The organism is Lentzea flava, assembly GCF_014648475.1.
Classification (GTDB): domain Bacteria; phylum Actinomycetota; class Actinomycetes; order Mycobacteriales; family Pseudonocardiaceae; genus Lentzea; species Lentzea flava.
The window spans coordinates 53,027-109,027 of record NZ_BMRE01000018.1 but is presented as its reverse complement, the minus strand read 5'-3'; the positions used below and the strand labels follow the sequence as shown (position 1 = coordinate 109,027).

The window sequence follows — 56,001 nt, the reverse complement described above, 5'->3', positions numbered from 1 at the left end:
GTCGCCCGCTCGATCCTCAACCCGCTGCGCACGCTGCGCCGCACCGCCCTCGACGTCGCCGACCACGGACTCCCCGACGCGGTCGAGCGCATCCTCGCGGACCCGAACCCGGAGGACGCGGCCAAGACCGCCGTCGAGCCGGTGCCGGTGCACACGCGTGAAGAGGTCGGTCAGGTGGCGCGCGCGTTCGACGCGGTGCACGGTGAAGCGGTGCGACTGGCCGCCCAGCAGGCCCTCCTGCGCGACAACGTCAACGCGATGTTCGTCAACCTGTCGCGTCGTTCGCAGGCCCTGGTCGAACGCCAGCTGAACCTGATCGACCGGCTGGAGCAGGACGAGCAGGACCCGGACCAGCTGGCCTCGCTGTTCGAGCTGGACCACCTCGCCACCCGCATGCGCCGCAACTCGGAGAACCTGCTGGTTCTCTCCGGCACGGACCTCTCCCGGCGCCTGACCCGGCCCGTCCCGGCCGCCGAGGTCCTCGGCGCCGCGGTCTCCGAGGTCGAGCAGTACGCCCGCGTGCAGGTCGGCCAGACCCCGGACCTCACGGTCCAGGGCCGCGCGGTCAACGACCTCGTGCACCTCATCGCCGAGCTGCTGGACAACGCCACGGCGTTCTCCGACCCGGTCACCAAGGTCACCGTGCGCACGGCGAAGACCCGCAAGGGCGAGCTGGCGATCGAGATCCAGGACCGCGGCGTGGGCATGGGCGACCAGGAGATCCTCGACGCCAACGAGCGTCTGGCCGACCCGCCGGACGTCGACGTCGCCGTCTCCCGCCGAATGGGCCTGTACGTGGTCGCGCGGCTCGCCAAGCGCCACGACATCAAGGTCCGCCTGCGCGGCAACGAGGACATCGAGGGCGGTACGACGGCACTGGTGATCGTGCCGGAGACGCTCATCGCGACGCCCGGCTCCACCGCGCCGTCGACCCCGCCGTCCGGTTCTGGCATCGCGGGTGCGTTCGGCATGCAGCCGCCGTCGGCCGCCGAGCACACCACCGAGATCGGCACCACGGCCACCAGGGCGAGCGGTATCGCCGGCGCCTTCGGCGGGGCCACCGGTGCCATGCCGAAGGTCGACGAGTCGAGCCCGAGCATCCCGGTCAGCTTCGTGCCGAGCGCGCTCACCGACACCGGTGCGGGCGCGACGGGCATCCCCGTCTACAACGAGACGCCGATCGAGGACTCGACGCCGTCCGAGCGGTGGCGGCGCGACCAGCTGGCGGCGGCCGTGGAGCCCGAGGGCTCCTTCGGCGAGCCGACCCTCTTCACGGCCTACGAGGACCGTCAGGAGGAGGAAGGCGAGATCTCCTTCGAGCCGGGCTACGAGACCACCCAGTTCGTGCCGATCCCTCCGATCGACGACGAACCGGCCTCGAGCAACGGTGTGTCGCGGGCTTCGGTGGACACCGACCTCGCGCACCGCAACGGCACGTCGGAGGCCTCCCGCAAGCAGGTCGAGCACGACCTGGACGCCCCGACCGAGCGTCTGCCGATCTACGAGGCAGTGCTCTCGCAGTGGTTCCAGGCCGTCGGCAGCGAGACGTCCGCGTCGGCTGCCGCGCCGGTTCCCCCGGCGGCGGAGAGCTCCGCACCCGCCGAGGCCAACGGACGTGTCGAGTCCAGGCTCGGCGGCACCGACAAGGGCGCGGTCGAGTACATCGACGAGCCGGTGACGACCCCTCCGCTGTCGGACGGGCCGGAGCCGGAGTTGCCGACCCGCACCCCGAAGCCTGTCCCGGCGGTGGCACCCACCACCACGTCGGCCGCTGGTCTGCCCGTGCGCCAACCGCGCTCGCGGGTGAAGCCGGCGGTCGAGGAAGAAGTGATCGCACCCGCCGAGCAGGAGCGAGTTGTGGAACCGGAGCCCGTTGTGGAGGAGACTCCAGCGGCGGCACCCACTTCCGAGTCGGCTTGGCAGTCACCTGCCGACGAGGGATGGCAGGCGGCTCAGGCGTTGTTGAACAAGACGCCGGAGTCGAAGACAGCGGCAGGATTGCCGAAACGGACACCGAAGGCCCAACTCGTGCCAGGATCTGCAGCACCCAAGCCGCAGGCCGTGACACAGACAGCACAGCGGCCCCCGCTGCCGCCCCGCTCCGCCGACGCGGTGCGGGGACGGATGTCGAGCCTTCAGAGTGGTGTCCGGCGAGGCCGGCACGCATTGATCGAGGCATACGCTGGTGACCAGTCGAGCCGGCAGAACGAGGAGCAGGAGTGACGACCGCAGCGCAGCCAGGCAGCTTTGGTTGGCTTATCACCGACTTCGTGCGGAGGGTGCCCGGCGTGGCACATTCCGTCGTGGTGTCCGCGGACGGGCTGTTGCTCGCGGGGTCCCAGGGCCTGCCCAGGGACCGTGCAGAGCAGCTCTCCGCCGTCGCGTCCGGACTGGTCAGCCTCACACAGGGTGCTGCCCGCTGCTTCGAGGCAGGCGGGGTCAACCAGACCGTGGTCGAGATGGAGCGGGGCTACCTGTTCCTCATGTCCATCAGTGACGGTTCGTGCCTCGCGGTCCTCGCGGCACCAAACTGTGACATCGGTCTGGTGGCCTACGAGATGACGCTTTTGGTGGAGAGAGTCGGTCAACAACTCACCCCTGAGCTGCGCGCGCAGCTTCAGGGTGTGGTCCGTCGCTAGACCTCACTTGAAGTTCAGGGGTGAGAAGAGATGGCTGGAAGATCTGGCGCTAGAGGCCGGGGCTTCGGTAGGAACTTCAACTACCAGGAGTGGGCCGCTGGTGGGTTCCAGTTCGACGAGCCTGACGCGATACCCCAAGAACCAGAGGAAGCCGAGGACGCACCCCACGATGAGCGGGTTACAGGGCAAGGGCTAGGCGATATGTCTCAGCGTGAGGTGGATGACTCGTCGTCGTACCAGTACGACGACGTGCCGAACCGGTTCGACATAGACGGGTACGGCACCGGGTTGTTCGGTGGCCCCGGTGCGGACCTCTTCGGCCAGCACGAGATGCCGGACGCGGTGCCGGAGCAACTGCCGTACACCACCGGGCCGCAGCCGGTGTACAGCACCGGTGCGCAGCCTGCTGTGCGTCCGGAGGAAACTTCTTCTGCGGACTCGGGTTCACTGGTGCGGCCTTACACGCGCACCGGTGGGCGCACACGACCCGACTACGACCTCGCGATCGAGGCGCTCATCTCGACCAGCGAGCGCGGCCTCGAACGGGACGCCGCCGTGCTTCCCGAGCACAGGTCGATCTGCGGGCTGTGTGTGGACACGCGGTCGGTGGCCGAGGTCGCGGCACTCCTACGCTTGCCACTTGGCGTCGTGCGGGTGTTGATCGGCGACATGGCAAGCATGGGATTGGTTTTGATTCACCAGGGCGGTCTGGTCGTGGGGGACCGGCCTTCCATGGAATTCCTGGAGAGGGTGCTCAGTGGGCTTCGCAGGCTCTAGTCCCCAGGGCGCCGAGGGCGCACGGAAGCCGACGACCTCCGCCAAGATCGTGGTGGCGGGTGGCTTCGGTGTTGGCAAGACGACGTTCGTCGGCTCGGTGTCCGAGATCGTCCCGTTGACCACCGAGGCGGTGATGACCGAGGCCAGCGCGGGGGTGGACGACCTCTCCGCAACGCCCAACAAGGTCACCACGACGGTCGCGATGGACTTCGGCCGTGTGTCGCTCGACAGCGACCTGATCCTGTACCTCTTCGGTACACCGGGTCAGCACCGGTTCTGGTTCATGTGGGACGACCTCGTGCGGGGTGCCATCGGCGCCATCGTGCTGGTCGACACCCGCCGTCTCGCCGACGCGTTCGCGTCCATCGACTTCTTCGACGACCGGCAGCTGCCGTACGTCGTGGGCGTCAACTGCTTCGACGGCCTCCTCCACCACAGACTGGAGGACGTCCGCGAGGCGTTGACGATCGACGAGTCGGTGCCGATCGTGACGTGCGACGCGCGCAACCGGCAGTCGACCAAGCAGACGCTCATCACGCTGGTCGAGCACGCCATGCGCCAGTGGATGTCCGTCCGCGCCGGCTGATCTCCTTCACCGGGACAACCTCACACACGTGAACGACGAGGCGAGCGCCACCTTCGGGTGCGGCGCTCGCCTCGTCGTTGCGCATGTCAGGGAGTCGTCCTGGTGCTCTCCTCTCGGCCGGCCTGGAGTCGGGTCGTTCGATCAGATGTGCAGCTGAACCAGGTTCGGCAGCAGGCACACGCTCAGGATTCCCAGCGCGGTGATGTTGGGGCAGCCGGACGGCTCGACCTCCTCCGGGCAGTCCTCTTCCTCCTCGTCGCCCTTCGGCTCGTCGACGGCCGCGGCGGTCTCGTCGGTGATCGTGACGGCGGCTTCCAGGACCGGTGCCGGTTCCGGTGCGGCCGCGGGTGTCGGCGGTGCGGCCACCTCGGGTGCCGGAGGTGCCGCGACTTCGGGCGCGGCAGGCGGCGGGGCGACGGCGACGTCGACCGCGGGTGTGTCGGTCGTGGCCGCGGCGGACGCGTCGACGCCGATGTGCGTGAACGGAACACCGACCGACGCGTCGGCCCAGATCTCCGCGTGACCGAGGTCCAGCGCGAGCTGGATGCCGTCGTTGTCGTCGAGGTCGAGAGTGATGCCGCTGCCCGTGTTGAGGCTCGCGCCCGCGCCCAGGCTGACCGGGATCGAGTTCACGTTGTTGTTGTAGGCGCCAACGGTCACGTTGACGTTGTTGTCCCCGAGAATCTCGATGATCGGGTCAGCCTGAGCTGTTCCTGTTGTGAACGGCAAGGCGAACGCCAATGCCGTTGCGGTGAGGACGGCTCTGCTCGCCCACCGGGTGATGGCCATTTGCGCTGCTCCTCCTTCGTCGAGCGAGCGTCGTGAAACGCTCACGCCACTCGACGCTAGGTCGCCACGCGCACACGCAAGGGTGGACGTGCGGTTCGTCCGGGGGATGACCGACAGTCAGTCCTCGTCCACCAGTGCGGCGGACGTGATGCGATGAAGAGGGAACCTCAGCACCTCTCCGTAGCTGTGGTCGTAGCCCTCCAGCACGCCACCGCCGACCACGTGCGGCTCGATCACGCGCTGCGCGGCCGTGCCGTGGGAGTCGACGAACCCGACGAGCACTCTGCGTCGCGCCCGTGCGGCCTGCTGGAGCAACGACAGGGTGGCGGACGGCCCGGCGCCGAGGTGGCCGGGGACGGCGACGCGTTCACCCCGTGGTGTCGCGGCGGCACGATCGCCCGCCCGCACCAGCCGGACGAGTTCACCCAACCGCTCGTCGGCGGGCACGGTCGGTGACGTGACTTTGCGCGCGGACCGCTGCCGCGGCGTGGTCCGGCGACCGCCCGTCCGCAGGTCGAGGACCTGGCCGTCGGGGCCCTCCGCGGCCGGGGCGAACCCGGCCGAGCGCAGCCCGTCCAGCACGTCCGCCAGCGGCAACGGGCTGACCAGCACCGTCGGCGCGATCCGGCGCAGCTCCAGCCGGGTGGCCTCCGGGTGGGCGAGGACCTCGCTGATCAGCACCGGGTCGTCGCACCGCAGGAACGAACCCGCGGCGCCGCCGCGCAGCCTGCCGTGGCGGCGCGCGGCGTCGTCGATCAGGTACGTCAACGACTGCGGAACCGGCGTGCGCGAGCGCGTCTTGAACAGTTCGTGCAGCTCGTCGGCGGTGCGTCCGGCGTCGAGGGCGCGGCGGACGGTCGTCTCGCCGATCCGGTAGACCGTCGCGCTGCCCGCCGACTCGACGTCCGCGACGAGCGCCATCTCGTCCGCGAGCTCGGGTTCGAGCCTGCCCGGCGCGATGACGGTGAGATCCGCCTGCACCAGCACGTGGTCGAGCGGTGCGGGCAACGCGTCCCCGAGCGACTTGGCGGCGTGGCCGGGGCCCTCGTCGAGCAGCACGCGGCCAGCGCTGGTGATCGCGCCGAGGGCGAGCACGCCGACCGCGGTGCCCTCCTCGACGGTCCAGCGCACCAGCTCGTCGCGCTGCCGCCCGCCCCTGCGCGGCGCCCGCCAGGCGAGCAGCGCGGCGAGGTCTCCGGGGTCCGCGATGGCGGTGCCCTTGGGGAACGCGGCGAGCGTTTCGAGGACCCAGCGGCGGTCGCGGGGTGCCTGGGCGCGGCGGATCTCGTCCGCGAGCGGGGTGAAGAGCTTGTCCTTCTCGTCGCGGCGGCCGACCAGCGCGGGCAGCCTCGGCAGCTCCAGCCAGGCGTGGGCGAGCGTGGCCCAGCGGACCTCGGCGGTCGCGGCCAGCCACACGTCGGCCTTGGTCGTCGGCACCCACTCCGGCTCGGCGGCCTCGGTGTTCGCGACGAGGTCGGCGCCGACCACCAGCTCGATCAGCAGCGCGGCGCGGCGTTCGTCGACGTCGAGGTCCTTGGCGACCTTGCGCAGCTCGCGGACGCCCAGCCCGCCGGTCCGCAGCACCGGCGGCGGCTCCGCCGACCAGCTCGCGATCAGGTTCTCCACGTGCCGGACGAGTTCGAGCGCCTCACCTCCGCCCGTGGCGTCGATGCTCGCCTGCTGGAGCGTGCTCGTCTTCGGCTTGGGCTCGGTGACCTGGATCGGGCCGAGCGGGCGGTCGCCGCGCAGCTGGAGTGCGATCTCCCGCGGCAGCTCGACGGTGCCGGGATCGCGTCGCAGCAGCAGACCGCGCGCGAGGAGGCGTTGCACGGGCGTCTCGGCCTTGTCGAGCGGCACGACGCGGGAGGCGTCCTTGGTGTCGCCGATCGGAGGCCCTGCGGCGAGCTTCTGCAGGACCCGCTGCTCGCCCTCGGTGATGCCGCCCAGGTCGTACGTCTGCCCGGTCGCCCTGCCCAGCCCGCCGGGATACGTGCCGAACGCCTCCCGCGTGACCGGAGGCACCGACAACGCGTCGTCGTCACCCCAGACGAGCGCGAGGGACTTCAGCCTGGCCACGGCCTGCTTGAGCGGCTTGGGCTTCACGTCCGGCCCGAGCACCTCGGCGAGTGTGGCCAACGCCACGGGCTCGGTGTCCGCGCCCTGCACGACCAGGCCTTCCAGCACGGCGAGCGTGAACGTGTCGAGGTCCTCGCAGGCGCGCGCGATCGACGCCCTGGTGCCGATCCGCGTCGCGAGCACGGACATATCGGCAGGTGGGGGCGTTGCCAGGTCAGGACGCGCGCGCAGCAGCGCCACGAGAGCGGCGTCGTCCTGGGCGCGCAGCCAGTCGGCGAGAGTGATGCCGGACATTCTCACCACGGTATATGGGCCGGTCGACTTCCCATCGTGCTCTGTCACACTTGTGCGCGTCATTGGGCATCACCGAGGAGGAGATCGTGGCGAAAGGACGCCCTGGACGGGTCGACCCGCACTGGCCGGAGGGCCCAGACGGGGGCCACCCCGTCACCGAACTGACCAGTGACGTGCAGGGTGCGCTCTCCCCGTTCGGCACGGTGACGTTCCCGCTGCCGGTCGAGGACCTCGGCTACACCCACCCGGTGACGGAGATCAACAAGTCCTGAGTGGACTCGCGCGCGAACTGTCAGAGCCGTCTTAACTCTGCCGAGTCGCGTGAGTACCGCAAAGGGGCCGGGGATAGGCTCGCTTCCCGTTTGAGCAGTTCTGCGTGGGAGGACGACGATGCCGGTCCCCGGCCCTGGTTACTCGATCACCGTTCGCCTGGAGGCGCCGCCGTCAGCGAGCGCCGCGGGTGACCTCACGACGGCCGTCGGCCGCGCGGGCGGGGTGATCACGGCGTTCGACGTCGTGGAGTCGCACAACGACCGCGTCGTCATCGACCTCACCTGCAACGCCCTCTCCGCGAACCACGCCAAGGACATCACCGACACGCTGGAGACGCTGCCCGGCATCGTCGTCCGCAAGGTGTCGGACCGCACGTTCCTCGTGCACCTCGGCGGCAAGATCGAGATCTCCTCGAAGGTCCCGCTGCGCAACCGCGACGACCTCTCCCGCGCCTACACGCCGGGTGTGGCCCGCGTGTGCGAGGCGATCGCCAAGAACCCGGACGACGCCCGCCGCCTGACGATCAAGCGCAACACCGTCGCCGTCGTCACCGACGGCTCGGCCGTGCTGGGCCTCGGCAACCTGGGCCCCGCCGCCGCCCTGCCGGTGATGGAGGGCAAGGCCGCGCTGTTCAAGAAGTTCGCCGGCGTCGACGCCTGGCCGGTCTGCCTGGACACCCAGGACACCGAGGAGATCATCCGCGCGGTCGAGCTCATCGCTCCCGTGTACGGCGGCATCAACCTCGAGGACATCTCCGCGCCGCGCTGCTTCGAGATCGAGGCCCGCCTGCGCGAGAAGCTCGACATCCCGGTCTTCCACGACGACCAGCACGGCACCGCGATCGTCGTCGTGGCCGCTCTGCGCAACGCCCTGCGCGTCGTCGGCAAGGACATCAAGGACTGTCGCATCACGGTCTGCGGCGTCGGCGCGGCCGGTTCCGCGATCATCCGCCTGCTGCAGGCCCAGGAGCCCGGCGACATCATCGCCGTGGACGTCGACGGCATCGTGCACCGCGACCGCCCCGGCCTGGACTCGAACCTCAAGTCCATCGCGGCGTCCACGAACAAGGAGAACCAGTCGGGTCGTCTGCACGACGCCCTGGTCGGCTCCGACGTGTTCATCGGTGTGTCCGCGCCCAACCTGTTCGGCGCGGACCAGGTCGCGACCATGGCCAAGGACGCCATCGTCTTCGCGCTGGCCAACCCGGACCCGGAGATCGACCCGATGGAGGCCCAGCAGCACGCCGCCGTCGTGGCGACGGGCCGCTCGGACTTCCCGAACCAGATCAACAACGTGCTGGCGTTCCCCGGCGTGTTCCGCGGCCTGCTGGACGCCCACGCCAAGACCATCACCGACGCGATGCTCCTGGCCGCCGCCAGCGCCATCGCCGACGTCGTGGACGGCGACCGCCTCAACGCGTCGTTCATCGTCCCGTCGGTCTTCGACAACACGGTGGCCCCCGCCGTGGCCGAGGCGGTCCGCAAGGCAGCCACTTCGTAATTTCGGGGAACGCGGGGGCCCCGCGTTTCCTTCTGGGGAACGCGGGGCCCCCGCGTTCCCGTGAGCCAGGCATACGATCGCGGTATGACCAAGCAGTTCACCCACCTGGACTCACAAGGCGCGGCCCGCATGGTCGACGTCTCAGGCAAGGAGCAGACCTCCCGGACGGCCGTGGCCACCGGGGTCCTGCACACGACCGCCGAGGTGGTTGCGCTGCTGGGCGCCGACGGCCTGCCCAAGGGCGACGCCCTGGCCACCGCCAGGATCGCGGGCATCATGGCCGCGAAGCGCACCTGGGAGCTCGTCCCGCTGTGCCACCCGATCGCCCTGTCGTCGGTGGTGGTGGACCTGGCTCTGGCCGACACCTCGGTGTTGATCACAGCCACGGTCCGCACCACCGACCGCACGGGCGTGGAGATGGAGGCACTGACCGCCGTCTCGGTGGCAGGCCTGACCCTCCACGACATGGTGAAGTCGGTGGACCCGGCCGCCTCGCTGGACGCAGTCCGCGTGGAACGCAAGGAAGGCGGCAAGTCAGGGCTGTGGGTGCGCCCGTGAAAGCAGTGGTGATCACCGCCTCCAACCGGGCCGCCGCCGGTGTCTACGCCGACCGCAGCGGCCCCCTGATCGTCGAGTGGCTGACCGAGCGCGGCTTCTCGGTCGCCGATCCGGTCGTCGTCCCGGACGGCGACCCGGTCCAACAGGCGCTGACCGAAGCGGTGTCGGCGGGAGCCGACCTGGTCCTGACCACCGGCGGCACCGGCATCAACCCGACCGATCGCACCCCCGAGGCCACCCGAGCGGTGCTGGACTACGAGGTGCCGGGACTGGCCGACGCCATCCGCATGTCCGGCTGGCCGCGCGTACCCGGCTCGGTTCTGTCGCGCGGCGTGGCGGGCGTGGCGGGCCGCACGCTGATCGTGAACCTGCCGGGCTCGACGGGCGGAGTGCGAGACGGCCTGGACGTGCTCGGCAACGTCGTGGAGCATGCCCTCGACCAACTGCGCGGAGGAGACCACTGATGGGCGTGGTGCTGAGGGCCGTCGTGACCGAGGACCCGTTGTCGGTGGAAGAACACGCGGCCCTGGTCGGCTCCGACCGGGCGGGCGCGGTGGTGACGTTCTCCGGCGTGGTGCGCGACCACGACGGCGGCCGCTCGGTCCTGGAACTCGAATACCACTCCCACCCGTCGGCAGCCGACGTGGTGGCCGAGGTCGTCGAGTCGCTCTCCGACAAGTACCCCGGCGTGCACGGCATCGCGGTGTCGCACCGGGTGGGTCCGCTGAAGATCGGGGATGTGGCGCTGGCCTGCGCGGTGGCGGCCGAGCACCGCAAGGAGGCCTTCCTGCTGTGCGCTGACCTCGTGGACGAGGTCAAGGCGCGGCTGCCGGTGTGGAAGCGCCAGGTCTTCTCCGACGGCAGGGACGAGTGGGTCAACTGCCCCTGAGCGACCCGGCCCGCGAACGCAAGCAGGGACCTCACCGCCGGGGGGTAACGGTGAGATCCCTGGTCCTGCATCAGCCCACAACAAGAGAGAGCTGCAAATCAGTCAGCCGACGAACGCGGCTCAGATGGCGATCTTGTGGCCCGGGAAGATCAGGTCGGGGTTCGTGATGAAGCCCTTGTTCTTCTCCACGATGGCCTGCCAGCCGCCGGCGACCTTGTTGGCCTCGGCGATCTTCGACAGCGTGTCGCCGGCCTTGATCTCGTAGTTGCCCTGCGGGTTCGACTTGGAACCCTCGAGGACGACGACCGGCGCCTGCTGCACGGGCGCCTGGCGCTGCTGCGGCTGCGCCTTGCGCTGCGGCTGGGCCTGCTTCTGCGCGGGGGCGGTCTTGCCCACGTACGCGCCGATGCGCTTGCTGCACGACGGCCACGCGCCGGCGCCCTGCGTGCGGAGGACGTTCTCGGCCACGCGGATCTGCTCCTCGCGCGACGCGTTGGCCGGGTTGCCCTTGCCGCCGTTCGCGTTCCAGGTGCTCTGCGTGAACTGCAGGCCGCCGTAGAACCCGTTGCCGGTGTTGGCGGCCCAGTTACCACTGGCCTCGCACTGCGCGAGTGCGTCCCAGTCCATTCCAGGGGCGGCGTTGGCGGTGCCAACGGCCAGGCCCAGAGGGGCGCCGGCGATGATGCCGACGGCCGCGACCTTGGCGATAGTGCGAGCGGCGGAACCCTGCTTGCCCTGCTTGCCTCGGTTGAACGCCATGTGCCTCTCGGTCCACCACACCTGCGGCCAGGAACTCGGGTTCGGGAGCCCGGTACGTCCCTGCGTCCCAGTCCGGCGGTTTCTCTCGCTCGGGGTTGGTCCGGAGAACCCTTGGACTGGGTTCGGTGTTCGGCTCTCCGGTCTTGCTCGTGGCCGGTCGGGACCAGCCGAGGAGCGACCGTACGTAACCGACGGCGGGGTCACCAAACGTATCAGGCTGTGATGCGCATCACAGTAACGTTTCGGAACGTTGTGCGGAGCCTACAAAACCGCAGCTCAAAGTAGCCGTTATCGGTTCGTTTCCATCCTGAGATCGGTCGAGATCCATCACGGAAAGTGAGGCGTGGCTCACGCCTGTTCGGCCGATCGGCGACACGCCGGAGATCGGCTCGACGCCCGCGGAATTGGGCACCATGAACACATGAGGATCGACGTGTTGCGCGAGGCGCTGGCGGCCAGACCCGGCCAGCCGGTGCCGTTCGACGAGCTGATCGACGCCGTCTGGGGCGATGACAAGCCGTCGAACCCCAAGGGCGCGTTGCGCAACCTGGTGCAACGGCTCCGCGCGACCGACCAGGTGGTCACCGAGCCCGCGGGCTACCGGCTCGTGCTGCGCAAGCCCGGTCCCCACCAGCTGCCGGCCGACCTCCCCGACTTCGTCGGACGCACGCACGAGATCGAGGCGGCCCTCGCGTCGACCGCCCCGGTCCTCGCGATCACCGGGCCGCCCGGTGTCGGCAAGACGTCGCTGGCCGTCCACGTCGCCCACCGGCTGAGCGAGCGGTTCGCCGACGGCCAGCTGTACGTGAACCTCCGCGCCTTCTCGCCGGGTGCGCCGGTCACGCCGGAACAGGCGGTGTCGCGGTTCCTGCGTGCGCTCGGAGCCGAGGACGTGCCCGTCGAGCTGGCCGAGCAAACCGCGCTGTACCAACGGATGACGGCCGATCGCGCGGTGCTCGTCGTGATCGACAACGCCACCCGCGAGCTGATCGGCCCGCTGTTGCCGGCCGGGCCGTCGTGCCGGGTGATCGTCACCAGCCGCACCGATCTGCCGGAGCACGAGCAGATCCGCGTCGGCGTCTTCGACCACGGCGAGGCGCAGGAGTTGTTGGCACACCTGCGGATCGGCGGCAGCCGGACCGAACGCGCCGAGCTCGCCCGGCTCTGCGGGCACCTGCCGCTGGCGTTGCGCATCGCCGCCGCGAACGTGGCCCACGGCCACCTGCCGGACTACCTGACCGAGCTGCGCGGCGACGACCGGCTCGGGGTGCTGGAGATCGAGGGCGACGCCGCGGTGTGGGCGACCTTCGACCTGTCGTACCGCGCGCAATCCGAAGCGGCACAACGGTTGTTCCGGTTGCTCGGCCACGTGCCGGGCCCGGACTTCGGCGTCGGCGCGGCGACGGCGTTGCTCGGCGAGGACGCGACCGCCGTGCTCGACCGGCTCGTCGACGCGAACCTCGTGCAGCGCGCCGGTGACCGCTACTCCCTGCACGACCTGCTCCGCATCTTCGCGTTGCGGCTCGCCCCGCCAGAGCTCGGCCGCCTGCACGACTACTACCTCGTCAACGCGGACGCGGCCGGTCGCGTGCTGCACCCCGAGTTCCGCAGGCTGGCGTTGCCACCGATCGCGGACGGCGTGCCACGGCACGACTTCGGCGACTCGACCGAGGCGGTCGCGTGGCTGGAGGCGGAACGGGCGAGCGTCGTGGCCGCGATCCTGGCGGCGGGGGACCGGCCGGTGGCCTGGCTGCTCGCCGACGCCATGCGGGCGTACTTCTACTTCCACAGCCTCCTCGTCGACTGGGTGGCGTCGGCACAGGCAGGGCTGCGCGCGGCCCGCGGGCACCGGGACCGGGCCGCCGAGGCCGCCATGCGCGGTTCGCTCGGCCTCGCGCACTGGCGCGGCGGTCAGTTCGCCCAGGCGCAGGCCGAATTCGAGGAGGGCATCGCGCTCGCGCGAGAGCTCGGCGACGAGCAGGCCCTCGGCGCGTTGCTGATCAACGCGGGCATCGTGCACTGGGAGTGCGGCAGGCTCGACGCGGCCGCGGACGCCCTGCGCGAGTCGCTGCGGATCATCGGCGAGAACCCGCCGGCGGTGTACAACCTCAGCGGCATCTACATGGATCTCGGACCGCTCGACCTCGCCGTGTCCTACGCGCGGGACGTCGCGCGGCTGTCGGCCGAGCAGGGCATCTCGCGCGGCAAGGCGTTCGCCGAGGGGCATCTCGCCGACGCCTACATCCTCATCGGCGACGTCGACCGCGCCACCGAGCACCTCGACGCCCTCGTGCCGGAGCTCGACGACCCGGCGCTCGGAACCGTGTTCGTCATCCGCATGTTCGACACCCGCGCGCTGCTGGACCTGGAACGCGGCCGCAGCGCAGAGGCGGAAGCCCACGCCCACCGGTCCCTGGAGCTGGCCATCGAGTGCGAGGACCCGAAGTCGGAAGGGGACGCGCACAACACGCTCGGCCTGGCCGCGTGCGCCCAGGGCAGGGCGGACGAGGCGGTGTCGCACCACCAGCAGGGGCTCGAACTCTGCCGCAAGGTCGGCTACCTGCGCGGGGAGGTCGACGCGCTGACCGGTCTCGCCGGCGCTCACCGCGCGCTCGGGCACCTCAGCGAGGCGTTCGAGCACGCCGTCGAGGCCGTCACGGCCGCGGAACGCGGGCAGTTGCGCGTCCGGCAGGTGCCCGCGCTGGCCGAGCTGGCCGAGATCCACCGGGCGATGGGCGACGAGGAGGAAGCAGCGCGGACCCGGTCACGCGCCCTGGAGCTGGCGCGCGCCACCGGCCGTCAGGCGTGGGAGCGCAAGCTCGCTCAGCCGCCCGCGAACGGCGGCAGCACGTCCAGCTGAGCCCCGGCGGGCACGCGCGTCGACGTGTCGCGCACCGCGACGCCGTCCAGCAGGAAGCTCGACGCCGCGAGCACCTTGCCGAGCCGGTCGCCGTGCCGTTGGCCGATCGCGCTCACCACGAGCGCCACGGTGGGCTCCGCAGCGTCGAGCACCAGGTCCTCGTCGGTCACCCCGGCCGCGGCCCGCGCGCCCGCGAAGTAACGGATCTTCACGGCGGTCCCGGAAGAAGTCACGCTCATCCTCCGATGGAGCTCATGGGACGGTCGGGCTGGTGGAAGCCCGCCTCGTTGATGCCGTGACCGGCCGCCTTGGCCCACATCGTGGCGCGCCAGGCGTCGGCGATCGCGGAGTCGGGGGAGCCGTCGCGCAGCAGCGTGCGCAGATCGGTCTCGCCCTGGCTGAACAGGCAGTTGCGGATCTGGCCGTCGGAGGTGAGCCGGGTGCGGTCGCAGGCGGCGCAGAACGGCCTGGTCACCGACGCGATCACGCCGACAGTGGCGGGGCCGCCGTCGACCAGCCAGCGCTCGGCCGGCGCACCGCCGCGAGGGGTTTCCGATGGCGTCAGCGTGTACGCGGACGAGAGCATCGTGAGGATCTCGTCGGCCGTGACCATGTTCGTGCGCTTCCAGCCGTGCTGCGCGTCCAGCGGCATCTGCTCGATGAACCGCAGCTGGTAGCCGTTCTCGACGCAGAACCGCAGCAGCGGCACGGCCTCGTCCTCGTTCACGCCGCGCATCAGCACGGAGTTGACCTTCACCGGTTCCAGTCCCGCCGCACGGGCGGCGTCGAGGCCGTCCAGCACGTCCGTGATGCGGTCGCGCCTGGTCAGCGTGGCGAAGCGGTCCGGGTCGAGGGTGTCGAGCGAGACGTTGATCCGGTTCAGGCCGGCGTCCTTGAGCGACTGCGCCCGCCGGGCGAGCCCGATGCCGTTCGACGTCATCGACATGCGCGGACGCGGCTCCAGCTCGGCCGTCGCGGCGATGACCTGCTCCAGGCCGCGCCGCAGCAACGGCTCGCCGCCGGTGAAGCGGATGTCCGTGACGCCCAGGTCGACGACCGCGATGCGGATGAGCCGGATCAGCTCGGCGTCGGTGAGCAGCTCGTCCTTCTGCAGCCAGTCGAGGCCCTCGGCCGGCATGCAGTAGGTGCAGCGCAGGTTGCAGCGGTCGGTCAGCGACACCCGCAGGTCCGTCGCGACCCTGCCGAACCTGTCGACGAGCAGCGGCGTATCGGGTCGGGCGGACGCGTCAGGCGTGCCGCGCACGACGGGTAGTCCCAAGTCCACTGCTGTCACCCCATCAAGACTAATGAACATCCCCTTGTGGATGACGCCACAAATAGGGTTTCTCACGTTCCGCCCGTTTGGAGCACTGTCACAAGGAATTGTCTTAGCAGCTAAGATGTTCGACATGGAACCTGAGGTGCTGGAGAGGTTCACCTGGTACATGCGGGAGCACAGCGCGCTCACGATCATGTTCCACACGAAGGTCGCCGAGCAGATGGGTCTGTCCGCGACCGACGAGAAGTGCCTCGATCTCGCCATCCGGGCGGAGGGACCCCTCACGGCCGGTCGGATCGCCGAGCTCTCCGGCCTCTCCACCGGTGCCGTCACGGGCGTCATCGACCGTCTGGAGCGTGCCGGATATGTCCGCCGTGTCCGTGACCCGCACGACCGCCGCAAGGTGTTGGTCGAGGTCACACCCGCGGAGTTCGTGAAGTTCGGCCACCTCTTCGAGAAGGCTCAGGCCAGCCTGGTCGAGGTGCTCGGCCACTTCGACTCCGCCGAGCTCGAGGTGATCGAGCGTTATCTCAAGCTCCAGGTGGAGACGTTCCGCAAGCGCGTGATCGATACTTAGGCCCATGTGGCACTACTTGATGGACATGGACGGTGTTCTGGTTCACGAGGAGCACCTGATCCCCGGCGCCGACGAGTTCGTCGCGGAGCTGCGTGCTTCCGACACCCCGTTCCTCGTGCTCACCAACAACTCCATCTACACGCCACGAGACCTGCGCGCGCGATTGCAGCGCACGGGCCTGGACATCCCGGAGACGTCGATCTGGACGTCCGCGCTGGCCACGGCCAGGTTCCTCGACTCGCAGCGGCCGAACGGCTCGGCGTTCGTGATCGGCGAGGCCGGCCTCACCACGGCGTTGCACGAGATCGGCTACGTCCTGACCGACCGCGACCCGGACTACGTGGTGCTCGGCGAGACCCGCACCTACAGCTTCACCGCGATCACCAAGGCCATCCGCCTGGTCGAGGAGGGCGCGAAGTTCATCGCGACCAACCCGGACGCGACGGGCCCGTCCCGCGAGGGCTCGCTGCCCGCGACCGGCGCCGTGGCGGCGTTGATCGAGCGCGCCACCGGCCGTGAGCCCTACTACGTGGGCAAGCCGAACCCGTTGATGATGCGGTCGGCGTTGCGCGCGCTGGGCTCGCACTCGGAGAACGCTCTCATGATCGGTGACCGGATGGACACCGACGTGCGATCGGGCCTGGAAGCGGGCCTGTCGACCATCCTCGTGCTGTCCGGGATCTTCACCTCCGAGCACGCCGAGATGTACCCGTACCGGCCGACGCGCGTGCTGAAGTCGATCGCCGAGCTGGTCGGTCACTCACAGGACCCGTTCGGTGACTGGGCTGGCCACTGACGCGCGAGGGTTCATCACCTATCGTCGCGGAGGTGGACACGGATCGACGCCCGATGTACGTCGTAGGTGACGTGCACGGACACCTCGCTGAGCTGACCAGAGCGCTGCACGTCGCCGAGCTGTGCGACGAGGAGGGGCACTGGACCGGCGGTGAGGCCGAGCTGTGGTTCCTCGGCGACTTCGTGGACCGCGGTCCCGACGGTGTCGGCGTGATCGATCTGGTCATGCGCCTGATCGAGGAGGCGGCGCAGGCGGGTGGCGCGGTCAACTCGTTGATCGGCAACCACGAGGTGCTGCTGCTCGGCATGCACCGGTTCGGTGACGAGCAGGTGCCCGACAGCGCCGGGCCGCGGTCGTTCGCGCGCAGCTGGCTGCTGAACGGCGGGCTGCGCAGCGACCAGGACCGGCTGACCGACGCGCACGTCGAGTGGCTCACCAGCAGACCGGTGCTGAAGCTGCGCGACGACCACCTGCTGATGCACTCCGACACGGCGGCCTACCTCGAATGGGGGTCCTCGATCGAGGAGGTCAACGAGGCGGTCCGGCAGGTGCTCAAGGGCGACGATCTCGTCGAGTGGTGGGAGTGCTGGCGCAAGATGACGACGCGCTACGCGTTCCGCGGTCCGCAGGGGCCGGAAATCGCAGACGAGCTGCTCGGGACCCTCGGCGGCAGCAAGATCGTGCACGGCCACAGCGTCATCGCCGATCAACTCGGGGTGCCGCCGGAGCAGATCGACGGGCCCCTCGTGTACGCCGACGGCAAGGTCCTGGCGATCGACGCGGGCCTCTACAGCGGCGGTCCGTGCCTGGTCGTCCCCTTGCCATACCCCGGAGCCTGACTACGGTCTGGTGGATGACCGCCAGCTACTCCTCGGGCACCTCCGCCGCCCCGCTGCTGGGCGACACGATCCACGCGAACTTCGCCGCGACCGTCGCGCGCTTCGGCGACCGCGAGGCACTTGTCGACAAGGCCACAGATCGCCGGTGGACCTACACCGAACTGTCGGCGGAAGTCGACAAAGCGGCCGCCGGGCTCACCGCGCTGGGCGTGCGCAAGGGCGACCGGGTCGGCATCTGGGCACCGAACTGCGCGGAGTGGGTCTTCGTGCAGTACGCGACGGCACGGATCGGCGCGATCCTGGTCAACGTCAACCCGGCGTACCGGGTGCACGAGCTGGAGTACGTGCTGAACCAGGCGGGCATCCACACGCTGGTGTCCGCGCGGACGTTCAAGACCTCCGACTACGCGGGGATGATCGAGGAGGTCCGGCCGCGCTGTCCAGAGCTGCGCAACGTCGTGTTCGTCGACGATCCACAGTGGACGGAAAGCGAGCTGCCGGACGTCGAGCTGGACCGCGACGACCCGATCAACATCCAGTACACGTCCGGCACCACGGGCTTCCCCAAGGGCGCGACGCTCTCGCACCACAACATCCTCAACAACGGTTACTTCGTCGGGGAGTTGTTGAACTACACGGAAAACGACCGCATCTGCGTCGTGCCGCCGTTCTACCACTGCTTCGGAATGGTGATGGGCAACCTCGCCGCCACCAGTCACGGCGCGTGCGTCGTGATCCCCGCACCGGCGTTCGACCCGGCGAAAACCCTTGCGGCGGTTCAGGAAGAGCGCTGCACCAGTCTCTACGGCGTGCCGACGATGTTCATCGCCATGCTCGACCTGATCGACGGCTACGACCTGTCGTCGTTGCGCACCGGCATCATGGCGGGCTCGCCGTGCCCGGTCGAGGTGATGAAACAGGTCGTCGAACGCATGGGCATGCGCGAGGTCTCCATCTGCTACGGCATGACCGAAACCTCCCCGGTGTCAACGCAGACGCGCGTCGACGACTCGCTGGACCGTCGCGTCGGGACGGTCGGGCGGGTCGGTCCCCACCTCGAGGTGAAGATCGTCGACCCGGAGACCGGGCTGACGGTTCCGCGCGGGGTGCCGGGGGAGCTGTGCACGCGGGGCTACTCCGTCATGCTCGGTTACTGGAACGAGCCCGACAAGACGGCCGACGCGGTGGACAAGGCCGGTTGGATGCACACCGGCGACCTCGCCGTGATGGACGACGACGATTACGTGAACATCACCGGGCGCATCAAGGACATGGTCATCCGCGGTGGCGAGAACATCTATCCGCGCGAGATCGAGGAGTTCCTCTACACGCACCCGGACGTGCTTGACGCCCAGGTGATCGGCGTGCCCGACGCCAAGTACGGCGAGGAGCTCATGGCTTGGGTCCGCCTGCGCGAGGGCGCCGCGCCGCTGACCGCAGAGGCCGTCCGGGAGTTCTGCACCGGGAAGCTCGCGCACTACAAGATCCCGCGGTACGTGCACGTCGTCGACGAGTTCCCGATGACGGTCACCGGCAAGATCCGCAAGGTGGAGATGCGGGCCAAGGCCGTGGAGCTGCTGAACCTGGACGACAGCACCCGGCACGCCTGATCCCAGGGCGTGCGAGGGCGGCGGTGAGCACGACGAGGCGCGGTGCGTTCACGGAGCGAAATCGTCTGGCGAATCAACGATCTCCGCAGGTCAGGAAGGGGTGAAAGGCCTCTTGCGGATGCGGTGTGACGCGCGCAACATCGTGGGATTCCGTCGAAGGAGGCGCCCATGCTCACCGCCACCAGGACAACGACGATGCTGCCCGTAGAAGACGCCGAGCGCGCCGGGCGCTTCTACGCGGACAAGCTCGGTCTCAAGCCCCTCGCCACCGCACCGGACGGCACGCGGATCTTCGCGCTCGGCCAGGGTGACGCGCTGGGACTGATGCCTGCGGAGAAGGGTGCGCAGACCGCCCACACGGTGCTCAGCTTCGAGGTGCCCGACCTGGAGGGCGAGATCCGCGAGCTGGAGGACAGGGGCGTGCGCTTCGAGGACTACGACATGCCCGACCTCAAGACCGTCAACCACATCGCGGTCATGGGCAACGAGCGCGCGGCGTGGTTCTGCGACACCGAGGGCAACATCCTGTGCCTGCACGAGCTGTCGGGCGACGAAGCCTGACCGCACGTGCCGAATGAGAGGTCTTCCGCTCCTCGCCCCCGACGAGGAGCGGGAGACCCTCACGGAACTTCGACGATCTCCTTGCCCAGCGGCACCAGCGAGACCTTCACCAGCTTGAAGTTGGCCAGCCCGAGCGGGATGCCGATGATCGTCACGCACAGCGCGATGCCGGTGACGATGTGGCCGATGGCGAGCCAGAACCCGGCGACGACGATCCAGATGACGTTGCCCAGCAACGAGCCGGTGCCCGCGCCCGGCTTGTCGACCACCTCGCGGCCGAACGGCCAGAGCGCGTAGTTCGCGATCCGGAACGACGCGATGCCCCACGGGATCGTGATGATCAGGACGCAGCAGATGAGACCGGCGACCGCGTAGCCGACGGCCATCCAGAACCCGGCGAGCACGAGCCAGATCACGTTCAGGATGAGGCGCATACCTCCAATCTAAGCTCACGCCATGAAGTGGGGTGTGATCGCAACAGGCGGCATCGCGCAGACCGTGACCGCCGACATGCTGAAGGTCCCGGACGTCGAGGTGATCGCGGTGTCCTCCCGGGACGTCACGCGTGCGCAAGCGTTTGCCGAGCGGTTCGGCATCAAGCGCGCGTACGGCGACTACCGCGAGCTCCTGCGCGACGAGGAGGTCGAGGTCGTCTACGTCGCCACGCCGCACGCCCAGCACCACGAGGTCACGCTCGCGGCGCTCGAGGCCGGCAAGCACGTGCTGTGCGAGAAGCCCCTCGGCATCTCCTCCGCCCAGGTGGAGGAGATGATCGTGAAGGCGCGCACCGAGAAGCGTTTCCTCATGGAGGGCATGTGGACGCGCTTCAACCCGTTGATCCGCAAGGTGGCCGGTGCCGTGGCCGGCGGTGAGATCGGCGAGGTGCGCACGATCCGCGCGGACTTCGGGTTCCGCACCGACTTCGACGCCGGCCACCGGCTGTGGGCGAAGGAGACGGCCGGTGGCTCGGTCCTCGACCTTGGGATCTACCCGATCGCACTCGCGCACCAGCTTCTCGGCCGGCCGACGCACATCGCCGCGCACGGCGGTCTCGCGCCGTCCGAAGTGGACGCCGATGCCGGAATCCTGCTGGGCTACGAGAACGGCGTGCACGCTCTGCTGCGCTGTTCGCTCGTCGCCGACCTCGGCAGCACGGCGGAGATCGTCGGAACCGAGGGCACGATCGAGATCGACCGGATGTACAACCCCACCAAGGTGATCATCAACGGGGTCGAGCACGAGACCGAGGACCGGGGTTACCGGCACCAGATCCACGAGGTCGAGATCTGGGCGGGCCAGGGTGCCGTCGAACACTCCGACATGCCGTTGACGGCGACGCTCGACATCATGCGGACCATGGAGGAGGTCCTGGACCAGCTCGGCGTCGACTACGCGGACATCGTCAGGTAGATCAACGCCACGTTCAGCACGACCACCGCGAACGCCACGACGGACGCGGAAACGGTGACCGAGCGCCGGTTCGTGTACGAACCCATCAACGGCCGGCGCGCGGTCAGCCACACCAGCGGCACCAGTGCGAACGGGATGCCGAACGACAGCACGACCTGCGACAGCACCAACGCGAACGTGGGATCGACCCCCGACGCCAGGATCGCCAGCGCGGGCACCAACGTGATGATTCGCCTGGCCGGCAAAGGAATCCGCACCCGCAGCAGGCCGTCCATGACCACGGCACCGGCATAACAGCCGACAGCCGTGGACGCGAAACCCGAAGCCAGCAAACCCAGAGCGAACAACAGCGCGATCCCGCCGCCCAGCGTCGCACCGACCGCCGCGTGCGCCCCTTCGAGCGTGTCCACGCCGCCGTTGCCCTGCAACGCGGACGCCGCGAGCAGCAGCATCGCCAGGTTCACCGCACCGGCCACCACCATCGCGACGACGACGTCGACCTTGGTGGCCCCGAGCAACGACGGGTTCTTCCCGTGCCGGTCCCGTGCCAGCGCCGAGTGCAGGTACACCGCGTGCGGCATCACGGTCGCGCCGAGCATCCCGGCCGCGAGCAGCACGCTGTCCGCACCGTCGAACCTCGGCACCAGGCCGGATGCGGCACCGGACACCGACGGCGGCGACACGAAGAGCCCTGCCATGAACCCGGCCGCGATCACGACCAGCATCGTGGTGATCACGCGCTCGAACGGCTTCTGCCCGCGTTTGTCCTGCACCAGCAGCAGAGCTGTCGACACGACACCGGTGATCACACCGCCGAGCAGCAGCGGGAGGCCGAAGAGCAACGACAGCGCGATGGCACCGCCGAGCACCTCGGCGAGGTCGGTCGCCATCGCGACCACCTCCGCCTGTCCCCAGTAGGCGAGCCGCACCGGGCGCGGCAGATGATCACGCACGGCCTCCGGCAACGACTGCCCGGTGACCAGGCCCAGCTTCGCCGACAGGTACTGCACGAGCCCCGCCATGACGTTCGCGACGACGAGCACCCACACCAGCAGGTACCCGAAGCGAGCGCCTGCCGCGGTGTTGGTGGCGACGTTGCCGGGATCGACGTACGCGATGGCGGCGACGAACGCCGGGCCGAGCAACGCCGCACCGGCGCGCAGACGTCCTGACACAGCGACCACCGGACACCTCCCCTTGTTGCAAGATTATTGCAACAAGGGGGGTGGTCACGCCTCCAACGTGGCCTTGGCGACTCTGACGACCGCGTCGACCGCGCTCTCGAGGTCACCGCTCGGCAACAGCAGGTGGCTCAGCGCGAGCCGCACCGTCGTCTCGGCCGTGAACCGCACGTGCCTGCCGGGGAAGTGCTCGGTGAGGTGCCGCTCGACGACCTCGGTCGCCTGGAACAGCACGGGATGGCCCCTGGTGGTCAGGAACGGCAGCAGGTCCTCGGCGTCCTGCCCGGTCAGCACGGCGGAGACCAGCCGGTCCTTCTCGGTCTGCTCGAAGGTGAAGCGGAACGCCGCCCGCATCGCCTCCCACGGGTCCGGGCCCTGGCCGAGCCGGCTGACGATGCCGTTGAGGTACTCCTCGGTCCGGTGCGCGGCGACGGCCTGGACGAGCCCCTCCTTGTTGCCGAACTCGTTGTAGACGGTCTGCCTGCTCACTCCGGCGCGGCTCGCGACCTCGATCATGCGCAGCCCGTGGAACCCGTGGGCGGCAAGCAGGTCAGCGGCTGCGTCCAGCAAGAGCTCGGTGATGTCGCTCACGCTGCCAGCTTTACACAGATATGGTTTTTGTACAGACGTAGAGTTGGGTTCTGTGCCGTTCACAGTGGGCTTCGACCTGGACATGACCCTCATCGACCCCAGACCGGGCATGGCGGCGGTGATGAACGAGGTGGGCGCCCGCACCGGCCATCAGCTGGACGGCGAGCACTTCGCGGCGAACCTCGGCCCGCCGCTGGACATGATCTACCGCGACATGGGCGTGCCGGAGGAGGAGATCCCGGACCTGGTCACGCTCTTCCGCGCGCTGTACCCGGAGGTCGTGATCCCGGCGACGGTCGCGCTGCCCGGTGCGGCCGAAGCGCTGAAGTCGGTGCGCGAGCTCGGCGGCCAGACCATGGTCGTGACCGGCAAGTACCGCAAGAACGCCGCGCTGCACCTCGAAGCGCTGGGCTGGGAGGTCGACCACCTCTACGGCGAGCTGTGGTCGACGGGCAAGGCGGAGTCGCTCAAGCTGCACGGCGCGTCGGTCTACGTGGGCGACCACATCGGCGACATGCGCGGAGCCGCGGCCGCCGGAGCGCTGGGCGTCGGCGTGATGACGGGCCCCTGTTCCCGCGCCGAGCTGACCGGCGCGGGCGCCGCGGTCGTGCTGGAGGACCTGCGGGAGTTCCCGGAGTGGCTCAGGACTTCTTCCGGCGTGCTTTCCTGATCACGGCGATGATCCCGAGCGCCAGGCCGATCGCCGGCAGGTAGGTGGCGGCGACGTTCAGCCAGACCGGCAGGTCGCTGTGGCCCGTGGCGAAGAGCACGAAGACCGCGATGATCGCCAATACGCCGACGGCGAACAGGCCGATGGCCAGCGGCAGCAGCTTCGAAGCGGTCATGCCGGCAGCGTAGTCGCGCTAACGGAGGTGCCTTCCGCCTGGTCTTCTGGCTACTCTGGTGAGACGCGTCCTGGGTACGCCTGGGGCGCGTTCGTTGTGCTTCAAGCAAGGGAATGGTGAGCGCGGTGCCGACCGGCAAGGTCAAGTGGTACGACACGGAGAAGGGCTTCGGATTCGTCACCCAGGACGGTGGCGAGGACGTCTACGTCCGCAAATCCGCGTTGCCTCCGGGCGTCACCGGTTTGAAGGCCGGCCAGCGCATCGAGTTCGGCATGGCGGAGGGCCGCCGCGGTCCGCAGGCGCTGTCCGTGCGCCTGGTCGACCCGCAGCCGTCCGTCGCCGAGGCGCGCCGCCGTCCCGCGGAGGAGCTGCACGGCCTGATCGAGGACATGATCAAGCTCCTCGAGAACAAGGTGCAGCCCGACCTGCGCCGGGGCCGCTACCCGTCCGACAAGAAGAACATGAAGCTGATCGCCGAGGTCGTCCGGGCGGTGGCGCGGGACCTCGATCCGTAAAAAGATCAGTCCATGTCTGATGCGGACCGGATCGTCGAATTCGGCTACGAGGTCGGCCAGCTCAAACGCCTGCCCAGAGCGGGGTGGCTCTTCGCAGGGGTGTCCCACCCCGAGTCGGTGGCCGCCCACTCGTTCCGGGTGGGCGTTCTGGCGTACGCGATCGCCGTCCAGGAGGGCGCGAACCCGGACCGGGCGGCGACGCTGGGCCTCTTCCACGACGTGCCGGAGGCGCGGACCGGCGACATCCCGTACGTCGGCAAGCTCTACCTCGACGTGCGGATGCCGCCGGAGGACGTGGCCAGAGACCAGGTGAAGCACCTGCCGGCCCCGCTGGCCGCGCACATCGAGCAGCTGATCGCCGAACACGAGTCGGCGAAGAGCGACGACCACACGCCCGAGGCGCGCTGCTCCCGTGACGCCGACAAGCTGGAGCTCCTGCTGCAGGCGCGGGAGTACCAGGCCGCCGGCGTCACGAAGATGGACCGCTTCATCCAGACCATGCAGGCGTCGGTGGTCACCGACACCGGCAAGGCCTTGATGGAGTCTGCTTTGAAGATCGTTCCCAGCGAGTGGTGGGAAGCCTTCGGCAGGCGTTAGCGCGTGACGTCGACGACCCACGAACCGCGCATGAGCGGCTGGCCGGTTTCCAGCACCGCGCCCGCCGCCTCGTGCACCTCGATGCGCAGCAGCTGGTCGGTCTGGTTCGGCACGGCCAGCGTGTAGGAGTAGTTGTCGCCCTTGCCCAGCAACGGCGAGGAGCAGCCCTCCTGGACCTTCGCGGCGTTCTCGTACACGCACACGACCTCCCACAGGCCGTCCGCGAGCTGCCCGTCCACCGAGATCTGCACGACCTTGCCCGGCGGCACCTTCAGCGTGCCGGGCGCGTTCTTCTCGGCGCAGTTCGAGCCCTGGAGGTCGCAGTAGATCGTCGGCTCGAGCCGGATGGTCCTGCCGTTCGCGTAGAACGTGACCTCGGGGTCGTGCTGCGGCAGGGAGCATCCGGTCAGCACGAGAGCGCTGGCGGCCATTACAGAAGCAAGTCGACGCACGTCAGGCAGCCTACGTGGTGGCAGGAACGCGCCTGCGGACGAGCCTGTGCAACGACGTTCCGTTGCGGTAGAGCCAGGTCTGGGCGAGGCCCAGCGCGAGCAGCGCGGCGAGCACCAGGAAGCCGATCCAGAACGTCGCGGGCAGCAGCACGCCCAGCGCGCCGCCGAAGACCCACGCGAGCTGCAGGATCGTCTCGGAGCGGCCGAACGCCGACGCGCGCGACTCCTCCGGCAGGTCGTCCTGGATCACCGCGTCCAGGCTGATCTTGGCCAGCGACGACGCCGTGGCGCCCAGCAACCCGACGATCGCGGCGGTGATCAGACCGGGCAGAGCCGCGGCCACGATCGTCGCGACGAGAGCCGTGCCGACGCACGCGAGGATCACCTCGTCCGGCTTGCCGAAGTGCTGCCGCGCGCCGATCGCGTTGCCGAGGAAGCTGCCCGCACCGGCGGCGCCGGCGATCACGCCCAGGAGCAACAGCTGCTGGAACGCCTCGCCCTCGGTCTGCTCGCGGACCACGAAGGCCGCGAACAGCGTGAGGAATCCGGTCAGCATGCGGATGGAACCGTTGCCCCACAAGGCGACGACGATGTGCCGGGACACGCGTTGCTTGGCGGGCTTGGGCGTGAGCGTCGCCGGGACCTCGCCCTCGGTCACCTCGACCCACGACGGGATCCGCATGCACAGCCACGCGTTCACCAGGCACAGCACCGCGGTGAACCACAACGCTCCCGGCGAGCCGAACAGCTTCGCGAACCCGGCGGCGAACGCGCCGAACACCGCACCCGCAGCGAGACCGAAGACGGTCATGCGCGCGTTGGTCTTCGACAGCGTGATCTCCGGCGGCAGCACGCGCGGGGTGATCGCGGACTTGAGCACCGTGAACGACTTGCTGAGCACCATGCTGCCCAACGCCGCCGGGTACAGCAGCCAGTCGTCGAAGTGCAGGGCCATCACGATCGACAGCACGATCCGCAGCACGCAGGAGGCGGCCAGGGCCAGCCGCCTGCCGCGCTGGATCCTGTCCAGCAACGGCCCGATCACCGGTGCGATCAACGCGAACGGCGCGACCGTGATCAGCAGGTACAGCGCGACCTTGGTCTTGGACTCCGCGCTGGCGGCGCTGAAGAACAACGTGTTCGCCAGCGCCACTGCCATCGCGGCGTCGGCGGCGTAGTTCATCATCACCGCGTAGGTGACCGAAGCCATGCCGGACTTCTTGGCGCCGTCGGCGTGGGCCGCGCGCCGGAACGCCGCGACCGCCTGCTGCGAGAGCTGCCTGGTGCGGAACCACGCGACGCGCGTGACGGTGAGCTTCTTCGGCGGCTTGGGAGTCGGGGTCGTTTCCTGATCCTCGTTCGGCAGCGGCCGGGTGTTCTGCGGACGTTTCGGCGGAGGCTGGAATCCGTGCTCGGACGCCGTTCCGCGGCGCGGCCGCGGCTGGTACTCGTCGTCCTGCCACGGGTAGCGCTTCGGAGTCGGCTGGTCACTCCACCCGCGGTTGCCCGTCACACCGTCAATCCTGCCCCATCCCGTTGAACCTCACTCGGAAGATGGTGGGCCAGTTCTTGCCTGTGACCAGGAACTCGTTGGTGCCGGGGATGTGCGCGATGCCGTTCAGCACGTCCACGTCCGGACCGGATGGCTTGAGCGACGAGAGGTCGTAGGTGTCGGTCACCTGACCGTTGGCGGGGTCGATGCGGACGATCTCGTCGGTCTTCCAGACGTTCGCCCATACTTTGCCGCCGACGCACTCCAGCTCGTTCAGCTGGGTCAGCGGCTTGCCGTCCCTGGTGACCTGTACGGATCCCGTTTCGGTGAACGACTTCGGGTCGCGGAAGGTCAGCTTCGCGCTGCCGTCGCTCATGATCAGCCGCTTGCCGTCGTCGCAGATGCCCCAGCCCTCGCCCTGGTACTGGACGCGGCGGATCTCGTTCAGCGTCCTGCGGTCGCGTTCGATCGCCACGCCGTTGCGCCACGTGATCTGCCAGATGGTGTCGCCGACGACGGTGATGCCTTCGCCGAAGAAGTCCTGTGGAAGATCGACTTTCTTCTGCACGTTGCCGCTCGACGGGTCGAGCGCGCGCATCGTCGACTGGCCCTCCAGCCCGGTGCCCTCGTAGAGGACGCCGTCGACGAGTTCCAACCCCTGGGTGAACGCCGACGTGTCGTGAGGGATCTTCTGCAGGACTTCCACCTGCGGTTTTGCTTCCTGCTGTGGCGAACAGGCGGCCAGAACCGCGACGATGACCAGCCAGACGGGTGAGCGCACCCCACGGAGGGTGGCACGAGTTTTCGTCCCGGCGAAGACCTGCGGCACAATTCACCACGTGAACGCCACGCAACTGCTCGCCGACGCCGTTGACCTCGCCCGCGCCGCCGCGCAGGAGGAAGCCGGGTTGGAACGCGTCGGCGCTCATGTCGGGGTGCAGGCCGAGGACGAGTTCTCGGTGACGCACCTGTTCGAGGCCGAGCACGCGGGGTACCGCGGCTGGAACTGGGCCGTGACGGTCGCCTACGCGGGCGAGGGCACGCCGGTGTCGGTCAGCGAGGTCGTGCTGCTGCCTGGCAAGGACGCTCTCGTCGCGCCCGAGTGGGTGCCGTGGAGCGAGCGGGTCCGCGCCGGCGACCTCGGTGTCGGCGACCTGCTGCCGCCCCGCGAGGACGACCCGCGCCTGGTCGAGGCCTACGTGCAGTCCGACGACCCCGCCGTCGAGGAGGTCGCGCTGGAGATCGGCCTCGGCCGCACGCGCGTGCTGTCCCGCGAGGGTCGCCTCGACGCCGCGGAACGGTGGTACTCCTCCGACTTCGGGCCGAAGTCCGACATGGCCCGCAGCGCCCCCGCGCACTGCGGCACGTGCGGCTTCTACACCCGCGTGGCCGGTGCGTTCGGTGCCGCGTTCGGCGTGTGCGCGAACGAGATCTCGCCCGCGGACGGCCACGTCGTGCACGTCGAGTACGGCTGCGGCGCGCACTCCCAGGCCGAGGTCGAGATGGGCTCGATCGTCCCGGTCGCCGATCTCGTGTACGACGACGCGCAGCTGGACGTCTCGGAGTGACCGACCCGTTCGGCACCGAGGCCCTGCGCACCTCGGTCCTCGCCGCGTGGCGCGGATCGCCCACCCGGTTCCGCGAAGACGCGAACGCTGAAGAAGATCTTCGTCTCGGTGGCTACCGGGACCGCCTGCTCGTCGAGCTCGCCCAGAACGCCGCCGACGCGGCCGGTGCCGAGCCGGGTGTGCTGCGGATCACCCTGTCCGACGGCGAGCTGCGGGCCGCCAACACCGGCGCGCCGCTGACCGCCGCCGGTGTCGCCGCGCTGGCCTCGCTGCGGGCCTCTGCCAAGGAGTCCGGCGTCGGCCAGTTCGGTGTCGGGTTCGCGGCCGTGCTGGCCGTCACCGACGCGCCGCGGGTGATCTCCACGTCCGGTGGCGTGGAGTTCTCCGCCGCACGGACCCGCGCCGAGGTGCCTGAGCTGGCCTCGGAACGCGGTGGCGACGTGCCGGTGCTGCGCCTGGTGTGGCCCTGCGACGAGCAGGTGCCGGAGGGCTTCACGACCGAGGTCCGGCTGCCGCTGAAGGTCGACCTCTCGCTGGACGACCTGGCCGACGAGGTGCCCGACCTCCTCATGGCGCTGCCGGGGCTGCGCCGCATCGAGCTCGGTTCCCGTGCGTGGGAACGGTTCGTCACCGCCGACGGCGTGGTCACCATCGGCTCGACCCGCTGGCTGGTCGAGCAGGCTTCCGGTCACCTGCCCGCCGAGCTCGTCCAGGGCGTCGAGCACCGTCCTGAGTGGACGGTCACGTGGGCGTACCCGCTGGACTCCGAGCTCGGTGAGGACGTGCTGCACGCGCCGACCCCGACCGACGAGCGGCTGTCCCTGCCCGCCCGCCTGATCGCGACCGTGCCGGTCGAGCCGTCGCGCCGCCGGGTCCTGCCGGGCGCCGCCGCGTGGTCGGTGCTCGACGCCGCCGCCGCGGTGTACCCGGCACTGGTGGCGCGGGTGCCCGCCGTCGAACGCACCGCGCTGGTGCCGCTGCCGGGCTTCCCGCTGTCCGAAGTGGACGATCGGCTGCGCACCGCGGTGCTCCGCGAGCTGCGCGCCGCCTCGTGGCTGCCGCTCGCGTCCGGCGAGTGGATCGCGCCGTCGCGGGCTCGGGTGCTGGACGTCGGTTCCGAGGAGCTCGTCGAGCTGGTCGAGGACGCGCTGCCGGGGCTGCTGGACGCCGAGCTGTCCGCGCCGGTGCACGCGAAGGCGTTGGCAGCGCTGGAAGTTCCGAGGGTCTCCACCGCGGAGGTCGTCGCCGCGCTGGCCGGCGTCGACGGTGATCCCGGCTGGTGGCGAGACGTCTACGCCGCTTTCGAGCCGCTGGCCGAGGTCGACCCGGACGTCCGCGAGGCCCTGCAGTCGTTGCCGGTGCCGCTCGCCGACGGCCGCACCGTCACCGGACCGCGGACGACGTTGATCGCCGACGAGCCGTTGCCGGGGCTGCGGGTCGTGCACCCCGACGCCGTGCACCCGTTGCTGGTCCGGCTGGGCGCGGTCGAGGCCGGTGCGTCCGAGCTGCTGGCCGATCCCTCGTTGCGGGAGGACGTCGCCCGGTCGCTGGAGGACGCCGAAGCAGGGCTCGACGGCGACGACCTGATCGAGACGGTGCTGCGCCTGGTCGACCGCGCGGCACTGCGCGCGGGTGAGGAACCGTGGCTCGGCGCGCTGGCGTTGCCCGACGCTTCCGGTGAGTGGCACCGCGCCGACGAGCTGCTGCTGCCCGACTCGCCGTTGGTCGGCGTGGTCGAGGCGGACGCGTTCCCGTTGCTGTCCAAGGAGATCGCCGACGCCTACCCGCGTGCGGCGCTCATCGCCGTCGGCGTGGTCGACGGTTTCTCCCTGGTCGTCGACGAGGAGCCGGCCGGGCCCGACCACGACCTGCCGGACGAGTCCGCGTGGTGGTCGTCGATGCCGGACGAGCCTCGCCGCGTGGTGGCCGTCCGCGACCTGGACCTCGTCGCCGACTGGCCCGCCGCGCTGCGGTTGCTGGCGTCCGATCCCGTGACCTGGCGGGCGGTGACCGAGCCCGACGGCTACACCGGCTGGTGGATCGCCCGGCACGCGTCGCTCGCGGGCAAGGCGCCGCGCGAGTACCGGCTGGCCGACGCCACGTTGCTGGAGGGGCTCTTCGACGCCGTTCCCGACCTGGAGCTTCCCGAGCACGTCCTGCGTGCCGCCGGCGTCCGCTCCCGCCTGGAGATCTTCGACGACGACGATGCCGAGTTCGTCCTGGAACGGCTCGGGGATCCGGAGCGGGCCATCGCGGACGCCGTCGTGCTGCGCGCGTACGAGGCGCTGCCGGAAGGGGACTTCGCGCCGCCCGAGCGGGTGCGGGTGCTGTCCGGTGAGGTCGTGGCCGCGGACGACGTCGTGGTGCTCGACCACCCGTGGCTGCTGGGAGTCGCGCCCCCGTCTCGGGTGCTGCTCGCCGACGGCTCCGAGGAACTGGCCGACCTGCTCGACCTGGCCCTCGCCTCGGAGGAGTTCGACGGCTCGCCGGACCACGTGGGCGAAGTGGTGCAGTGGCACGACCTCGGCGCGGTGCGGATGGCGTGCGAGCTGCTGGAGGTCGCGCTGCCCGACGGTGTTGTCGTCGTGCACGACCAGCTTCTCGTCGACGGTCACCGCGTCGAGTGGTGGATGGCCGACGGCGTGCCGCACGCCGCGGACACCCCGGAGGGTCTGGCGCGTGCACTCGCGTGGGTGACCCAGCGCTGGGAGGACCGGCACACGTTCGCCGCGCTGATCACCGACCCGACGGCGGCGACCCTGCTGGGCTGACGTTATCGGGGCTAACAAAGCCTCGTTTCCACCGCTAATATCCGTGCTAACGTTGGTCGCGTATCGGCGATAACGCGAGTGCGGGGGACATGGTGGAGAAACTGCGCATCATCGGGCTCGAAGAGCACGTGCTGCTTCCGGTCGTGCGGGACGCGTGGGCGAAGGCGGGGTTGCAGCCGCACCGCTACCCGGACGACCACCCGGTCACGCGGCGGCTGCGCGACGTCGGTGAGGGGCGCCTGGCCGACATGGACGACCAGGGCCTCGACGTCGCGGTGTTGTCGCTGTCCAGTCCGGGCGTGCAGAACCTCCCGGCAGCGGAGGCCGTGCGGGTGGCGCGGGAGGCCAACGACGCGCTCGCCGAGATCGTCGCGGCTCACCCGGACCGGTTCCAGGCGTTCGCGGCCATCCCGACCGCGTCACCGGACGCTGCCGTGGCGGAGCTGGAGCGGGCCATCGGACAGCTCGGCTTTCGCGGTGCCATGTTGTACGGGCGGACCGGCGACAGGCTGGCCGACGCGCCGGAGTTCGACGAGCTCTACGGCGCGGCCGCGCGGCTCGGCGTTCCGCTGCACTTCCACCCGCAGGCCCCGGTGGCGGCGGTGCAGGAGGCGTACTACTCCGGGCTGCCGGGCGGCCTTGGACCGGTGCTGGCCACCGCGGGGCTGGGGTGGTACTACGACCTCGGCGTGCAGTACCTGCGGATGATCTTCTCCGGCGTGTTCGACCGGCACCCCGAACTGCAGGTGATCGCGGGGCACTGGGGTGAGGTCGTGTTGTTCTACCTCGACCACGTCGGCTTTCTGGAGGAGATGGCCGGGCTGCGCCAGCCGTTGGCCGACTACTTCCGGCAGAACTTCTGGATCGCCGGCAGCGGCACGGTCAGCGACCGCTATCTGCGGTGGACCGCGGAAGTCGTCGGCACGGACCGGATGCTCTACTCGACCGACTACCCGTACACGTTCGGCACGCGGCCCGGTGGCTTCCCCTACCTGGACACGAGCGGAGGCACGGCCAGGGCGTTCCTCGAACGCGCGCCGTTCAGCGATGAAGAGAAGGCTGCGATCGGGTCGGGGAACTGGGAGCGGCTGACTCGTCGGCCGGCTTCCTCCCCAGCGGCGGGATGTCGCCGCGCTTCCGCAGGATGATCCACGCGGTGATCGTCACGAGCATCGACACCGCGCCGCCGACGATGATCGGCGCGCGGCCGTTGATCTCGCCCAGCCAGCCCATCAGCGGGCCGCCGACGGGGTTTCCGCCCAGGAACACCAGCATGTAGATGCCCATGACCCGGCCGCGCATCTCGGGTTCCACGGCCAGCTGGACGGTCGCGTTCGCGGTGGTGTTGAAGGTCATCATCGCGACGCCCACCGGGATCATCATCAGTCCCGTCAGGAGCATCGTCGGCATCACCCCCGACACGATCTCCAGCAGGCCGAACACCAGACCGGAGCCGATGAACACGGTCATCCTGGGTTTCTTGCGCCTGGTCGCCAGCGTGGCGCCCGCGAAGGTGCCGACCGCGATCAACGTCGACAGCAGGCCGTACGCGTCGGCGTCGCCGCCGAAGACGTTGCGGGCCATGATCGCCAGCGTCATGTAGAAGTTCATGCCGAACGTGGAGATGAAGAACACCAGCAGCATCACGGCCAGCAGGTCCGGCCGGTGCCGCACGTACCGGAGGCCGGAGAGCAGCTGGCCCTTCTCCCGTGGCACGGGGTCGGAGCGCAGGAGTTGCGACGTGCGCATCAGCCAGATGCCGCCGACCACGCCCACGAAGCTGATGGCGTTGGCCAGGAACACCCAGCCGGTGCCGATGGCCACGATGGTCACGCCCGCGATGGCCGGGCCGACGATGCGGGCGAGGTTGAACATCATCGAGTTGATCGCCACGGCGTTCGTCAGGGACTCGCGGCCGACCATCTCGACGACGAACGACTGGCGCACCGGCGTTTCCACGGCCGAGAAGCAGCCGAGCAGGAAGCAGAGCACGAAGACGTGCCAGAGCTGGACGACGCCGGTGACGTCGAGCAGGCCCAGCGCCAGTGCGCAGACGCCCAGCGCGGATTCGAGCCACAGCAACAGCTTGCGCTTGTCCATGCGGTCGGCGAGCACGCCGCCCCACATCGACAGCAGCAACACCGGCAGGAACTGCAGCGACGCCGCGAAGCCCAGTGCGACGGGGGAGCCGTTGGTGAGCTCCAGGACGAGCCAGTCCTGGGCCACCCGCTGCATCCAGACGCCGACGAGCGAGATGATCTGCCCGGAGGCGTAGAGGCGATAGTTGTAGATACCTAACGATCCGAACATTCCGGTACGGCGAGGTGGCGAAGTGTCCGCTCCACCACCCGCGTACCCGGCCACGTCGTTACTGCCCCGCCATCCTGTCGATGATCTCGGCGGCCTGGGAGAGCAGTTCCCGTTCCTCGGGTTCCAGCTCCGCCAGCCGCTTGTCCAGCCACGCCTCGCGCGCGGTGATCTCGTCTTCCAGGTACGACAAGCCTTCGCCGGTCAGCTCGACGATGGCTTGACGGCCGTCGGTCGGGTGAGGGCTGCGCGTCGCGAAGCCGAACTCCTCCAGGGCGGCGATCACGCGCGTCATCGACGGCGGTTGCACGCCTTCCTTGGCCGCCAGTTCGCCCGGGGTCAGCGGTCCGCACTTGTGCAGTGTGGACAGCGCGGACACCTGCGTGAGCGACACCGACGAGTTGGTGCGCTGTGCCCGCAGGCGACGGTTGAGGCGGACGACGGCAAGCCTGAGCTTGCTCGCCAGTCCGTGCTGTTCGGTCGCCACGTAGTTAGCATACCTCACGAAATAGTTTCCTGCCGAAAGGTCAGGTGAGCAGGCTCTGGATCGGTCCCAGCGCGAAGTAGACGACAAAGGCTGCGGCCACGATCCACATCAGCGGGTGGACGCCGCGGGCCTTGCCGGTCAGAGCCCTCAGCAGCACGAAACTCACGAAGCCCGCGCCGATGCCGTTCGCGATGGAGTAGGTGAACGGCATGACGACGATGGTGAGGAACGCGGGCAGCGCCACCGTGAAGTCGGTGAAGTCGATCTCGCGGATCTGCATCATCATCAGCGCGCCGACGATCACCAGCGCCGGGGCGGCCGCCTCGATCGGGACGATCTCGTAGAGCGGCGTGAAGAACATCGCCAGCAGGAAGAGCACACCGGTCACGACGTTCGCGAGACCCGTGCGGGCGCCCTCCGCGATGCCGGACGCCGACTCGATGTAGACGGTGTTCGACGAGCTGGACGCGGCACCACCGGCGACGGCGCCGAGGCCGTCGACGAACAGGGCCTTGCTGACGCCCGGCAGCTGGCCGTCCTTGTCGATGAGGTCCGCTTCCTTGCCGAGGCCGGTCATCGTGCCGACGGTGTCGAAGAAGTCGGTGAGCACCAGCGTGAAGACGATCAGTGCGGCCGCCAGCGCGGGGAGCCGCGTCCAGGCGCCGAACGACACGTCGCCGAGCAGCGACAGGTCCGGCACGTCGAAGATCTTGTCCGGCAGTGCCGGGTAGCCGAGGTTCCAGCCCTTGGCGTTGGTGCCCGCCGACGGACCGGCCTTGACGATGGCCTCGAGGACGATCGCGAAGATCGCGGTGGCGACGATGCCGATCAGGATCGCGCCCTTGACCCTGCGGGCGAACAGCACGCCGGTGACGACGAGCCCGACCACGAAGACCAGCGTCGGCCAGCTCGCGATGGAGCCGTTGATGCCCAGGCCGACCGGCACGGTGGTGTTGGCGGCGTCCGGCAGGCGGCGCACGAAGCCCGCGTCGACCAGGCCGATGAACGTGATGAACAGGCCGATGCCGACCGCGATCGCGGCTTTGAGCTCGTTCGGCACCGCGTTGAACACCGCGGTCCGCACGCCCGTGAGCACCAGGAGGAGGACGACCAGGCCGTTGACGAGGATCAGGCCCATCGCCTCCGGCCACGACACCTTGGCCGCGACGGAGACCGCCACGAAGGAGTTGATGCCGAGACCGGTCGCCAGCGCGAACGGGTAGTTGGCGACGAGTCCGAAGAGGATGGTCATCACGCCGGCCACCAGCGCGGTGACCGCGGCGACCTGGCCGACGGGCAGGATGTTGCCGAGGACGTCCGGGTGCGCGCCCGGTCCCGTCGGGGCGAAGCTGCCGATGATCAGCGGGTTGAGCACCACGATGTAGGCCATCGTGAAGAACGTGACGACGCCGCCACGCAGTTCGCGAGCCACGGTCGACCCGCGCTCCGAAATCTTGAAGAACCCGTCCAGCATCTGGTCTCCTAACGATGTGTCCGAACGCGACTCCGCCCCGCATCCGCCGCCGCTGCCGCACCGGCTGGCCGACCCCGTGCCGGTCGTCGTCGGTGGAACCGCGCTGTGGTTCCTCGGGTTTCTCGTGGTACTCGTGGTGGATCGCTCGAACGGCACGCTGCTCTGGACGACTCTGTCCGGCGGTCTGCTCGGGATCATCGGGTACGGAGTGTTCTACTGGCAACGCCGGGCCGCGAGGCGAGGATCACGAACTGCGCAACAGGGTCTCGAAGACGTGTAGTTCATGATCGCCGTCACCGACTGGGTCCGGCTGCTGATCGTCTGCGTCGTCTTCACGGTCGCCGCCGGAGCGATCGCCTGGGCTACGGGTCTCACCACCCCGAAGCCGTTCCTCTCCGCCGCCGCTCGCGCCGTCCTCCAGCTCGCCGCGGTCAGCGCGGTGATCACGTTCGTGCTGCGGCACCTCGGCCTCGTCGGCGTGTTCCTGGTCGTGATGGCCGTGGTCGCCACGGCGACGTCGGCGGCGCGCACCAGGACCGGCAGACGCGGCATCTGGGTGGCGGTGGCGATTCTGATCGGCACGGTGCCCGCGCTGGCGTTGCTGATCCTCATCGGGCTCCTGCCGGTCGAGGGCATCGCCCTGATCCCGGTGGGCGGCATCCTCATCGGCGGCGCTATGACCGCGACGACGCTCTCGACGAGAAGGGCACTCGACGCCCTCCGGGACCGTCACGGCGAGTACGAGGCCGCGCTCGCGCTGGGGTTCCTGGAACCGGCCGCGGCGAGGTTGATCATCCGGTACCCCGCCGCCGAGGCGTTGCTGCCGCCGCTCGACCAGACCAGGACCGTCGGTCTTGTCACTCTTCCGGGTGCATTTGTGGGAATGCTGCTCGGAGGGGCTCCCGTGTGGCAGGCCGGGGCACTACAACTCGTGGTCCTGCTCGCGTTGCTCGCGGTCGAGGTGGCCGCGGTCGCCACCGTGGTCGAGCTGGTCGCGAGGGGTCTTCTCCGACGGGCTTCCCAAGAAGGCGAAGTTAGGCTAACCTAAGTCGCGTCGCTTCGTGGTGGGAGCGGCAGTCAGTTCGGGAACGGACGAGGCCCCCGCTCTGGGCAGAGCGGGGGCCTCGTCGTGTTCGGCGGGCGGGAAGCTGTGTCGGAGCATCCACCGCCGAAGATCAGCCCAGCTGCAGGCCGTTCTTCCCCGCGCGGGCGGCCTCGAAGCGCGCGGAGACGTCCTCCCAGTTGACGACGTTCCACAGCGCCGAGATGTAGTCGGCCTTCAGGTTGCGGTACTGCAGGTAGTACGCGTGCTCCCAGATGTCGAACGCGAGCAGCGGCGTGGTCGCGATCGACAGGTTCGAGTGGTGGTCCTTGAGCTGCTGCGTGATCAGCTTCTGGCCGACCGGCTCCCACGCGAGGATGCCCCAGCCGGAACCCTGGATGCTCGACGCGGCCGCGTTGAGCTGGGCGCGGAACTTGTCGAACGAACCGAAGTGCTCGTCGATGGCCGCCGCGAGCTCGCCGACCGGCTTGTCGCCACCGTTCGGGCTGAGGTTCTTCCACCACACCTGGTGCAGCGCGTGGCCGGCCAGGTGGAACGCCAGCGTGGTCTCCAGGCCGACGATCGAGCCGAAGGCCTCCTTCTCGCGGGCCTCCTCGATCTGCTCCAGCGTGTCGTTCGCGCCCTTCACGTACGCCGCGTGGTGCTTGCCGTGGTGCAGCTCGTTGATCTCGCCGATGATCGCCGGCTCCAGGTCGCCGTAGTCGTAGTCGAGATCCGGCAGCACGTACTGGGCCATGACATCTCCCCAATTGCAATCGCTTGGTACTTGCAACTTACTAGCAACAAGGCCGAGTAAACCAGTTGCGGAGGCACGTAGCGTCGAAAGCGTGTCCGTGCTGACAGCCAGGAACATTTCGCTGTCGTTCGGTCCGAGGACCGTGATCTCGGAGGTCGATTTCGATGTTTCGCCTGGTGACCGCGTCGGTCTGATCGCGCCCAACGGCGTCGGCAAGTCCACGTTGCTCCGGTTGCTGTCCGGAGAGCTGCGACCCGAGACCGGATCTGTCTCAGCCACCGGAACCGTCGCGCACCTGACGCAGGAGACCCACCACCGAGCCGGCGAGTCGCTCCGCGACCACCTCGCCCGCCGCACCGGCGTCGCGCAGGCCGAGGAGTGGCTGCAGCGCTCCGCCGAAGCACTCGGCGAGGGCGGCGGCGAGGACTACCCGGAGGCGCTCGACCACTGGACCGCGATCGGTGCCGGTGACTTCGGCGAACGCGCGGACGCGGTCTGCGACCGCCTCGGCCTGCCGGCTGATCTGCTGGACGGCCGCTCGCCGGACGAGCTGTCGGGCGGTCAGCAGGCACGGCTGCGGCTGGCCGCCGTCCTGCTCACCCGCGCGGACGTGCTGCTGCTGGACGAGCCCACGAACGACCTCGACGCAGGAGGCCTCGATCTGCTGGAAGCCCACGTGCGGGGGTATCCGGGCGCGATCGTGCTGGTGAGCCACGACCGGGAGTTCCTGGCGCGCACCACGACCGCGATCGCCGAGCTCGACGAGTTCTCCCACAAGGTGACCGTTTTCGGTGGCGGGTGGGACGCCTACGTCGACGAGAAGCTGAACGCGGACCGCCGTGCGCAGGAGGAGTACGAGGCCTACGCGGCGAAGCGCGACTCGCTCGTGCAGCGCAGCCGGCAGGTGAAGGAGTGGTCGCGGCAGGGCGTGCGGCGGGCAGGAAGTGTCAAGGCGCGCAACGACGAACCGGACAAGAACGTGCGTGCGGGCCGCAGGCAGGCCGCCGAGAACCTGATGGCCAAAGCGTCCGTTGTGGACCGTCAGCTGGCCAGGCTGGAGGAGGTCGAGGAGCCGCGCGAGCCGTGGCAGCTGCGGCTCACCCTGCCGTCGGCGGGGCGGGGCAGCTCGGTGGCGTTCACGTTGCGGCAGGCCGTGATCAGCCGCGGTGACGTGACGCTGGGACCGGTCGACCTCACGATCGGCGCGGGCGAGCGGTGGCGGATCACCGGGCCGAACGGCTCCGGCAAGTCGACGTTGCTCGGCGCGCTCCTCGGTCGCATCCCGCTGGTCTCGGGCGATCGCTCGATCGGGCCGGGGGTGGTCGTCGGCGAGGTCGACCAGCTCCGCGCCGAGTTCGCCTCCGACGCGTCCGCGTTGCGGATCGTGGCGGACGCGACCGGGCTGCAGGACGTCGACGTGCGCACGTTGCTCGCGAAGTTCCGGCTCGGCGCGGACAGCGTGCTGCGACCGGCTCGCGACCTCTCGCCGGGTGAACGAACGCGCGCGGGCTTGGCGTTGCTGCAAGCCCGCGGCACGACGTGCCTGGTTCTCGACGAACCGACGAACCATCTCGATTTGCCGGCAATCGAACAGCTGGAACAGGCCCTGGACACCTACGAGGGAACGTTGTTGCTGGTCACGCACGATCGGCGGCTCGCTTCGGCCGTGCGGGTGGATCGCGAGATCAACGTGCGTGACCTCCTCACGTTTCCTCGCGTGAAGGGTGGAAGATATGGGCCATGACCACCGAGGAGGACTGGCCGGTCGAACAGACCTGGTCACTGCGCAACACCCACTGGCACGCCTACGTGGAGCACACGTCGCTCGACCACGCGTCCCCTCGGCAGGTCCGGCTCGAACGCACCCCGGAAGAGGTGCTCACCTCGCCCGCCGAGGTCGCGGCCTGGCTGGAGGTCAACCTCCGCAGCGCGACGCGGCCGGAGGAGGCCGGCAAGAAGCGCGTGAAGGACGAGCGCGACTTCACCGACTCGAACCGGGTGCACGCGTCGCTGGCCTCGCGCGGTGAGTCCATCTACACGGGCGTGAAGGGCGAGTTGACGCTGGCCGTCGAGGCCGTGACGCCGGACGAGTGCCGGATCTCCCACGACGGTGCGGACGTTGCGCCCCTGAAGGCCGGCCGCCGCCGCTAGATTGACCCCCAGGGGAAATGCTCTGGGGGAGTTTCTGTGAAGCGTCTGCTGCCCGTTCTGGGTGCGCTCGTGCTGGTCGGTGCCGTTGTCGCGGTGGTGGTGTGGCAACGGCCTGAGGCGCCGCCGCCGTCGGCCCCGTCCGGGGACGTCGTCCTGCAGTACGCCAACGGCTCACAGCTCTGGCGCACCGGCGAGCCGGAGACACCGCTCGTCCGGCAGATCGTGCGTGAGCTCGGGGTCAAGGCCGCGCTGTCGCCCGACCAGCTCCGCAGGTCCGGCGGCGCCGTCGTGGTGACGACGATCGACCCGAAGGCGCAGTCCGGCGCGACGACCGTGATCAGGGAGAAGGCCGCGGCGCAGCCCGCGTCGTTGCGGTACTCGATCACCGCCGTCGACCCGGCCAATGGTGCCGTTCGGGCCTACGCGCCGGGCAACGACCCCGCCGTCGACCACGCGGGCGGCGTGCTGAAGGAACCGGGCCAGGTGTTCCACCCGTTCAACGTCGTCGCGGCGCTGCAGAACGGGCAGACGCTCGACAGCGCGTACGACGGACGCTCGCCGAGGACGTTCCCCGGCCAGGTGACGGTCCACGACAAGGCGAACTGCGGTGAGCGCTGCACCGTGCGCGACGCATTGTTGAAGTCCGGCAACGTCGCGATGTTCGACCTGGTGACCAACGTCGTCGGGATCAAGCGGGTCGTCACCGCCGCGCGCCAGGCCGGCGTGCCGGAGTCGGTGGACATCGACGGCACGAAGACGAGCCTGCTCGTCGGCGAGGGTGGCGGCCCTCCGAACGCGGCGGTGTCGCTCGGTGTCGGCGAGGCCAGGATGCGGCCGCTCGACCTCGCCGCCGCCTACGCGACGTTCGCCGCGGAAGGCACGCAGCACGACGCCCACTTCGTCACGCACGTGACCGACGTCCACGGCGCCACGCTGTACCGGGCGGTACCGGAGGGCAAGCCCGCGTTCGACCAGGATCCCGCGCGCAGCAAGGACATCGCGAACCAGATCACGGACGTGCTGCGCCAGGACACCGTGTGCGGCATCGGTCAGGCGCCCGCCGCCGCGTGCCGACACGGCGAGTACGGGGCGGTGCCGGACCAGGTCTCGCACGCGTGGATGGTGGCCTACACCCCGCAGATCTCCGTCGCCGTGTTCGTGGGCAGCGATCGGCCGGCCACGCCCGCGGTGGACGCCGGGGGTGCGGTGATCGCGGGTTCCGGCCTGCCCAACGACCTGTGGTTGGCGTTCAAGGACAAGCTGAACCAGTGGTGAGGCGTTCGCTGGTCGCGCTCCTGCTGGTCGCGGGCGTCGTCGGTTATGTGGTGTGGCAACGGCCTGCCCCGCCGGTCCAGCCGCCCGCGCCGCCGAAGCCCGTCGTCCTGCGGTACGCGGACGGCTCCAAGCTGTGGAGCAGCACGGACGGCGGTCCGCGCAGCGAGGTCGTGAAGCGGGTGCTCGCGGAACTGGCCGCGAACTCGATGCCGTTCGACTCGCTCGTCCGCGACGGCGCCGTGGTGTACACGACGATCGACGCGAAGGCGCAGACCCGCGCCGCCGCGATCCTCGGCCGGCTGGTCGCTCCGCGGGGCGGAGGTCTGGGCGGGGCGGTGACGGCGATCGACCCGGCCTCCTGTGGTGTGGTGGCCTACCTGTCCGGCTTCAGCCACGTGCCGGATCTGGCGGCGGAGCCGAAGGAACCGGGGCCGGGTCTCGTGGTCGCGCAGGACGTCGTGAAAACGCGAATGACACCGCTGGAGGTGAGCGCCACCTTCGCGACGTTCGCCGCGGGAGGTCTGCAGTGCGAGCCGCACCTCGTCGCGGAGGTCACCGGCGCGGACGGTGCGCGGCGGTACCTCGCGGCCGGCGAGGCGAAACCGGTGCTCGGCAAGGAACTCGCGGACCAGGTCACCGCACGGCTGCAGGCGAACCCGGTGTGCAAGGGCGTGGCCTGCGCGCCGAGCTCGCACCCGACGCACGCGTGGATGGCCGGGTACACACCGCGGCTCGCGGTCGCGGTGCTGGTGGAGCAGGCAGGCGCCGCGGCAGACGACGCCGACCTGCCCGGGGTGATCTTTCAGGAGTTCCTGGCCGGCTGAGACTCAGCCGACGTGCCACGTGTGCACGGGTTCGCCCGCGTGCATCAGTTCCATGTACCGCTTGAGCATCCCGGTCAGGGCCGCGTCCCTCGACAGGCCGCGTTCCTCCAGCAGCGCAACGGTTTCCCGCTGCCACGACGACCCGGTGCGCCGCGCGAGGCAGCGCTGCTCGATCACGCCGAGGTAGCGTTCGCGGGCCTCGTCGGAGACCCCGCAGTCGCGCAGGCCCTCGTGCGCCATCGGCAGGAGCCTGCGCAGCACGAGCTCGTCCGGTGGGATCCAGCCGATGCCCGGCCAGTACAGCTGGGCGTTCATGCCGTGCCTGGCACCGGTGTAGAGGTTCTCCTCGGCCGCCTGGAACGACATCTGGGTCCACAGTGGACGTTCCTGGGCGGTGAGCGCGCGCTGGGTGCCGTAGAAGAAGGCAGCGTTGGCCATGGTGTCGAGCACCGTCGGGCCCGCGGGCAGGACCCGGTTCTCGACGCGCAGGTGCGGCACACCGTCGACGACGTCGTACACCGGGCGGTTCCAGCGCCAGATCGTGCCGTTGTGCAGGCGCAGCTCCGAAAGACGTGGCGCGCCACCGGCTTCGAGGGTCTCGATCGGGTCCTCGTCGTCGGTTTCCGGCAGCAGGCTGGGGAAGTAGCGCACGTTCTCCTCGAACAGGTCGAAGATCGACGTGATCCACCGTTCACCGAACCAGACCCGCGGGCGGACGCCCTGGTTCTTCAGCTCGTCCGGGCGGGTGTCGGTCGCCTGCTGGAACAACGGGATGCGGGTCTCGTGCCAGAGCGCCTTGCCCAGCAGGAACGCCGAGTTCGCGGCGATCGCCACCTGGACACCGGCCAGGCACTGGGCGGCGTTCCAGTGCGCGGCGAAGTGCGTCGGCTCGACCTGCAGGTGCAGCTGCACCGACGTGCAGGCGGCCTCCGGCAGGATCGACTCGGCGAAGGTGTGCAGCTTCTCCGGGCCCTTGCCCGGCATCGCCGGGCCCTCCATGTGCAGGACCATCTCCTCGCCGCGTGCGGCGAAGATGGTGTCGTTGAGGAGCGCGTACCTCGGGCTCTCGGAGAGCCACTTCTTGTCGAAGTGCCGTTCCCGCAACGTGGGGAGCACTCCGATCATGGCGAGGTTGGCGCCCACGTCGTGGGCCTTCGAGTCGGCGCTGTCGAGCGACGTGCGCAGTTCCTCTTCCAGGCCAAGCATCTCACCCCCTGCCAGCTCGCGCGGCGGGACGTTGATCTCCAGGTTCTGCTGTCCCAGCTCGAGCGTGTAGGAGGGATCGTCGATCTTCTCGAGCACCTCCGAGTTCGCCATCGCCGGGCGCATCGCGTCGTCGACGAGGTTCAACTCGATTTCCAGCCCCATCTGCCGACGGGGAAAGGAAAATGTGTCTTCTGCGAGCATCGTCGCCAACGCGTCCAGGCTGCGCTGCATCTTGGAGCGGTAACGCTGGCGATCGTCTCTGGTGAACGTGCGGCTGGACACTTCGCTTCCCATGCCGCTACCCCTTCGCTCGGCGCCGGTGGGCGCGGGCCAGGCGGAACGCCCAACGTGACACAGCCGAAACCTCCTTTACATCGCCCAAATCGGTGCTCTCTGTCACGTCGAGGTAACAACCAGCGATCATGCGCTGGTCGGGCGTGCGCGGTTCCGCCCTCCGGACTACCTCGCTGTTCCACATCAGGCAAGATGCGAAACTTCTCGCGTGGCGAAGGTGATCGAGATCAACGACCCTGCCGATCCCCGGCTGGACGACTTCCGCGACCTGTCGACGGCCGATCGCAGGCCGGACCGGCCGGGAGGACGTGGTCTCGTCATCGCCGAGGGCGTCGTGGTGGTGGAACGCCTGCTGGCCTCGCCCTATCCGGTGCGCGGCCTGCTCGGGGTGCGGCGCCGGATCGAGGCGCTCGACCTGTCTGACCTGGACGTTCCCGCCTACGTGACGTCGGCGGAGGTCATGGCGACGGTCGTCGGGTTTCACCTGAACCGGGGAGTGCTCGCGGCCGCCGACCGCGCGCCCGCGGTGTCGTTCGAGGAGCTCGCGGACCGGTCCCAGCGGCTCGCGGTCCTGGAGGGCGTCGGAGACCACGAGAACCTGGGCTCGATCTTCCGCAACGCCGCGGCGCTGGGCGTGGACGGCGTCGTGCTGGGCCCCGGCTGCAGCGACCCGCTGTATCGACGCAGTGTCCGGGTGTCGATGGGCCACGTCCTGCGCGTGCCGTTCGCTAGCACGGATCAGTGGCCCGCGGCGCTGAACATGTTGCGGCACAAGGGGTTCACAGTTGCCGCACTGACGCCGCGGGCCTCCGCGCTGCATCTGGCGGACGCGGGTCTGCGCGGCCGTCGGGTAGCGGTGCTGCTGGGGTCCGAAGGTCCGGGGCTCACCGAGGAGGCGATCTCCGCGGCAGACCTGGCCGTGCGGATTCCCATGTCGTCCGGGGTGGACTCGCTGAACGTGGCCACCGCCGGTGCGGTGGCCTTCTACGCCCTGCTTTAGAGCAGCGTGAGGATCAGCGCGAGCCAGGCGACGAGGACGCCGGTGACGACGCCGTAGGCGACCCAGCGCCACACCGGCACCTTGCGGCCCAGCCACACGCTCGGCGCGAGCCCGCCGACGACCAGCACGTTCGCGATGAGCGCGAGCCACCTGCTGGTCTCGCCGAGGCCCAGCGACAGCGACACCACGGTCACCGTGACGATCGCCGCGGTGATGAAGCTGACCGCGAGCCCCGTGCCCCACGGCGTCGGCTCGGGTTCCTCGGCCTCGGTCTGCGCGGGAGCCGCCTTGGCCGGCGCTTCCGGGGCCTCGACGCTGACGAGTTCACCGCTCACCGGGTCGGTGTAGGTGATCGGGGCGTTCATGGCCGCCGCGAGTCTGCCTGCCAGCTGCTTGCCCCGTCGCGCGACCAGCGCGCTGGCCACGCCGTCGGCGGGTGTCTCGGTGCGCACGACGGCGTCGGCCACCTTGGCCCACTCGTGCAGCGCTTCGGCGAGGTCCGCGCCGAGCGGCAGGCTGTGCGGGTCGACCTCGCGCTCACCGGACTCGTCCTCCCCGGCGAGCACGGCGCGGCCGTCCCGGACTCGCAACTCCACGAACCCTCCTACGGTCTTCCGGAGTCTCGCCGCAGAACCTATCGGACGGCTCAGGGCCGCAGTGCCTCCGTTGCTCGCGCGAAGTAGTCGAACAACGTCCGGCGCTCCTCTTCGCTGTACCCCGCGAAGATGTCGCCGAGCTTCTCCCTCGCGGGCGCCAGGGCCTCTGCCAACGGCGCGGGTTCGGCCAGCAGTTCGACGATCACCTTGCGCCGGTCGTCCGGCGACGGGGTGCGCCGCACGAACCCCGCCTCCTCCAGGCGGTCGATCAGGCGGGTCGTCGGACCGGTCGTCAGCCCCGTCTGCGCGGAGAGCTCACCCGGCGTCATCGGGCCGTTGAGGTCGAGCAGGTTCAGCGCGTACAGGTCCGTGCCGCCCAGACCGCACGACCGTGCGGCGTGCAGCCCGTGCAGAACCATCGCGCCGACATAGCGCCGGTAGACCTCGCTCGCGTCTGTTGACATCCCACCGCCTCGTTCGTAATCTCTTCCTCAACGAAGAGACTTCTTGAAGGAAGAGACTTCTCTGACGAAGAGAACTTAGCAAGGGGGAACCATGAGTGACGAAGCAGGCGTCCTGGCGTTGTTCGCGAAGCTCGCCGAGGCGTGGAACAGGGGCGACGGAGCGGCGTACGGGCAGTGCTTCACCGACGACGCGACCTACGTGGCGTGGGTCGGCACTATCTACCGCGGCGCCGCGGACATCGGGAGGTCGCACCAGGTCCTGTTCGACACCTTCCTCAAGGACACGAAGCTCACCACCGAGGGCGCCGTCGACGTGCGGTTCTACGGCGAGGACACGGCGGTGCTGACCACCCGCGGTGACGTCGGGAAGAAGCCGAGCAAGGGCGCCAAGGTGCAGACGTTCACGCTCGTCCGGCAGAACGGCGAGTGGAAGATCGCGGCGTTCCAGAACACCAAGCGCCACTCGCTGCTGGAGAGGATCTCGTTCAGGTTCCAGCCCGGCATCCGACCCGCCGCCTGAGTTCGTGAGGTCGCGTTCGCGCCAGATCCCCATTGGCGCGAACGCGACCACAGGCCTAGGCGAGCGAGTCGCGCCAGGCCGTGTGCAGAGCCGCGAACCGGCCCCGCTCACCGATCAGCTCCTCGGGGGAGCCGTCTTCCACCACAATGCCACCATCCAGCACCAGAACGCGGTCCGCGATCAGGACCGTGGACAGGCGGTGGGCGATGATGAACGCCGTCCGGTCGGCCAGCACTGTCTCCAGCGCGGCCTGCACGGCGCGTTCGGTGGGCACGTCCAGCGATGATGTTGCCTCATCCAGGACCAGTACCGCCGGATCCGCCAGGAAGGCGCGCGCGAAAGCGACCATCTGCCGCTGGCCTGCCGACAAACGGCCGCCCCGCTTGCGGACGTCCGTGTCGTAGCCGTCGGGCAGCGCGGCGATGAACTCGTGCGCACCCACCTCGGCGGCCGCGGCCTCGATCTCCGCCCGCGTGGCCGTCGGCTTGCCCAGCGCGATGTTGTCCGCCACCGAGCCGGAGAACAGGAAGTTCTCCTGGGTGACCATCACGACGGCCCGGCGCAGGTCCGGATCCGCCACGGAACGCAGGTCGATCCCGTCGAGCTGGACCGAACCGGACGACGGGTCGTAGAACCGCGACACCAGCTTGGCCAGCGTGGTCTTGCCGGCACCGGTCGCGCCGACCAGCGCCACGGTCTGACCCGCCGGCACGTCCAGCGAGAAGCGCGGGAGCACCTGCCGGGACGTTCCGGGGTAGGAGAACTCGACCTCGGCGAACCGGATGGCGCCCCGAGCGTGCGGCAGAGCCACCGGCGAGGCCGGTTCCGGCACCGACGGCTCCTCCTCCAGGACGCCGGAGATCTTCTCCAGCGCGGCCGTGGCCGAGGAGTAGGCGTTCGCGAACATCGCCAGCTCGTCGTACATTGCTGATTGACAAACAGTGTTTGGCCTGGTCATCCTCGGTGCATGGTCAACGTACTACTGGGGGAACGGGTCTCCCGCGACAAGGGCGACAAGACCGACTCGATCGAGCGGCAGCACGAGAAGCACATGGCGCGTGTCGCGGAACGCCGCGCCGCAGGTGAAGTCATCAACATCGTTGGCGTCGCCGAGGACCGGTCCGTGTCCGGTGACATCGACTTCTTCGATAGGCCGGAGTTGGGCGAGTGGCTGACGGATGAGCGTCGAGGCTCTTGGGACGAGCTGTGGATGACCACCCAGGACCGCCTGAGCCGTAACGACATGCACGTGATGGCCTTCATCCACAAGATGCTTGAGTGGGACAAGGTTCTTGTCCTACTTGACGACCCAACTCTAGACATGCACACGCCCGAAGGGCGAGCGATTATTCACGTGAAGTCGATCGGCCCAGCTCGGGAACTGGAACGAATTAGAACCCGCATCCGGGACAGCATCGCCAAGCGGAAGTACACTGAGGCCTGGGTCGGCGGAATCCCGCCGTGGTGCTACACGACAGACTGGGGCGTAGTCGCCGGAAAGAAGCGCCGTATCCGTGTTCTTGACGAGTACTCCGTTCTTCTCGCGCACGACCTTCGGAATAGGTTGATCGACGACGAAGATGTCACATTCAAGGACCTCGCTTGGTTGCTCAATGATCGTGGTGAATTGACCCCGAAAGACCTTTGGCGATCACGTCAAATTCCACCGGAGCCCATCAAGGGTGAGAAATGGCACGGCCACGGAATTAAGCAGCATCTGACTTCCCTGACGCTCCTCGGTTATAAGATGGAGACCGATCCTGAAGACCGATGGAAGCGGCGGCCGGTTGCCGACAAGGACGGCAAGTGGCTTCGGGTTGCCGACCCGGTTTTCACTGACCATGAGTGGGAAACGCTCCAGAGTGCAATCAAGGAGCGGGAAGGTAAGAAGGGGGTCAAGAAGCAGAAGTCACCAATGCTTGGAGTCGTATTCTGCGGCAAATGTAATAGGTCTGCGTATCAGATTAAGAACACGGTTCTTCGAGATCCGCAATTCGACAACGAGGGGCTGGTTGTCGTCGGTGCCAATGAGGAGTTGATTCTCGGCGAGGACGGCGCCGTGGCAAAGGTTGCGAAGACGTATCGGTACTACCGATGCAATGCTCAGCCGAAAGGCTGTCAGGGCGTGGGCATGGTTGCAGACGATGTCGAATCGCTGGTTGAGCAGACCTTTCTGGAACGTGAGGGCGATCAACAGATCAAGACCCGCGAATGGCAGGAGGGGTCGGACAATGAGAAGGAATTGAAGGACCTCGAACGTCGGATCGAGCGTCTTCGTGAGGATCGCGAGAACGGTGCGTTTGACAACGATCCGAAATACTACGCTGCGAAACTCAACGAATACACGATGCGGAAGAACCAGCTCGAAGGCGAGCCGAAGATCAAGTCTGGTTGGAAGTACTCCGATACAGGTGTGACGTTCCGTCAGGCCTGGGTGGGGCTTTCGGTCGATGAGAAGCGGCGTCTCCTGCTTCGTCGTGGTGTGCGCTTCACGATCCACGATCGAAGCACATGGGAGACGTTCATCCCTGATGATTGGCCCGACGCGGCGTGACTTCGCAGACGTGACCAGGCCACTTCTCGACAACAGAGTCTGTATACGACGAGAACCCCTCCCGAATCCGGGAGGGTTCTCTGCCATTAGCGCCCGTGGCGATTCTCAAGGTGGCGCAATGTGCCCATCTGGTACGTCTCATGCACGAGTGCGACCGGTCGGCCGTCTGCTGGCGTGGTGGTGCCGATGATGATGGCCTCGTGGCGGAACAGCGGGCGGTCTGCCTTGTACCGCAGGGCGTCCTCGTGGCGGGCGACGTAGCGGCGGACGGTGGCGTTGCTCTGGGTCTCCCAGGCGGGCGGCAGGACGGCGAGGAGGTGCGTTGCGCCGAGGGTGCGTCTGGTGGGTGCGAGGGGCTTGATGACGGTTCCGAACGGGGTGTTGTCGGCGAGGTCGGTGAGCTGGCGGCGCATGGGCTCGGTGAGCCTGCTCGGGACGTACCAGTTCTCAGCCTTGCTCATGAGGACGTCGCCGCACCGTAGTTCGACGCGGCGGTAGTTCACGGGCTCGTCGGGGCCGATGCCGAGCTGTGCGCGCTGGTCCGCTGTCGGGGGTGCCGACGCGTTGGAGTCGCGGTGTGCGGTGATGACGGCGGAGCTGGCGAGCTGGTGTTCGCGGCACCAGGCGGCGAGGGTTTCGGTTGCGCTGGAGGCGGTGAGCAATCGGATATTGAGGTTGCCGGCTGCGGAGTTGAGGCGGATCGCGCGGTCGACGAGGTTGTCAGGGACGGCGAATGGGAGCAGAAGTGCGCCGATGAGGAGACCGACGATCGCGGCGGTGATCAGCGGTAGCGCTCCCGTCTTGAGCTTGTTCAATCTTCTCCTTGGTGCGTAACAGAAAAAGGCCCCCACCGAGTGGTGGGGGCCTTGTCGTGTTTCTGGGTCAGCGCAGGAACGCGGCGCTGTCGCGGTCACCGAAGTTGCGCGCGGCGAGGCTCTTGAGCACCGTGTAGAGCGCGGTGCCCAGGCCGAGGCCGAGGGCCTGCTTGAAGTCGATGGTGAAGAGGTCGACGGCGTTCGCGCCGAGGGCGGCGAGTACGCCACCAGCGAAGGCGCTGACGGTGCGCTCACCGAGGTCCTTGAGGTAAGCGAGAGAGAAGATGGTGTGTCCTTTCGTGTTGGCGCGCTGTGCGCGCGGTGGTGGTGCCTGTGTTCAGGCGAGTGCGAACCAGAACTGTTGGTTGGATCTGGTCCAGCTCGAATCGGTGATGTTCAGCGAGCCGGGAAGCGGCAACGCCTGGCCTGATTTCCAGACGCTGTAAGGGGTTTCGCTGATCAAGATCTGCGCGCCGGTTCCCACTGCGGTAGAGGAGAACTTCGGGCTCGTGGTGAACCCTGTGCAGAGGAAGCCGACCGCCACGTAGGACCCCTTGGTGATGCTGATGTTGCTCAGTCCGGCGTGTTTCACGCCCGCGCTGGCGACCCACGATGCTCCGGAGACCGTGGCTCTTTCGGTGAGGTTCGCCAGGGTCGTGCCGGTGTACAGCTTGAGATCGAAGGTGCCGCTGCCCGCTGCTGCTGCGGGGATGCAGAAGCGCAGATCGGTGGCGGTGAAGGTTTTCGTTGATCGAGTGGCCGCGATGGTGAGGTAGCCGTTGCTGACCGGCTCAGCCCACCAGCACTCGCTTCGTGGCCTGGACGCGATGGTGTCGCCGTAGAGGGCGGTGTCGTCCGCGCACGTGTTCGGTACCGCGTCCGCGGGCGGACTGGCCTTGAGCGCGTCGATCTCGGCGTAGATCGTGCCGTTGGTTCCCCGCGTTCCTTGGTTTGCTTCCAGCGCGCTCAGACGCGCGTTCGCAGGCGCAGCCGCGGTGACAGGGCCGAGGCGGGCGTCGAGGTCGCGGACGTTGTCGACAACGTTGTTGTACTCGGTGCTCTTCGCGATCCGGTCTCGGACCGCGTATTCCATCGGCTTGATGGCCAAGGTCGTTGTTAGCTCCAAATCAGGGTCGTGTCCCACCTGCTGAAGGCGGGCGAGTCCCACAGGCCGGTGCGCGGCGGGAGGATGGTTTCGACGGTGAGCGTGTCCGCCAGGCCGTCGTCGACGGACCATTCGCGGCGGATGCCCTGGATCTGCACATCAATCTGGGCTCCGTAGCCCTGGTCATCGCTGATCCTCAAGGTGTCGCCGAGCTGCAAGCGCGGGTCTCCGGCGATGGTGATGGCGTCCGTGAACGGGATGGGCCGTGACGTCTTCGCAAGCAGCCGGGTAATCAGGCCCGTGGCGTTGTAGGGCGGTTGAATCCAGTTGCCGGCCAGCCGCAGGTTCCGCCCGCCGTAGCGGTTGACCGATGTGGCATCGGAGTACTCGGTGGTGCGTCTGCCGTTGTCGTAGATCTTCGTGCCGTACACGCGGAGCGCTGGTTGGTTGGTGCCGTTGGCGACGAGCCGGGCGTCTTCGCCGTAGCCGTTGAAGATCCCGGCGATGATGTTGCCCTCGAAGTCGAAGTTCCAGAGGATGTCGACGCCGTCCACGGCGCCGTCGTTTTCTTGCCAGCGCCCGTTTCCGCCCGTGTTCCAGAACTGGACGATGTAGGCGTGTTCGGCGAAGTCGCCCCACACGATGTAGCGCGTCCCGTACTTCGGGTCGATCTGGGTGTTGTCGGGGTTGGTCGTCGCCCGCCATACGTAGCCGGGGTCGGGGCAGACCACGTCATCGAAGGAGAACTGGTAGCGCCGCGCTTCTCCGCGCGGGATGAAGAACTCGTCGACGCTGTGCGCCTCGAAGATCCGTCCGGCGCCCGCGATCTTGCGTGTGGTCTCGATGCTGTAGATGTTGCGGATCGAGTCCACCGTGTGTTCCAGCTTCAACCCGGTCACTTCGTCGAGCGTCAGCTTCCGGACGATCTGCTTTGCCTTGGTGTCCAAGGTGTCCCGGTTGAGGAAGCGGAAGACACCGCTTTCGTCCCAGTACGCCGCGCCCATCTCCGCGGACGCCACATCGGCGATGACTTCCCACGCGTCGTCGCTGTGCCGGGCTGGCATGTGGGAAAGGCGGTTGAGGCTGCGGTCGAGCACCGCCGTGTACTTCGCGGGCTGTCCTGCCCAGCCCAGGAAGTTGCTCGGGGGTTTGCCCCTTTCGTTGAGGGCGTTGCTGACCGCGATGTCGCTCATCGAGACGGCGGGGTTGACGTGCACCAGGCCGGTGAGCGGGTGGTCGTAGTTGAGGAAGTCGATTTTGGTTCCGACTACGGACCAGTCCGTTCCGCTACGGGCGGAGCCGGCCTGCATATAGGCGGAGACGCCGCGGTCGGCGAATGGGTCCCAGACGACGGTGATCCGCGGGTTCGGCTCGTCGGGGATCGTGAGCGCCGGTCCGGGCCAGTACTGCTCGAACGGATGGTTCTTGTTCGGCTTGTGTGCGAAGGTCGTCCAGACTTTGCCTTGCTGCCCGATCGACACGAAGATCTCGTAGGAGGCCCCGAGGCAGATGTAGATGATGTCGTTCCACCGCTCGAACTTCTTGTAGCGGTCCCATTCCGGGCCGCTGGTGTTGAGCGTGAACGACACGACCGTGCGGCCGTTGGGGTGCGTCAGGGTTCGTTCGCCGTACCAGTACTTGTAGAACGTGTCCGGCAGTACCCGGAACGATTGCTGTTTGGGCGAGCCGGCGGGGGCCGCCGGATGCAGTGGTGCGTCCGCGGAGTACAGCTCTCCGGCGTCGTCCTTGGGCAGCGTCCAGGCGTTGAAGTTGTCGAGCCAGCCGATCGTGGGCAAGTACGAGCCGTTGCCGGTGATCCACAGTTGGGTGTTCTCACGGATTCCGTCACCGGGTTTCCAGCGAGCGACGCCCATGTCTTCGCGGCGGGTGGGCCGCCACGGTGTCGGGGAAACTCCGGCGTGCCGAAGGCAGTGGTCGATCACCCACTGCCCGTCCGCGTGCTGGATCTTCTCGGAGCCGCGCACCTGCCAGAACTCCGACAGCGCCCAACGAGGAAACCTCACCGGTACACGAAGCAGTTCGACACGATCGAGCGCGGACAGCCGTGCTTCGCCGGGGCCGCGGTCGGTGACAATCGATCTGATCGTCCCTACGAACTGGTCGTACCAGACGGTCCCGATCACAGTGTCGATGCCGAGCCGGTACCGAAGCTCTGCACCGACCAAGTCCCACTGGAAGAGCTGGGAGCGGCCGTTGTAGGGGCTGAGAATCCAGTCGAGTTGCTGCCCGCCGAACTCTCCTTGCAGATCGACATCCAGCTCCGCGGCTCCCGCGCCTTCCACGAGGGACAGTTCCTCGGGCAAGCCGCCTTTGAAGGCGCGATCGGTGACGACCTTGGTCACGAACGGGCTGAGGTCCGACAGCGGGTGCTGGTACTTGCCGTCCCGTGCCCAGTCGACCCTGAGGTCCACTCGGAAGTAGCGCTCGGTCGCGGTGATCGCCGCGTCTGCCGCGCTGCCGCCGTGGGTCTGCAAGTTCTTAGGCCTCCGTCAACGTCATGGACACGGTCGAGATGGGGTAGATCGGGGACACGTGGGTGAGTGAGTCGACGGTCACCGTGGGGGCGCCTCCGCCGGGCTCCCAGACGCCCGGCTCGACGCCGGGCACGATTTGCGGTGCGGCGACGCTCAATGTGTTGGCGTCCATGCCCCGCAGGAACAGCTCGACCGTGACCGCGTCCGCGGGCACCGTGCTGGTGATCGTCAGCCGGGTCCACTCACCGGGGACCGGTGTTTCTGTGAAGACCGGGGCTAGGGCGGAGTTGTCGAGCTGGTAGTGCCGAAAGCCCAGGCGTACCGAGCTGGTGACGCCGGGCAGGCTGCGCACGTACACCGAGCCGGTGATGGTCTCGCCGGGGAGCACGGCGGTGCGGCGGGTGGTGTCGAACAGCAGTTGACTCTGCTCCGGCCGGTTGGACCACACCAGGTGATCGACCCCGAGCGGCACAGGGAACCCGGCGCCGCGTTCGGTGAGGCCCGCCGTGGCGGTAACGCCGCCGTAGCGCGTGCCGACCACCCGCATGGCCGCGGCCTCGCTGCTCAACCGGTTGCGCCGCAATGGGTCCAGCAACCGAACGGGTCCGGGAATGAGCCTGGTGCGCAGTGCTTCCAGGTGCATCCACTCGTCGGGTTCCAGCGCGGAGAACTCGAACTCGTAGCTCATGCGCACGCCCGTGACGTCGATCGTGCGGGCGCCGGAGAGGCCTTGCCGGATGCCCCCGTAAAGGACGGGGGTCATCCGGATTCCAGGGTCAGGGACCGGTAGCCGGCGAAGCGCGCCGAGTGCGCCGATGTACCACTCGGTGTTGTCCACGTCAGCGCCTCGCATTCATCCTGTTCGTCTTGTTCACCATTCGCGCGACGCCTGCCGCGTCGATCTGCACCGACCAGCCGGACAGGGCTTCGGCGACCTCACGGCCGACTCCGCCGAATTCGTCCGAGCTGATGTGTCCCTGCCATTCGGCATTCGCGGCGAGGTTGGACGCGGACATGAGCCCGTCCACTGCTTTGACCGCGACCGGTGTCCGGTCCTCGATCGCTTTCGCCCAGTCGTCGACGAGCGCACGGCCGGAGAAAGTGGTGTAGCCTTTACCGCTGAACGCGCCGGCTTTTGCCGGAGAGAACGGGAAGTAGCTACGGAGGACGGACATGAGGTTGGCGCCCGCGTTACGCACGGCGCCGATCATCGACCGGATTCCGTCGATGAACCCCTGGATCAACCGGCGCCCGGAATCCCACAGCAATCCGCCGAGATTTCCGAGGCTGTTGAGGATCTGGCCTGGAATCGTCTGGAAAACGCCGATGAACAGGTTGATTCCGGCCCAGGCGATGCCCACGAGTGCGTTCAGGGCGCCCGATGCGATCTGCTTCGCGCCCTCGAAGGCGCGCGACCAGTTGCCGGTGAAGATGCCCGCGAAGACCTCGATCACGCCCTGGATGGCCTCGATGGCACCGACGATGATCAAGCGCAGGCCTGGCCAGGTGGACTTGGCCACGTCGAGGACCACGCCGAAGACGCGAAGCAGCTCGACGAGCGCCCCACTGGTGAACCGGCCGAACTCGGCCGTCAGCGCCGACGTCATGTCGATCAAGAAAACGAGCGCCGCAACCAAAAACTGGACGACGAAAACGAGCGGCGGAAACGCCACCTTCGCCAAATCCAGCACCAGCGGCAGAAGTGGGCGAAGAATATCGAGCAGTGCGGTCAATCCGACCGTCACCAGCTCGTTCAGGCTCGGCAACAGTGGAATGACCGCCACGAGAATCTGACTCAGATAGTCACTCAGCAGATCCAGGTGCGGACTCAGCTGGGTGAACAGGTCGAGCAGCGCATTTCCGACGCTCGTTCCGAGCGTCACAAAAAATTCTGTGATCTTCGGAAGATGCGGTTGGATCGCCTTCAGTCCAGCGAGAAGGACGCCGTTCACGATTTTCGCCAAGGCGACGAGAACCTGAAGCGCGCCCTGTGCTGCGCCGGTCGCCAATTCACCAAAAGAATCAGCGAGCAGCAGCAGGGAGGGCTGTAGCTCGGTTACGATTTTTCCGATGCCGGCAAGCTCGGCACCGGCCAATTTCGAGGTGAATGCCGAGATCGCGGTGAACACGGGCATCAAGGCGGTCAGCAGCGACGTCAAGCCCTTGATCAGCACGGCGAGGGGGCCGCCGAGCAGGGCCGCGGATTCCAGACCCGCGGCGAACAGCTCGTTGAACGCGGAGCCGACCGCGCCGACGACCTGACCCAGGCCGCGCAGCGCCGCGTCGAGCACACCGGTTCGCGCCGCGGCGTTGACGATGTCGTTGAACTGCCGCGCCCACTCACCGAGCCCGGCGGCGAGGCTGCCGAACCGGTTGGAGCCGATCTCCGCCAGGGTTAGGAACGCGGTCGTGAACCGGGAGACGAACGGCACCAGCTCGACGAAGAACGTCTTGGTGTTGGCCAGAATCGTGTTGATCTGCCGCATTCCGTCCGCGGACGTGACGACGTCCACGAAGGACCTCGCGACCGTGGAGATTCCCTCTGCGACACCGACCATTCCGGCCCGGATGCCGGGCAGCAGCACGTTCGCGATCCGCTGAAAGACCGGAGTCAGGTCACGGGCGAACGCGGCGGAGATCGAGGCCTTCAGCGCGTCCACAGCCGGGGCTGCGACCTGCGCGGCCTTCTTGAGCCCGTCCATGCCGAGCGCGACAACGGCGATGCCCGTGCCGAGCAGGGCGACCGCGGACGGCAACGCCGCGATGGCCGCGGCGACCAGACCGACCACGGGCGCGATGAGCGCTAGGACCGCGAGGACAATCCAGCCGGTCCGGCCCAAGCCGGCCAGCGTGGAGCCGAACGAGCTGACAGCCTTTCCAGCCTTGCCGAACAGCTTCCCGAGCCCGGACAGCGTCGAGGAAATGCCCTTGCCCAGGCCCCGGATTCCGGCGTCGAATCCCTTGCCGATGCCGCGGGCGATCGAGCGGCCGAGTTCGGCGCCCGAGCGGGCCGCCTCGACCAAGCGGGAACCGAGCCGACGCACGCCGCTGACGACGTCGGAGAGCTTGATGTTGCGCAGCCGGTTGAACCCGCGTTCCAACGCGCCCAGCGCGCTGTAGGCGTGGAACACCGCGCCGTAGAACTTGTCCGCCCAGAAACTCCGGTCACCCAGCCGCTTGAGGTTCGCGCCCAGGCCCTTGATGCCGGAACCGAGCCGCTTCACCGCGGTCTCGGCGTTACCCAGAAGCGTGTAGTAGCGGAACATCGCGCCGTACATGCGCTCGGTCCACTTCGCGCTGTCACCCAACCAGCGGGCGAGCGAGATAGCGAGGTCCCGCGCGATCAGCACCCCACGTGGAATCCGCTGTGCGGCAAGCGATACCGCCGCGATCGTCTGAGAGAGCCGCTGCCAGGCGTTGCGGGCGTTGTCCGCGCTGACCGCCGCGCGGACCATCTGCACGACCCACACGGCGGTCTGCGCGACCACGGCCGCCATCGCCTTGCGCATCTCGATCACGCGCTCGGTCGCGCGCTGCACCGAGCGGGCCGC

Annotated in this window: 57 protein-coding genes (2 of these 57 only partly in view); 31 read left to right on the top strand and 26 right to left on the bottom strand. The window is 68.7% G+C overall.

Annotated features, from left to right (window positions below; genetic code table 11):
- The 4 genes in view from IEZ09_RS21630 to IEZ09_RS21615 are tightly spaced (at most 30 nt apart) and all read left to right on the top strand, a layout consistent with a single transcriptional unit that may run on beyond the window.
- Positions 1-2,223, top strand: the 3' portion of a protein-coding gene (locus IEZ09_RS21630; RefSeq protein WP_229812813.1) for a sensor histidine kinase. 1,068 nt of this gene lie to the left of the window's left edge; 2,223 of the gene's 3,291 nt are visible here — the last part of the coding sequence; its start codon lies off the left edge, out of view; it ends in the stop codon at positions 2,221-2,223.
- On the top strand, positions 2,220-2,639 hold the full coding sequence (locus IEZ09_RS21625; protein ID WP_030470879.1) for a roadblock/LC7 domain-containing protein: 420 nt from the start codon (positions 2,220-2,222) through the stop codon (positions 2,637-2,639). Before IEZ09_RS21630 ends, IEZ09_RS21625 begins: the two co-directional genes overlap by 4 nt.
- Positions 2,640-2,669: 30 nt before the next feature.
- Positions 2,670-3,416, top strand: a complete 747-nt coding sequence (locus IEZ09_RS21620) for a DUF742 domain-containing protein (protein WP_189255541.1) — start codon at positions 2,670-2,672, stop codon at positions 3,414-3,416.
- Positions 3,397-4,002 carry a GTP-binding protein gene (locus IEZ09_RS21615; protein WP_030470877.1) on the top strand — a complete coding sequence of 202 codons (606 nt, stop codon included), beginning with the start codon at positions 3,397-3,399 and terminating at the stop codon, positions 4,000-4,002. The genes IEZ09_RS21620 and IEZ09_RS21615 overlap by 20 nt, the downstream gene beginning before the upstream one ends.
- A 141-nt stretch (positions 4,003-4,143) precedes the next feature.
- On the opposite strand, the gene IEZ09_RS21610 is transcribed toward IEZ09_RS21615, so the two are convergent.
- Positions 4,144-4,791 carry a hypothetical protein gene (locus IEZ09_RS21610; protein WP_189255540.1) on the bottom strand — a complete coding sequence of 216 codons (648 nt, stop codon included), beginning with the start codon at positions 4,789-4,791 and terminating at the stop codon, positions 4,144-4,146.
- Positions 4,792-4,908: 117 nt separating this feature from the next.
- Positions 4,909-7,161 (bottom strand): helicase-associated domain-containing protein, encoded by a 2,253-nt coding sequence (locus IEZ09_RS21605; RefSeq protein WP_189255539.1) that lies wholly within the window; start codon positions 7,159-7,161, stop codon positions 4,909-4,911.
- An 86-nt stretch (positions 7,162-7,247) separates the two neighbouring features.
- Between IEZ09_RS21605 and IEZ09_RS21600 the strand changes: the two genes are divergently transcribed.
- From IEZ09_RS21600 to IEZ09_RS21580, 5 genes are all read left to right on the top strand, one after another.
- Positions 7,248-7,433 carry a hypothetical protein gene (locus IEZ09_RS21600; protein ID WP_109633120.1) on the top strand — a complete coding sequence of 62 codons (186 nt, stop codon included), beginning with the start codon at positions 7,248-7,250 and terminating at the stop codon, positions 7,431-7,433.
- Between the two features lie 118 nt (positions 7,434-7,551).
- Positions 7,552-8,934 (top strand): NAD-dependent malic enzyme, encoded by a 1,383-nt coding sequence (locus tag IEZ09_RS21595; RefSeq protein ID WP_189255538.1) that lies wholly within the window; start codon positions 7,552-7,554, stop codon positions 8,932-8,934.
- 84 nt (positions 8,935-9,018) lie between these two features.
- Positions 9,019-9,492 carry a cyclic pyranopterin monophosphate synthase MoaC gene (gene moaC / locus IEZ09_RS21590; protein ID WP_189255537.1) on the top strand — a complete coding sequence of 158 codons (474 nt, stop codon included), beginning with the start codon at positions 9,019-9,021 and terminating at the stop codon, positions 9,490-9,492.
- Positions 9,489-9,956 carry a MogA/MoaB family molybdenum cofactor biosynthesis protein gene (locus tag IEZ09_RS21585; RefSeq protein WP_229812812.1) on the top strand — a complete coding sequence of 156 codons (468 nt, stop codon included), beginning with the start codon at positions 9,489-9,491 and terminating at the stop codon, positions 9,954-9,956. Before moaC ends, IEZ09_RS21585 begins: the two co-directional genes overlap by 4 nt.
- Entirely contained in the window at positions 9,956-10,381 is a 426-nt protein-coding gene (locus IEZ09_RS21580) for a molybdenum cofactor biosynthesis protein MoaE (RefSeq protein WP_189255536.1), read from the top strand. Before IEZ09_RS21585 ends, IEZ09_RS21580 begins: the two co-directional genes overlap by 1 nt.
- Before the next feature lie 120 nt (positions 10,382-10,501).
- Here IEZ09_RS21580 and IEZ09_RS21575 read toward each other — a convergent pair whose 3' ends face one another.
- Positions 10,502-11,140 carry a transglycosylase family protein gene (locus tag IEZ09_RS21575; protein ID WP_189255535.1) on the bottom strand — a complete coding sequence of 213 codons (639 nt, stop codon included), beginning with the start codon at positions 11,138-11,140 and terminating at the stop codon, positions 10,502-10,504.
- A gap of 421 nt (positions 11,141-11,561) precedes the next feature.
- Between IEZ09_RS21575 and IEZ09_RS21570 the strand changes: the two genes are divergently transcribed.
- Positions 11,562-14,000 carry an AfsR/SARP family transcriptional regulator gene (locus IEZ09_RS21570; protein ID WP_189255534.1) on the top strand — a complete coding sequence of 813 codons (2,439 nt, stop codon included), beginning with the start codon at positions 11,562-11,564 and terminating at the stop codon, positions 13,998-14,000.
- Here IEZ09_RS21570 and IEZ09_RS21565 read toward each other — a convergent pair.
- Both IEZ09_RS21565 and moaA read right to left on the bottom strand, forming a co-directional pair.
- On the bottom strand, positions 13,964-14,239 hold the full coding sequence (locus tag IEZ09_RS21565; protein WP_189255533.1) for a MoaD/ThiS family protein: 276 nt from the start codon (positions 14,237-14,239) through the stop codon (positions 13,964-13,966). The genes IEZ09_RS21570 and IEZ09_RS21565 overlap by 37 nt on opposite strands.
- Positions 14,236-15,294: a GTP 3',8-cyclase MoaA gene (moaA, locus tag IEZ09_RS21560; protein WP_229812811.1), complete on the bottom strand. Its 1,059-nt coding sequence runs from the start codon at positions 15,292-15,294 to the stop codon at positions 14,236-14,238. The genes IEZ09_RS21565 and moaA overlap by 4 nt, the downstream gene beginning before the upstream one ends.
- Positions 15,295-15,409: 115 nt before the next feature.
- On the opposite strand from moaA, the gene IEZ09_RS21555 reads away from it, so the two are divergent.
- From IEZ09_RS21555 to IEZ09_RS21535, 5 genes are all read left to right on the top strand, one after another.
- The gene (locus IEZ09_RS21555) at positions 15,410-15,856 is read left to right on the top strand and encodes a MarR family winged helix-turn-helix transcriptional regulator (RefSeq protein ID WP_189255531.1); all 447 of its coding nucleotides are present in this window, start codon (positions 15,410-15,412) and stop codon (positions 15,854-15,856) included.
- A gap of 4 nt (positions 15,857-15,860) precedes the next feature.
- Positions 15,861-16,652 carry an HAD-IIA family hydrolase gene (locus tag IEZ09_RS21550; protein ID WP_229812810.1) on the top strand — a complete coding sequence of 264 codons (792 nt, stop codon included), beginning with the start codon at positions 15,861-15,863 and terminating at the stop codon, positions 16,650-16,652.
- Positions 16,653-16,705: 53 nt separating this feature from the next.
- Complete coding sequence (locus IEZ09_RS21545) at positions 16,706-17,491, top strand: metallophosphoesterase (RefSeq protein WP_189255590.1); 786 nt, start codon at positions 16,706-16,708, stop codon at positions 17,489-17,491.
- A 14-nt stretch (positions 17,492-17,505) separates the two neighbouring features.
- Positions 17,506-19,101: an AMP-binding protein gene (locus IEZ09_RS21540; protein ID WP_189255530.1), complete on the top strand. Its 1,596-nt coding sequence runs from the start codon at positions 17,506-17,508 to the stop codon at positions 19,099-19,101.
- Between the two features lie 168 nt (positions 19,102-19,269).
- Positions 19,270-19,662 (top strand): VOC family protein, encoded by a 393-nt coding sequence (locus IEZ09_RS21535; RefSeq protein ID WP_189255529.1) that lies wholly within the window; start codon positions 19,270-19,272, stop codon positions 19,660-19,662.
- Between the two features lie 59 nt (positions 19,663-19,721).
- Here the strand turns inward: IEZ09_RS21535 and IEZ09_RS21530 are convergent, their stop codons facing one another.
- On the bottom strand, positions 19,722-20,096 hold the full coding sequence (locus IEZ09_RS21530) for a YccF domain-containing protein (protein ID WP_189255528.1): 375 nt from the start codon (positions 20,094-20,096) through the stop codon (positions 19,722-19,724).
- Between the two features lie 22 nt (positions 20,097-20,118).
- Here IEZ09_RS21530 and IEZ09_RS21525 point away from each other — a divergent pair, with 22 nt between their 5' ends.
- Positions 20,119-21,072 carry a Gfo/Idh/MocA family protein gene (locus tag IEZ09_RS21525; RefSeq protein ID WP_189255527.1) on the top strand — a complete coding sequence of 318 codons (954 nt, stop codon included), beginning with the start codon at positions 20,119-20,121 and terminating at the stop codon, positions 21,070-21,072.
- Here the strand turns inward: IEZ09_RS21525 and IEZ09_RS21520 are convergent.
- Together IEZ09_RS21520 and IEZ09_RS21515 are read right to left on the bottom strand one after the other, a co-directional pair.
- A complete protein-coding gene (locus tag IEZ09_RS21520; protein ID WP_189255526.1) occupies positions 21,051-22,256 on the bottom strand; it encodes an Nramp family divalent metal transporter in 1,206 nt (401 codons plus the stop codon). The genes IEZ09_RS21525 and IEZ09_RS21520 overlap by 22 nt on opposite strands.
- A 45-nt stretch (positions 22,257-22,301) precedes the next feature.
- Positions 22,302-22,844, bottom strand: a complete 543-nt coding sequence (locus IEZ09_RS21515) for a TetR/AcrR family transcriptional regulator (protein WP_189255525.1) — start codon at positions 22,842-22,844, stop codon at positions 22,302-22,304.
- 52 nt (positions 22,845-22,896) lie between these two features.
- On the opposite strand from IEZ09_RS21515, the gene IEZ09_RS21510 reads away from it, so the two are divergent.
- On the top strand, positions 22,897-23,514 hold the full coding sequence (locus IEZ09_RS21510) for an HAD family hydrolase (RefSeq protein ID WP_189255524.1): 618 nt from the start codon (positions 22,897-22,899) through the stop codon (positions 23,512-23,514).
- On the opposite strand, the gene IEZ09_RS21505 is transcribed toward IEZ09_RS21510, so the two are convergent.
- A complete protein-coding gene (locus IEZ09_RS21505; RefSeq protein WP_189255523.1) occupies positions 23,486-23,689 on the bottom strand; it encodes a hypothetical protein in 204 nt (67 codons plus the stop codon). The two genes, IEZ09_RS21510 and IEZ09_RS21505, sit on opposite strands and share 29 nt — an antisense overlap.
- A 125-nt stretch (positions 23,690-23,814) precedes the next feature.
- Here IEZ09_RS21505 and IEZ09_RS21500 point away from each other — a divergent pair, with 125 nt between their 5' ends.
- Both IEZ09_RS21500 and IEZ09_RS21495 read left to right on the top strand, forming a co-directional pair.
- Positions 23,815-24,204: a cold-shock protein gene (locus tag IEZ09_RS21500; protein WP_189255522.1), complete on the top strand. Its 390-nt coding sequence runs from the start codon at positions 23,815-23,817 to the stop codon at positions 24,202-24,204.
- A gap of 12 nt (positions 24,205-24,216) precedes the next feature.
- Positions 24,217-24,801, top strand: a complete 585-nt coding sequence (locus tag IEZ09_RS21495; protein ID WP_189255521.1) for an HD domain-containing protein — start codon at positions 24,217-24,219, stop codon at positions 24,799-24,801.
- On the opposite strand, the gene IEZ09_RS21490 is transcribed toward IEZ09_RS21495, so the two are convergent.
- The 3 genes from IEZ09_RS21490 to IEZ09_RS21480 are packed head-to-tail and all read right to left on the bottom strand — an operon-like array spanning position 24,798 to position 27,526.
- On the bottom strand, positions 24,798-25,253 hold the full coding sequence (locus IEZ09_RS21490) for a DUF2771 family protein (RefSeq protein WP_189255520.1): 456 nt from the start codon (positions 25,251-25,253) through the stop codon (positions 24,798-24,800). The genes IEZ09_RS21495 and IEZ09_RS21490 overlap by 4 nt on opposite strands.
- Before the next feature lie 10 nt (positions 25,254-25,263).
- Positions 25,264-26,766 carry an MFS transporter gene (locus tag IEZ09_RS21485; protein WP_229812809.1) on the bottom strand — a complete coding sequence of 501 codons (1,503 nt, stop codon included), beginning with the start codon at positions 26,764-26,766 and terminating at the stop codon, positions 25,264-25,266.
- 4 nt (positions 26,767-26,770) lie between these two features.
- Positions 26,771-27,526 carry a glutaminyl-peptide cyclotransferase gene (locus IEZ09_RS21480; protein ID WP_189255519.1) on the bottom strand — a complete coding sequence of 252 codons (756 nt, stop codon included), beginning with the start codon at positions 27,524-27,526 and terminating at the stop codon, positions 26,771-26,773.
- A gap of 58 nt (positions 27,527-27,584) precedes the next feature.
- Here IEZ09_RS21480 and IEZ09_RS21475 point away from each other — a divergent pair, with 58 nt between their 5' ends.
- From IEZ09_RS21475 to IEZ09_RS21465, 3 genes are all read left to right on the top strand, one after another.
- The gene (locus tag IEZ09_RS21475) at positions 27,585-28,313 is read left to right on the top strand and encodes a DUF3027 domain-containing protein (RefSeq protein ID WP_229812808.1); all 729 of its coding nucleotides are present in this window, start codon (positions 27,585-27,587) and stop codon (positions 28,311-28,313) included.
- Positions 28,310-31,084, top strand: coding sequence for a sacsin N-terminal ATP-binding-like domain-containing protein (locus IEZ09_RS21470; RefSeq protein ID WP_189255517.1), 2,775 nt, complete (start codon positions 28,310-28,312; stop codon positions 31,082-31,084). The genes IEZ09_RS21475 and IEZ09_RS21470 overlap by 4 nt, the downstream gene beginning before the upstream one ends.
- Positions 31,085-31,173: 89 nt before the next feature.
- Positions 31,174-32,232, top strand: a complete 1,059-nt coding sequence (locus tag IEZ09_RS21465; RefSeq protein ID WP_189255516.1) for an amidohydrolase family protein — start codon at positions 31,174-31,176, stop codon at positions 32,230-32,232.
- On the opposite strand, the gene IEZ09_RS21460 is transcribed toward IEZ09_RS21465, so the two are convergent.
- From IEZ09_RS21460 to IEZ09_RS21450, 3 genes are read right to left on the bottom strand one after another with little or no spacing between them, the layout of a single operon-like run.
- Positions 32,126-33,394 (bottom strand): MFS transporter, encoded by a 1,269-nt coding sequence (locus IEZ09_RS21460; protein WP_189255515.1) that lies wholly within the window; start codon positions 33,392-33,394, stop codon positions 32,126-32,128. The genes IEZ09_RS21465 and IEZ09_RS21460 overlap by 107 nt on opposite strands.
- 58 nt (positions 33,395-33,452) lie before the next feature.
- On the bottom strand, positions 33,453-33,878 hold the full coding sequence (locus IEZ09_RS21455) for a MarR family winged helix-turn-helix transcriptional regulator (RefSeq protein ID WP_229812807.1): 426 nt from the start codon (positions 33,876-33,878) through the stop codon (positions 33,453-33,455).
- Positions 33,879-33,918: 40 nt separating this feature from the next.
- Positions 33,919-35,352, bottom strand: a complete 1,434-nt coding sequence (locus IEZ09_RS21450; protein ID WP_189255513.1) for an NCS2 family permease — start codon at positions 35,350-35,352, stop codon at positions 33,919-33,921.
- A gap of 16 nt (positions 35,353-35,368) precedes the next feature.
- On the opposite strand from IEZ09_RS21450, the gene IEZ09_RS21445 reads away from it, so the two are divergent.
- Positions 35,369-35,632 (top strand): DUF2530 domain-containing protein, encoded by a 264-nt coding sequence (locus IEZ09_RS21445; protein ID WP_189255512.1) that lies wholly within the window; start codon positions 35,369-35,371, stop codon positions 35,630-35,632.
- Positions 35,633-35,635: 3 nt separating this feature from the next.
- Positions 35,636-36,400 carry an ABC transporter permease gene (locus IEZ09_RS21440; RefSeq protein ID WP_189255511.1) on the top strand — a complete coding sequence of 255 codons (765 nt, stop codon included), beginning with the start codon at positions 35,636-35,638 and terminating at the stop codon, positions 36,398-36,400.
- 127 nt (positions 36,401-36,527) lie between these two features.
- On the opposite strand, the gene IEZ09_RS21435 is transcribed toward IEZ09_RS21440, so the two are convergent.
- The gene (locus IEZ09_RS21435) at positions 36,528-37,151 is read right to left on the bottom strand and encodes a superoxide dismutase (protein ID WP_189255510.1); all 624 of its coding nucleotides are present in this window, start codon (positions 37,149-37,151) and stop codon (positions 36,528-36,530) included.
- A 91-nt stretch (positions 37,152-37,242) separates the two neighbouring features.
- On the opposite strand from IEZ09_RS21435, the gene IEZ09_RS21430 reads away from it, so the two are divergent.
- Genes IEZ09_RS21430 through IEZ09_RS21415 form a run of 4 tightly spaced genes read left to right on the top strand, consistent with a single transcriptional unit; the run spans position 37,243 to position 41,401 of the window.
- The gene (locus IEZ09_RS21430; RefSeq protein WP_229812806.1) at positions 37,243-38,895 is read left to right on the top strand and encodes an ABC-F family ATP-binding cassette domain-containing protein; all 1,653 of its coding nucleotides are present in this window, start codon (positions 37,243-37,245) and stop codon (positions 38,893-38,895) included.
- Entirely contained in the window at positions 38,892-39,302 is a 411-nt protein-coding gene (locus IEZ09_RS21425) for a hypothetical protein (protein ID WP_189255508.1), read from the top strand. The genes IEZ09_RS21430 and IEZ09_RS21425 overlap by 4 nt, the downstream gene beginning before the upstream one ends.
- Before the next feature lie 36 nt (positions 39,303-39,338).
- Entirely contained in the window at positions 39,339-40,577 is a 1,239-nt protein-coding gene (locus IEZ09_RS21420) for a penicillin-binding transpeptidase domain-containing protein (RefSeq protein WP_189255507.1), read from the top strand.
- Positions 40,574-41,401 carry a hypothetical protein gene (locus IEZ09_RS21415; protein ID WP_189255506.1) on the top strand — a complete coding sequence of 276 codons (828 nt, stop codon included), beginning with the start codon at positions 40,574-40,576 and terminating at the stop codon, positions 41,399-41,401. The genes IEZ09_RS21420 and IEZ09_RS21415 overlap by 4 nt, the downstream gene beginning before the upstream one ends.
- 3 nt (positions 41,402-41,404) lie before the next feature.
- Here the strand turns inward: IEZ09_RS21415 and IEZ09_RS21410 are convergent, their stop codons facing one another.
- Positions 41,405-42,901 (bottom strand): glutamate-cysteine ligase family protein, encoded by a 1,497-nt coding sequence (locus tag IEZ09_RS21410; RefSeq protein ID WP_189255505.1) that lies wholly within the window; start codon positions 42,899-42,901, stop codon positions 41,405-41,407.
- 208 nt (positions 42,902-43,109) lie between these two features.
- Between IEZ09_RS21410 and IEZ09_RS21405 the strand changes: the two genes are divergently transcribed.
- Complete coding sequence (locus IEZ09_RS21405; protein WP_189255504.1) at positions 43,110-43,901, top strand: TrmH family RNA methyltransferase; 792 nt, start codon at positions 43,110-43,112, stop codon at positions 43,899-43,901.
- Here IEZ09_RS21405 and IEZ09_RS21400 read toward each other — a convergent pair.
- Both IEZ09_RS21400 and IEZ09_RS21395 read right to left on the bottom strand, forming a co-directional pair.
- Positions 43,898-44,497, bottom strand: coding sequence for a DUF2537 domain-containing protein (locus tag IEZ09_RS21400; protein ID WP_189255503.1), 600 nt, complete (start codon positions 44,495-44,497; stop codon positions 43,898-43,900). The two genes, IEZ09_RS21405 and IEZ09_RS21400, sit on opposite strands and share 4 nt — an antisense overlap.
- 50 nt (positions 44,498-44,547) lie before the next feature.
- On the bottom strand, positions 44,548-44,961 hold the full coding sequence (locus tag IEZ09_RS21395; protein ID WP_189255502.1) for a MarR family winged helix-turn-helix transcriptional regulator: 414 nt from the start codon (positions 44,959-44,961) through the stop codon (positions 44,548-44,550).
- 91 nt (positions 44,962-45,052) lie between these two features.
- On the opposite strand from IEZ09_RS21395, the gene IEZ09_RS21390 reads away from it, so the two are divergent.
- Positions 45,053-45,481 carry an SgcJ/EcaC family oxidoreductase gene (locus IEZ09_RS21390; RefSeq protein WP_189255501.1) on the top strand — a complete coding sequence of 143 codons (429 nt, stop codon included), beginning with the start codon at positions 45,053-45,055 and terminating at the stop codon, positions 45,479-45,481.
- A 55-nt stretch (positions 45,482-45,536) separates the two neighbouring features.
- On the opposite strand, the gene IEZ09_RS21385 is transcribed toward IEZ09_RS21390, so the two are convergent.
- Complete coding sequence (locus IEZ09_RS21385) at positions 45,537-46,406, bottom strand: ABC transporter ATP-binding protein (RefSeq protein ID WP_229812805.1); 870 nt, start codon at positions 46,404-46,406, stop codon at positions 45,537-45,539.
- Positions 46,407-46,448: 42 nt separating this feature from the next.
- Between IEZ09_RS21385 and IEZ09_RS21380 the strand changes: the two genes are divergently transcribed.
- Positions 46,449-48,035, top strand: a complete 1,587-nt coding sequence (locus IEZ09_RS21380; RefSeq protein ID WP_189255500.1) for a recombinase family protein — start codon at positions 46,449-46,451, stop codon at positions 48,033-48,035.
- 86 nt (positions 48,036-48,121) lie between these two features.
- Here IEZ09_RS21380 and IEZ09_RS21375 read toward each other — a convergent pair whose 3' ends face one another.
- The 6 genes from IEZ09_RS21375 to IEZ09_RS21350 form a co-directional block, all read right to left on the bottom strand.
- The gene (locus IEZ09_RS21375) at positions 48,122-48,850 is read right to left on the bottom strand and encodes a hypothetical protein (protein WP_189255499.1); all 729 of its coding nucleotides are present in this window, start codon (positions 48,848-48,850) and stop codon (positions 48,122-48,124) included.
- A 67-nt stretch (positions 48,851-48,917) separates the two neighbouring features.
- Positions 48,918-49,136, bottom strand: coding sequence for a holin (locus IEZ09_RS47940; RefSeq protein ID WP_189255588.1), 219 nt, complete (start codon positions 49,134-49,136; stop codon positions 48,918-48,920).
- A gap of 51 nt (positions 49,137-49,187) precedes the next feature.
- Positions 49,188-49,958, bottom strand: a complete 771-nt coding sequence (locus tag IEZ09_RS21365) for a hypothetical protein (RefSeq protein ID WP_189255498.1) — start codon at positions 49,956-49,958, stop codon at positions 49,188-49,190.
- An 8-nt stretch (positions 49,959-49,966) separates the two neighbouring features.
- Positions 49,967-52,450, bottom strand: coding sequence for a hypothetical protein (locus IEZ09_RS21360; RefSeq protein WP_189255497.1), 2,484 nt, complete (start codon positions 52,448-52,450; stop codon positions 49,967-49,969).
- Positions 52,451-52,454: 4 nt separating this feature from the next.
- Entirely contained in the window at positions 52,455-53,213 is a 759-nt protein-coding gene (locus IEZ09_RS21355; RefSeq protein WP_189255496.1) for a hypothetical protein, read from the bottom strand.
- Positions 53,214-53,289: 76 nt separating this feature from the next.
- Positions 53,290-56,001: the 3' portion of a phage tail protein gene (locus tag IEZ09_RS21350; protein WP_189255495.1), read on the bottom strand. 330 nt of this gene lie beyond the right edge of the window; 2,712 of the gene's 3,042 nt are visible here — the last part of the coding sequence; its start codon lies off the right edge, out of view; it ends in the stop codon at positions 53,290-53,292.

Bases quoted from the DNA above. Each gene is read 5' to 3' on its own strand.
- IEZ09_RS21580 (WP_189255536.1), top strand. From the start codon at position 9,956: ATGGGCGTGGTGCTGAGGGCCGTCGTGACCGAGGACCCGTTGTCGGTG.
- IEZ09_RS21355 (WP_189255496.1), bottom strand. From the start codon at position 53,213: ATGACCCCCGTCCTTTACGGGGGCATCCGGCAAGGCCTCTCCGGCGCC.
- IEZ09_RS21460 (WP_189255515.1), bottom strand. From the start codon at position 33,394: ATGTTCGGATCGTTAGGTATCTACAACTATCGCCTCTACGCCTCCGGG.
- IEZ09_RS21425 (WP_189255508.1), top strand. From the start codon at position 38,892: ATGACCACCGAGGAGGACTGGCCGGTCGAACAGACCTGGTCACTGCGC.
- IEZ09_RS21505 (WP_189255523.1), bottom strand. From the start codon at position 23,689: ATGACCGCTTCGAAGCTGCTGCCGCTGGCCATCGGCCTGTTCGCCGTC.
- moaC (WP_189255537.1), top strand. From the start codon at position 9,019: ATGACCAAGCAGTTCACCCACCTGGACTCACAAGGCGCGGCCCGCATG.
- IEZ09_RS21620 (WP_189255541.1), top strand. From the start codon at position 2,670: ATGGCTGGAAGATCTGGCGCTAGAGGCCGGGGCTTCGGTAGGAACTTC.
- IEZ09_RS21540 (WP_189255530.1), top strand. From the start codon at position 17,506: ATGACCGCCAGCTACTCCTCGGGCACCTCCGCCGCCCCGCTGCTGGGC.
- IEZ09_RS21565 (WP_189255533.1), bottom strand. From the start codon at position 14,239: ATGAGCGTGACTTCTTCCGGGACCGCCGTGAAGATCCGTTACTTCGCG.
- IEZ09_RS21385 (WP_229812805.1), bottom strand. From the start codon at position 46,406: ATGTACGACGAGCTGGCGATGTTCGCGAACGCCTACTCCTCGGCCACG.
- IEZ09_RS21465 (WP_189255516.1), top strand. From the start codon at position 31,174: ATGGTGGAGAAACTGCGCATCATCGGGCTCGAAGAGCACGTGCTGCTT.
- IEZ09_RS21410 (WP_189255505.1), bottom strand. From the start codon at position 42,901: ATGGGAAGCGAAGTGTCCAGCCGCACGTTCACCAGAGACGATCGCCAG.
- IEZ09_RS21380 (WP_189255500.1), top strand. From the start codon at position 46,449: ATGGTCAACGTACTACTGGGGGAACGGGTCTCCCGCGACAAGGGCGAC.
- IEZ09_RS21570 (WP_189255534.1), top strand. From the start codon at position 11,562: ATGAGGATCGACGTGTTGCGCGAGGCGCTGGCGGCCAGACCCGGCCAG.
- IEZ09_RS21435 (WP_189255510.1), bottom strand. From the start codon at position 37,151: ATGGCCCAGTACGTGCTGCCGGATCTCGACTACGACTACGGCGACCTG.
- IEZ09_RS21575 (WP_189255535.1), bottom strand. From the start codon at position 11,140: ATGGCGTTCAACCGAGGCAAGCAGGGCAAGCAGGGTTCCGCCGCTCGC.
- IEZ09_RS21525 (WP_189255527.1), top strand. From the start codon at position 20,119: ATGAAGTGGGGTGTGATCGCAACAGGCGGCATCGCGCAGACCGTGACC.
- IEZ09_RS21555 (WP_189255531.1), top strand. From the start codon at position 15,410: ATGGAACCTGAGGTGCTGGAGAGGTTCACCTGGTACATGCGGGAGCAC.
- IEZ09_RS21535 (WP_189255529.1), top strand. From the start codon at position 19,270: ATGCTCACCGCCACCAGGACAACGACGATGCTGCCCGTAGAAGACGCC.
- IEZ09_RS21450 (WP_189255513.1), bottom strand. From the start codon at position 35,352: ATGCTGGACGGGTTCTTCAAGATTTCGGAGCGCGGGTCGACCGTGGCT.
- IEZ09_RS21550 (WP_229812810.1), top strand. From the start codon at position 15,861: ATGTGGCACTACTTGATGGACATGGACGGTGTTCTGGTTCACGAGGAG.
- IEZ09_RS21595 (WP_189255538.1), top strand. From the start codon at position 7,552: ATGCCGGTCCCCGGCCCTGGTTACTCGATCACCGTTCGCCTGGAGGCG.
- IEZ09_RS21610 (WP_189255540.1), bottom strand. From the start codon at position 4,791: ATGGCCATCACCCGGTGGGCGAGCAGAGCCGTCCTCACCGCAACGGCA.
- IEZ09_RS21395 (WP_189255502.1), bottom strand. From the start codon at position 44,961: ATGTCAACAGACGCGAGCGAGGTCTACCGGCGCTATGTCGGCGCGATG.
- IEZ09_RS21605 (WP_189255539.1), bottom strand. From the start codon at position 7,161: ATGTCCGGCATCACTCTCGCCGACTGGCTGCGCGCCCAGGACGACGCC.
- IEZ09_RS21495 (WP_189255521.1), top strand. From the start codon at position 24,217: ATGTCTGATGCGGACCGGATCGTCGAATTCGGCTACGAGGTCGGCCAG.
- IEZ09_RS21530 (WP_189255528.1), bottom strand. From the start codon at position 20,096: ATGCGCCTCATCCTGAACGTGATCTGGCTCGTGCTCGCCGGGTTCTGG.
- IEZ09_RS21545 (WP_189255590.1), top strand. From the start codon at position 16,706: ATGTACGTCGTAGGTGACGTGCACGGACACCTCGCTGAGCTGACCAGA.
- IEZ09_RS21440 (WP_189255511.1), top strand. From the start codon at position 35,636: ATGATCGCCGTCACCGACTGGGTCCGGCTGCTGATCGTCTGCGTCGTC.
- IEZ09_RS21390 (WP_189255501.1), top strand. From the start codon at position 45,053: ATGAGTGACGAAGCAGGCGTCCTGGCGTTGTTCGCGAAGCTCGCCGAG.